The 54,703-nt window shown below is 73.1% G+C and carries 55 protein-coding genes (1 of these 55 cut by a window edge); 21 read left to right on the top strand and 34 right to left on the bottom strand.

What is annotated here, in order from left to right:
- A protein-coding gene (locus QEZ54_RS27435) for an NADPH-dependent F420 reductase (RefSeq protein WP_281307616.1) crosses the window boundary here: on the bottom strand, positions 1-635 show its 5' portion. It extends 31 nt beyond the left edge of the window; only the first 635 of its 666 coding nucleotides appear in the window; the start codon lies at positions 633-635; its stop codon lies beyond the left edge, outside the window.
- Positions 636-703: 68 nt separating this feature from the next.
- Positions 704-2,080 carry a hypothetical protein gene (locus QEZ54_RS27430; RefSeq protein WP_281307615.1) on the bottom strand — a complete coding sequence of 459 codons (1,377 nt, stop codon included), beginning with the start codon at positions 2,078-2,080 and terminating at the stop codon, positions 704-706.
- 203 nt (positions 2,081-2,283) lie between these two features.
- Here QEZ54_RS27430 and QEZ54_RS27425 point away from each other — a divergent pair, with 203 nt between their 5' ends.
- Positions 2,284-3,696 (top strand): glycosyl hydrolase family 18 protein, encoded by a 1,413-nt coding sequence (locus QEZ54_RS27425; RefSeq protein ID WP_281307614.1) that lies wholly within the window; start codon positions 2,284-2,286, stop codon positions 3,694-3,696.
- A 167-nt stretch (positions 3,697-3,863) separates the two neighbouring features.
- Positions 3,864-4,574 carry a VOC family protein gene (locus QEZ54_RS27420; RefSeq protein ID WP_281307613.1) on the top strand — a complete coding sequence of 237 codons (711 nt, stop codon included), beginning with the start codon at positions 3,864-3,866 and terminating at the stop codon, positions 4,572-4,574.
- On the opposite strand, the gene QEZ54_RS27415 is transcribed toward QEZ54_RS27420, so the two are convergent.
- The 3 genes from QEZ54_RS27415 to QEZ54_RS27405 form a co-directional block, all read right to left on the bottom strand.
- Positions 4,571-5,383 (bottom strand): hypothetical protein, encoded by an 813-nt coding sequence (locus QEZ54_RS27415; protein ID WP_281307612.1) that lies wholly within the window; start codon positions 5,381-5,383, stop codon positions 4,571-4,573. The genes QEZ54_RS27420 and QEZ54_RS27415 overlap by 4 nt on opposite strands.
- A 39-nt stretch (positions 5,384-5,422) precedes the next feature.
- Positions 5,423-6,601, bottom strand: coding sequence for a metallophosphoesterase (locus tag QEZ54_RS27410; protein ID WP_281307611.1), 1,179 nt, complete (start codon positions 6,599-6,601; stop codon positions 5,423-5,425).
- 119 nt (positions 6,602-6,720) lie between these two features.
- Positions 6,721-7,260: a dihydrofolate reductase family protein gene (locus QEZ54_RS27405; protein ID WP_281307610.1), complete on the bottom strand. Its 540-nt coding sequence runs from the start codon at positions 7,258-7,260 to the stop codon at positions 6,721-6,723.
- 128 nt (positions 7,261-7,388) lie between these two features.
- On the opposite strand from QEZ54_RS27405, the gene QEZ54_RS27400 reads away from it, so the two are divergent.
- Positions 7,389-7,817: a hypothetical protein gene (locus QEZ54_RS27400; RefSeq protein WP_281307609.1), complete on the top strand. Its 429-nt coding sequence runs from the start codon at positions 7,389-7,391 to the stop codon at positions 7,815-7,817.
- A 6-nt stretch (positions 7,818-7,823) separates the two neighbouring features.
- On the opposite strand, the gene QEZ54_RS27395 is transcribed toward QEZ54_RS27400, so the two are convergent.
- Positions 7,824-8,573, bottom strand: coding sequence for an SDR family oxidoreductase (locus QEZ54_RS27395; protein WP_281307608.1), 750 nt, complete (start codon positions 8,571-8,573; stop codon positions 7,824-7,826).
- A gap of 158 nt (positions 8,574-8,731) precedes the next feature.
- On the opposite strand from QEZ54_RS27395, the gene QEZ54_RS27390 reads away from it, so the two are divergent.
- Both QEZ54_RS27390 and QEZ54_RS27385 read left to right on the top strand, forming a co-directional pair.
- Positions 8,732-9,106: a hypothetical protein gene (locus QEZ54_RS27390; RefSeq protein WP_281307607.1), complete on the top strand. Its 375-nt coding sequence runs from the start codon at positions 8,732-8,734 to the stop codon at positions 9,104-9,106.
- Positions 9,107-9,151: 45 nt separating this feature from the next.
- Positions 9,152-9,973, top strand: coding sequence for an alpha/beta hydrolase (locus QEZ54_RS27385; RefSeq protein WP_281307606.1), 822 nt, complete (start codon positions 9,152-9,154; stop codon positions 9,971-9,973).
- On the opposite strand, the gene QEZ54_RS27380 is transcribed toward QEZ54_RS27385, so the two are convergent.
- Positions 9,970-10,542, bottom strand: a complete 573-nt coding sequence (locus tag QEZ54_RS27380) for a TetR/AcrR family transcriptional regulator (RefSeq protein ID WP_281307605.1) — start codon at positions 10,540-10,542, stop codon at positions 9,970-9,972. The two genes, QEZ54_RS27385 and QEZ54_RS27380, sit on opposite strands and share 4 nt — an antisense overlap.
- A gap of 171 nt (positions 10,543-10,713) precedes the next feature.
- Here QEZ54_RS27380 and QEZ54_RS27375 point away from each other — a divergent pair, with 171 nt between their 5' ends.
- Positions 10,714-11,649 carry an SDR family NAD(P)-dependent oxidoreductase gene (locus QEZ54_RS27375; RefSeq protein WP_281307604.1) on the top strand — a complete coding sequence of 312 codons (936 nt, stop codon included), beginning with the start codon at positions 10,714-10,716 and terminating at the stop codon, positions 11,647-11,649.
- 48 nt (positions 11,650-11,697) lie between these two features.
- On the opposite strand, the gene QEZ54_RS27370 is transcribed toward QEZ54_RS27375, so the two are convergent.
- On the bottom strand, positions 11,698-12,735 hold the full coding sequence (locus QEZ54_RS27370; RefSeq protein WP_281307603.1) for a glycoside hydrolase family protein: 1,038 nt from the start codon (positions 12,733-12,735) through the stop codon (positions 11,698-11,700).
- Positions 12,736-12,890: 155 nt separating this feature from the next.
- On the opposite strand from QEZ54_RS27370, the gene QEZ54_RS27365 reads away from it, so the two are divergent.
- Entirely contained in the window at positions 12,891-15,821 is a 2,931-nt protein-coding gene (locus QEZ54_RS27365; RefSeq protein ID WP_281307602.1) for an AfsR/SARP family transcriptional regulator, read from the top strand.
- A 154-nt stretch (positions 15,822-15,975) separates the two neighbouring features.
- Here QEZ54_RS27365 and htpG read toward each other — a convergent pair whose 3' ends face one another.
- From htpG to QEZ54_RS27345, 4 genes are all read right to left on the bottom strand, one after another.
- Entirely contained in the window at positions 15,976-17,841 is a 1,866-nt protein-coding gene (gene htpG, locus QEZ54_RS27360; protein WP_281307601.1) for a molecular chaperone HtpG, read from the bottom strand.
- A gap of 109 nt (positions 17,842-17,950) precedes the next feature.
- Positions 17,951-18,715, bottom strand: coding sequence for an alpha/beta hydrolase (locus QEZ54_RS27355; RefSeq protein WP_281307600.1), 765 nt, complete (start codon positions 18,713-18,715; stop codon positions 17,951-17,953).
- A gap of 42 nt (positions 18,716-18,757) precedes the next feature.
- Positions 18,758-19,090, bottom strand: a complete 333-nt coding sequence (locus QEZ54_RS27350; RefSeq protein ID WP_281307599.1) for an STAS domain-containing protein — start codon at positions 19,088-19,090, stop codon at positions 18,758-18,760.
- Between the two features lie 71 nt (positions 19,091-19,161).
- Positions 19,162-19,836: a copper resistance protein CopC gene (locus QEZ54_RS27345; RefSeq protein ID WP_281307598.1), complete on the bottom strand. Its 675-nt coding sequence runs from the start codon at positions 19,834-19,836 to the stop codon at positions 19,162-19,164.
- A gap of 83 nt (positions 19,837-19,919) precedes the next feature.
- Between QEZ54_RS27345 and QEZ54_RS27340 the strand changes: the two genes are divergently transcribed.
- Positions 19,920-20,933, top strand: coding sequence for a hypothetical protein (locus tag QEZ54_RS27340; protein ID WP_281307597.1), 1,014 nt, complete (start codon positions 19,920-19,922; stop codon positions 20,931-20,933).
- 61 nt (positions 20,934-20,994) lie between these two features.
- Here QEZ54_RS27340 and QEZ54_RS27335 read toward each other — a convergent pair whose 3' ends face one another.
- From QEZ54_RS27335 to QEZ54_RS27300, 8 genes are all read right to left on the bottom strand, one after another.
- The gene (locus QEZ54_RS27335) at positions 20,995-21,609 is read right to left on the bottom strand and encodes a TetR/AcrR family transcriptional regulator (protein ID WP_281307596.1); all 615 of its coding nucleotides are present in this window, start codon (positions 21,607-21,609) and stop codon (positions 20,995-20,997) included.
- 37 nt (positions 21,610-21,646) lie between these two features.
- Positions 21,647-22,804, bottom strand: coding sequence for an acyl-CoA dehydrogenase (locus QEZ54_RS27330; protein WP_281307595.1), 1,158 nt, complete (start codon positions 22,802-22,804; stop codon positions 21,647-21,649).
- Positions 22,801-24,762 carry a biotin carboxylase N-terminal domain-containing protein gene (locus QEZ54_RS27325; protein ID WP_281307594.1) on the bottom strand — a complete coding sequence of 654 codons (1,962 nt, stop codon included), beginning with the start codon at positions 24,760-24,762 and terminating at the stop codon, positions 22,801-22,803. Before QEZ54_RS27325 ends, QEZ54_RS27330 begins: the two co-directional genes overlap by 4 nt.
- Before the next feature lie 4 nt (positions 24,763-24,766).
- Positions 24,767-26,302, bottom strand: coding sequence for an acyl-CoA carboxylase subunit beta (locus tag QEZ54_RS27320; protein ID WP_281307701.1), 1,536 nt, complete (start codon positions 26,300-26,302; stop codon positions 24,767-24,769).
- A 59-nt stretch (positions 26,303-26,361) separates the two neighbouring features.
- Positions 26,362-28,077 carry an acyclic terpene utilization AtuA family protein gene (locus QEZ54_RS27315; RefSeq protein ID WP_281307593.1) on the bottom strand — a complete coding sequence of 572 codons (1,716 nt, stop codon included), beginning with the start codon at positions 28,075-28,077 and terminating at the stop codon, positions 26,362-26,364.
- On the bottom strand, positions 28,074-28,880 hold the full coding sequence (locus QEZ54_RS27310) for a TIGR03084 family metal-binding protein (RefSeq protein ID WP_281307592.1): 807 nt from the start codon (positions 28,878-28,880) through the stop codon (positions 28,074-28,076). Before QEZ54_RS27310 ends, QEZ54_RS27315 begins: the two co-directional genes overlap by 4 nt.
- Before the next feature lie 146 nt (positions 28,881-29,026).
- Positions 29,027-30,415 (bottom strand): alkaline phosphatase PhoX, encoded by a 1,389-nt coding sequence (locus tag QEZ54_RS27305; protein ID WP_281307591.1) that lies wholly within the window; start codon positions 30,413-30,415, stop codon positions 29,027-29,029.
- Positions 30,416-30,522: 107 nt separating this feature from the next.
- Positions 30,523-32,370: a glycoside hydrolase family 3 N-terminal domain-containing protein gene (locus QEZ54_RS27300; RefSeq protein WP_281307590.1), complete on the bottom strand. Its 1,848-nt coding sequence runs from the start codon at positions 32,368-32,370 to the stop codon at positions 30,523-30,525.
- A 169-nt stretch (positions 32,371-32,539) separates the two neighbouring features.
- Here QEZ54_RS27300 and QEZ54_RS27295 point away from each other — a divergent pair, with 169 nt between their 5' ends.
- The 3 genes from QEZ54_RS27295 (at position 32,540) to QEZ54_RS27285 (ending at position 35,825) form a co-directional block, all read left to right on the top strand.
- Positions 32,540-34,345, top strand: a complete 1,806-nt coding sequence (locus QEZ54_RS27295; protein ID WP_281307589.1) for a glycoside hydrolase family 15 protein — start codon at positions 32,540-32,542, stop codon at positions 34,343-34,345.
- 137 nt (positions 34,346-34,482) lie between these two features.
- Entirely contained in the window at positions 34,483-34,854 is a 372-nt protein-coding gene (locus tag QEZ54_RS27290; protein WP_281307588.1) for a hypothetical protein, read from the top strand.
- 350 nt (positions 34,855-35,204) lie between these two features.
- A complete protein-coding gene (locus QEZ54_RS27285; protein ID WP_281307587.1) occupies positions 35,205-35,825 on the top strand; it encodes a hypothetical protein in 621 nt (206 codons plus the stop codon).
- 16 nt (positions 35,826-35,841) lie between these two features.
- On the opposite strand, the gene QEZ54_RS27280 is transcribed toward QEZ54_RS27285, so the two are convergent.
- On the bottom strand, positions 35,842-36,315 hold the full coding sequence (locus tag QEZ54_RS27280; RefSeq protein ID WP_281307586.1) for a hypothetical protein: 474 nt from the start codon (positions 36,313-36,315) through the stop codon (positions 35,842-35,844).
- Positions 36,316-36,495: 180 nt separating this feature from the next.
- On the opposite strand from QEZ54_RS27280, the gene QEZ54_RS27275 reads away from it, so the two are divergent.
- Positions 36,496-36,939 (top strand): hypothetical protein, encoded by a 444-nt coding sequence (locus QEZ54_RS27275; protein ID WP_281307585.1) that lies wholly within the window; start codon positions 36,496-36,498, stop codon positions 36,937-36,939.
- Between the two features lie 6 nt (positions 36,940-36,945).
- Here QEZ54_RS27275 and QEZ54_RS27270 read toward each other — a convergent pair whose 3' ends face one another.
- On the bottom strand, positions 36,946-37,458 hold the full coding sequence (locus tag QEZ54_RS27270; RefSeq protein ID WP_281307584.1) for a hemerythrin domain-containing protein: 513 nt from the start codon (positions 37,456-37,458) through the stop codon (positions 36,946-36,948).
- A 157-nt stretch (positions 37,459-37,615) separates the two neighbouring features.
- Here QEZ54_RS27270 and QEZ54_RS27265 point away from each other — a divergent pair, with 157 nt between their 5' ends.
- Together QEZ54_RS27265 and QEZ54_RS27260 are read left to right on the top strand one after the other, a co-directional pair.
- Positions 37,616-38,047, top strand: coding sequence for an SRPBCC domain-containing protein (locus QEZ54_RS27265; RefSeq protein ID WP_281307583.1), 432 nt, complete (start codon positions 37,616-37,618; stop codon positions 38,045-38,047).
- Entirely contained in the window at positions 38,037-38,366 is a 330-nt protein-coding gene (locus QEZ54_RS27260) for a metalloregulator ArsR/SmtB family transcription factor (RefSeq protein WP_281307582.1), read from the top strand. The genes QEZ54_RS27265 and QEZ54_RS27260 overlap by 11 nt, the downstream gene beginning before the upstream one ends.
- Before the next feature lie 51 nt (positions 38,367-38,417).
- On the opposite strand, the gene QEZ54_RS27255 is transcribed toward QEZ54_RS27260, so the two are convergent.
- From QEZ54_RS27255 to QEZ54_RS27235, 5 genes are read right to left on the bottom strand one after another with little or no spacing between them, the layout of a single operon-like run.
- On the bottom strand, positions 38,418-39,113 hold the full coding sequence (locus QEZ54_RS27255; protein ID WP_281307581.1) for a phosphotransferase: 696 nt from the start codon (positions 39,111-39,113) through the stop codon (positions 38,418-38,420).
- Positions 39,114-39,159: 46 nt separating this feature from the next.
- A complete protein-coding gene (locus tag QEZ54_RS27250) occupies positions 39,160-39,807 on the bottom strand; it encodes a LysE family translocator (RefSeq protein ID WP_281307580.1) in 648 nt (215 codons plus the stop codon).
- 17 nt (positions 39,808-39,824) lie between these two features.
- Entirely contained in the window at positions 39,825-40,664 is an 840-nt protein-coding gene (locus QEZ54_RS27245; RefSeq protein ID WP_281307579.1) for an SDR family NAD(P)-dependent oxidoreductase, read from the bottom strand.
- A complete protein-coding gene (locus QEZ54_RS27240; RefSeq protein ID WP_281307578.1) occupies positions 40,661-41,995 on the bottom strand; it encodes an NAD(P)-binding domain-containing protein in 1,335 nt (444 codons plus the stop codon). The genes QEZ54_RS27245 and QEZ54_RS27240 overlap by 4 nt, the downstream gene beginning before the upstream one ends.
- Before the next feature lie 58 nt (positions 41,996-42,053).
- Complete coding sequence (locus QEZ54_RS27235) at positions 42,054-42,698, bottom strand: TetR/AcrR family transcriptional regulator (RefSeq protein WP_281307577.1); 645 nt, start codon at positions 42,696-42,698, stop codon at positions 42,054-42,056.
- A 29-nt stretch (positions 42,699-42,727) separates the two neighbouring features.
- Here QEZ54_RS27235 and QEZ54_RS27230 point away from each other — a divergent pair, with 29 nt between their 5' ends.
- Positions 42,728-44,095, top strand: a complete 1,368-nt coding sequence (locus QEZ54_RS27230; protein ID WP_281307576.1) for an MFS transporter — start codon at positions 42,728-42,730, stop codon at positions 44,093-44,095.
- Positions 44,096-44,193: 98 nt separating this feature from the next.
- On the opposite strand, the gene QEZ54_RS27225 is transcribed toward QEZ54_RS27230, so the two are convergent.
- Positions 44,194-44,625: an SRPBCC family protein gene (locus tag QEZ54_RS27225; protein WP_281307575.1), complete on the bottom strand. Its 432-nt coding sequence runs from the start codon at positions 44,623-44,625 to the stop codon at positions 44,194-44,196.
- A gap of 115 nt (positions 44,626-44,740) precedes the next feature.
- On the opposite strand from QEZ54_RS27225, the gene QEZ54_RS27220 reads away from it, so the two are divergent.
- The 3 genes from QEZ54_RS27220 (at position 44,741) to QEZ54_RS27210 (ending at position 47,255) form a co-directional block, all read left to right on the top strand.
- Positions 44,741-45,163, top strand: coding sequence for a hypothetical protein (locus tag QEZ54_RS27220; protein WP_281307574.1), 423 nt, complete (start codon positions 44,741-44,743; stop codon positions 45,161-45,163).
- Between the two features lie 109 nt (positions 45,164-45,272).
- Positions 45,273-46,481 (top strand): pyridoxal phosphate-dependent aminotransferase, encoded by a 1,209-nt coding sequence (locus QEZ54_RS27215; RefSeq protein ID WP_281307573.1) that lies wholly within the window; start codon positions 45,273-45,275, stop codon positions 46,479-46,481.
- 45 nt (positions 46,482-46,526) lie between these two features.
- Positions 46,527-47,255, top strand: coding sequence for a sulfite exporter TauE/SafE family protein (locus tag QEZ54_RS27210; protein WP_281307572.1), 729 nt, complete (start codon positions 46,527-46,529; stop codon positions 47,253-47,255).
- A 633-nt stretch (positions 47,256-47,888) separates the two neighbouring features.
- Here the strand turns inward: QEZ54_RS27210 and QEZ54_RS27205 are convergent.
- Entirely contained in the window at positions 47,889-48,974 is a 1,086-nt protein-coding gene (locus tag QEZ54_RS27205) for an acyltransferase (RefSeq protein ID WP_281307571.1), read from the bottom strand.
- A gap of 135 nt (positions 48,975-49,109) precedes the next feature.
- Here QEZ54_RS27205 and QEZ54_RS27200 point away from each other — a divergent pair, with 135 nt between their 5' ends.
- Together QEZ54_RS27200 and QEZ54_RS27195 are read left to right on the top strand one after the other, a co-directional pair.
- Positions 49,110-49,634 (top strand): sigma-70 family RNA polymerase sigma factor, encoded by a 525-nt coding sequence (locus tag QEZ54_RS27200; RefSeq protein WP_281307570.1) that lies wholly within the window; start codon positions 49,110-49,112, stop codon positions 49,632-49,634.
- Positions 49,631-50,077 carry a hypothetical protein gene (locus QEZ54_RS27195; protein ID WP_281307569.1) on the top strand — a complete coding sequence of 149 codons (447 nt, stop codon included), beginning with the start codon at positions 49,631-49,633 and terminating at the stop codon, positions 50,075-50,077. Before QEZ54_RS27200 ends, QEZ54_RS27195 begins: the two co-directional genes overlap by 4 nt.
- Before the next feature lie 94 nt (positions 50,078-50,171).
- Here the strand turns inward: QEZ54_RS27195 and QEZ54_RS27190 are convergent, their stop codons facing one another.
- The 5 genes from QEZ54_RS27190 to QEZ54_RS27170 all read right to left on the bottom strand — a co-directional run bounded on the left by QEZ54_RS27190 (position 50,172) and on the right by QEZ54_RS27170 (position 53,862).
- Positions 50,172-50,939: a hypothetical protein gene (locus QEZ54_RS27190; RefSeq protein ID WP_281307568.1), complete on the bottom strand. Its 768-nt coding sequence runs from the start codon at positions 50,937-50,939 to the stop codon at positions 50,172-50,174.
- Positions 50,940-51,016: 77 nt separating this feature from the next.
- On the bottom strand, positions 51,017-51,652 hold the full coding sequence (locus QEZ54_RS27185; RefSeq protein WP_281307567.1) for a hypothetical protein: 636 nt from the start codon (positions 51,650-51,652) through the stop codon (positions 51,017-51,019).
- A 94-nt stretch (positions 51,653-51,746) separates the two neighbouring features.
- Entirely contained in the window at positions 51,747-52,181 is a 435-nt protein-coding gene (locus QEZ54_RS27180; protein ID WP_281307566.1) for a hypothetical protein, read from the bottom strand.
- 218 nt (positions 52,182-52,399) lie between these two features.
- The gene (locus tag QEZ54_RS27175; protein WP_281307565.1) at positions 52,400-52,993 is read right to left on the bottom strand and encodes an NAD(P)H-binding protein; all 594 of its coding nucleotides are present in this window, start codon (positions 52,991-52,993) and stop codon (positions 52,400-52,402) included.
- Positions 52,990-53,862, bottom strand: a complete 873-nt coding sequence (locus QEZ54_RS27170) for an alpha/beta hydrolase (RefSeq protein WP_281307564.1) — start codon at positions 53,860-53,862, stop codon at positions 52,990-52,992. Before QEZ54_RS27170 ends, QEZ54_RS27175 begins: the two co-directional genes overlap by 4 nt.
- Before the next feature lie 97 nt (positions 53,863-53,959).
- Between QEZ54_RS27170 and QEZ54_RS27165 the strand changes: the two genes are divergently transcribed.
- Positions 53,960-54,544, top strand: a complete 585-nt coding sequence (locus tag QEZ54_RS27165; protein WP_281307563.1) for a TetR/AcrR family transcriptional regulator — start codon at positions 53,960-53,962, stop codon at positions 54,542-54,544.
- Positions 54,545-54,703: the final 159 nt, after the last annotated feature.

Below are 54,703 nucleotides of genomic sequence, written 5' to 3'. Positions count from 1 at the left end.
GCCTTGGTCGCCGGGCGCCCCTTCTCGTCCTCGAACGGCCCGTACGGCGTGCCGTAGGCGGGTGTGCCCGGCTGGTGCCGGCGCCCGCCCTCGGCCAGCGGGCCGCTGTCCACGCCGTCGTAGCCGATCGCCTCCAGGAAGGCGATCACCGCCAGCTTGGCCTCCGCATCGTCACCGGACACCACCAGCGCGCTGCGGTCGATCGCGTCGACCGGCCGCGCCAGCGAGCCCAGGTGCTTGTAGTAGATGTTGTTGAACACCTTCACCACCCGGGAGGCGGCCAGGTGCCGCTGCAGCAGCTCGCTGCTGGTGGTGCTGCCGTCGTCGAGCACCGCGATCTGCCCGTCGCGCTCGGGGTAGTAGTTGTTGGTGTCCATCACGACCTTGCCCGCCAGCGGCGCGGCCGGGATGCTGTCGTACGCGTGCAGCGGCACGCTGACCAGCACCAGGTCGCCCGCGCGGGCCGCCTCCTCGACGGTGCCCGCCCGCGCCCGCGGCCCCAGCTCGGCGGCGAGGTCGGCCAGCGTCTGCGGGCCGCGCGAGTTGCTGAGCACCACGTCGTAGCCGGCCGCCACGGCGAGCCTGGCCACGGTGCCGCCGATGTTGCCGCTGCCGATGAACCCGATGGTGGTCATGCTCCGCCTCTCGCCCGCACCGGGCCGCCCCGGTCGCCGTCATGGTCAACGCGGGGCGGCGGCGCAGGTCACTGGGCCGGCGCGAGCTGGTGCATGGCGCAGCCGAGCAGCACCGACGGGTCGGTGTAGATGCCGAGCACGGCCACGTCGCGGGCGACCGGCGCGGCCCGCAGCGCGGTGCCGCCGTAGCCGGCCGGGGCGGCGGGCATCGAGAACACTCCGAGATTCATCGTGTACGGCGTGAGCGTCCCGTCGGGCGCGGGCACCAGCTGGGGCTGCGGGTGGACGCGGCGCTGCAGCACCCAGCCGCCCTGCGCCAGCGCCTCGTCGAGCTGGGCCGCCCACTGCGGCGGCAGTGTCTGCCAGCCTGGCAGCACGCCGCTGCCGCCGTGCCGGAAGGCCGGTTTGAGGGTCAGCTCCGCGCGCTGCTCGATCGCGTGTTCGCGCAGGTCGGCCAGCATGCCGGTGTCGAGCTCGACGTCGCCGGGGCGGCAGATCCGGGTCCACGGCACGAAGCGGCGCAGCCGTTCGCGCAGCCCGGGTTCGAACAGCCCGGCGTGCTGGGACAGCAGCGCGAGCGCGGCCTTGGAGCTGAACACCTGGCAGCCCGGCGGGGTGAACATGAGCACCTCACCGCGTTCGACCGCGGCCAGCAAAGGCTCCACCAGCTCCCGCCCGGCCCGGGTGGCCGCCTGCTGGAGCAGGAAGCACCGGTAGACCACGTCCACCGGGCGGCCCTGCGCCCACACCCGCCCGTCGCGGTAGTCCAGCTGCCCGACGTGCACGGGGACGCTGTCCACGCCGTAGTGGCGGCGGTGCAGGTCGGCGCAGCGGCGCAGCGGCTCCTCGTTGTCGGGCAGGTCCGCGGGCAGGAACACCATGGCCACGGTCGGGGTGCTGTCGGGCGGCAGGCCGACCTCCAGGCGCATGCTGGCCAGGCACTCCCCCACCATGTCGGGGTAGCCCAGGCCGTGCTCGGCGGCGAACGAGGCGAGCACCGGATGCGCGAGCAGCGCCTCGTTGAGCAGCCCGGCCTCGACCAGCCCGACGGTGGAGCCGACGTTGTACTCCAGCAGCTTCGGGCCGGTGTCGTCGGCGTAGACGTCGGCGCGGCCGTAGCGGGTGACGGGGTGGCCGGCCTGGGTCCGTACCACCAGCTCGGTCTCATCCGGCGACAGGCCCACGGCCCGCGCGAACGCGGCGAGGTCCCCGCCGAACAGCAGGTCCGGCAGCCGGACCAGCGCCTCGTGCACGGCGGCCAGGTCGCCTACGAGGCGGGTGTGCTCGTCGTGGTCGAAGAAGAGCGGCCGGGCCAGGCACCGGTGCCGGTAGAACGACTCGATCACGGGCGGCACCCGCGTCGGCGGCAGCAGCTCGGCGGCGGTGAAGCCGCCCGCGCGGATGCGGTGCAGGTACAGCTCGGTGAGTGACGGACCGAACGCCATTGTTCTTTCCCTCCCTGGGCAGAGCCCAAGCCTATGGCTCGGGCACCGGCCGGGGGCACGACTCTCGAAACAGCTCGATCCACATCGGATAACACTTCGGTTGCATTAGATAGTTAAGTTTACTAAACTGCTGCGAAGCTCGGGACGAGCCGCTTCCTCATCCCGGACAACCTTTCCCGACCGGATCTCCGAAGGGGACAGACATGTCCGAATCGTCCCAACAGCGGGTACGTCGCGGCCGCTGGGCCGCCGCCGCTGTCGCCCTGGTGACCGCCGCCGCCGGCGCCACCGCCGCACTGCTCCCGGCCACCAGCGCCAACGCCGTCGTGCTCCCGAACAACTTCAAGAGCGTCGGCTACATGCCCTCCTGGGCGGGCAGTGTGGGCAGCATCCAGTTCAGCAAGCTCACCCACATCAACTACGCGTTCGCCCTGCCCAACAGCAACGGCACCCTGCAGGCGCTCGACAACCCGTCGAAGCTGTCGTCGCTGGTGTCCTCGGCCCACGCCAACGGCGTCAAGGTCTCCATCGCCGTCGGCGGCTGGAACGACGGCAACGACTCCGGGTTCGAGAGCCTGGCCGCCAGCAGCGGCGGGCGCACCACGTTCGTCAACAGCGTGATGGGCCTGGTCAACCAGTACGGCCTCGACGGCGTCGACATCGACTGGGAGTACCCGGACCCGGGCACCTCCGGCAGCAACTACGCCCTGCTGATGCAGCAGCTGTCGACCACCCTGCACAACAACGGCAAGCTGCTGACCGCGGCCGTCGTCTCCGAGGGCAACACCGCCAACGGCGTGCCCACCTCGGTCTTCGGCTACGTCGACTGGCTGAACATCATGGCCTACGACGGCGGCAGCCCGCACGCCAACTACAACTGGTCCATCAACGCGGTCAACTTCTGGAAGGGCCGCGGCCTGCCCGCGAGCAAGGCGGTGCTGGGCGTGCCGTTCTACAGCCGCCCGACCTACTACACGTACTCGCAGCTGGTGGCCATGGACCCGGCCAACGCCAACCGCGACTGCGTCACGGTCAACGGGTCGCAGGAGTGCTACAACGGCATCCCGACGATCAAGGCCAAGACCCAGTGGGCCATGGCCAACGCGGGCGGCATCATGAACTGGGAGCTGTCGCAGGACACCACCGGCTCGACCTCGCTGGTCAGCGCGATCTACGACACGGTCATGGGCGGCAGCCAGCCGCCGTCGAGCCCGCCGCCCGGCGGCGGCCGCACCGGCCGGATCACCGGCATCGGCGGCAAGTGCGTCGACGTGGCCGCGGCCAGCTCGGCCAACGGCACCGCCGTGCAGCTGTACACCTGCAACGGCACCACCGCGCAGACCTGGACCGTCGGCACCGACGGCACCATCCGCGCCCTGGGCAAGTGCCTGGACGTCACCGGCGGCGCCACCGCCGACGGCACGAAGATCCAGATCTGGGACTGCACGGCGAGCAACGCCAACCAGCAGTGGACCTACAACTCCTCCACCCAGCGCCTCACCAACCCCAAGTCCGGCAAGTGCCTCGACGCCACCGGCCAGTCCTCGGCAGACGGCACCCGCCTCCAGATCTGGTCCTGCAACACCCAGGCCAACCAGAAATGGATCCTCCCCTGACCGGGACCCCTGAACCCCGTCGATCATGAACCTATGGCACGGCTCGACGGCGTGTCGCCGCCATAACTTCATGATCGACGGAATGGTGGTGCCGCGCCGATCAGGGCGGCGCGGCACCACCGCCACCGCCCGGCGGGCATGATGGGCGGTGGCGAAGGGAGATGCCGATGATCGGCACGTTGCGCGGAGTGGTGCTCGACGCACCCGACATCAAGCGGCTCGCCGCGTTCTACACCGAGCTGTGCGGCTGGACCCAGCGGTACGCCGACGACGACTGGGTCGTCGTGGGGACCGGCGACGGCTGGCGCCTCGGCTTCCAGCTCAGCCCCGACCACGTGCCGCCGCAGTGGCCTGACCCCGCACATCCGCAGCAGGCGCACCTCGACCTGCGCGTGCCCGACCTCGACGCCGCCTCAGCGCGGGCAGTCGAGCTGGGCGCGCGGCTGCTGCGCCGCAACGAGACCTGGTACACCCTGGCCGACCCCGCCGGGCACCCGTTCGACCTGTGCCTGTCCGCCGAGCAGCCGCAGCCCGCGCTCGCGGGCGTGATGCTCGACTGCCCCGACGCCAAGCAGCTGAGCGCCTTCTACGCCGAACTGCTCGGCAAGCCCGTCACCTACGAGGGCGACGGCATGGCGATGATCGGCGAGGACGGCGCCCAGCCGCTGATGTTCCAGCAGGTCGCCGACTACCAGGCGCCCCGCTGGCCCGACCCCGCGCACCCGCAGCAGTTCCACCTCGACGTCACGGTCGACGACGTCGACGCGGCCGAGGCCGCGGTGCTGGAGCTCGGCGCGACCTCCCTGTTCATCGCCGGAGAGAACTGGCGCGTCTACACCGATCCGGCGGGCAAGCCGTTCTGCCTCTGCTGGGACTAGAAAGCCCCGTCGGTGTCGCTGGTGTACCGGTTGCGCTCCCGCTCCTCGTGCTCGATCTCGAACGGGAACCGGTACGCCGTACCGGCGCGCAGGAGCTCGCGCTGTCGCGGATCGAGCGCCCGTACCGCCGGATGCGGCAGCAGGCCCGCGCACAGGTCGTGCAGCGGATCGCGCCGCACCGGCCACGAGATCCCGGTGAACAGCACCAGCAGCAGGGTGAAGACCAGGCCGAGCAGCAGCAGCACCAGTGACCGGCCGACGAGGTCGCCCAGGCCGGTGGGGCCGCCGTCGCGCAGGAAGGTCACCTGGACGGCGAAGAAGGCGGCCAGCAGCACCGCGGTCCCGTAGGCGGCGAGCTGCAGCACGTCGTTCTCGTCGCGGGCCAGCCCGGGGTACCGGGCGTCCTGCTCACGCCGGAACTCCTCGCGCCGGCGACGCTGGTCGGCGTCCCAGGTGAGCTCCTTCAACCCCGCCGGGCCGTCGTGGCCGCGCAGGAACTCCAGCGCCGCCGCCTCGACCGGGTGCGCCGGAACGTCCCGCGCCGCCGTCGCCGTGACCAGGCCCTCCGGACTGATCTCGATCAGCCCCGCCCCCAGCAGGGCGGCGGCCACCGCCTCGTTCACGTCGCCGTCGGCGCGGTACCAGGCGTTCCCCCGGACGACGGCGTAGTACGGATCGATCGCGGCCACGTCGACGGCCGCACCGGCCCTGCGGTCCACCCGGTCACGCAGCCACCACAGGAAGCCGAGCACCACGAACACGGCCGCCGCGACCGCCGTCGCCACCCCCGCCAGGGTCCATTGACTCATGTACCCATCGTCGCAACGCGACGCTCGTCACGGCCAGACCTAAGCCGCGCGCAGTGTGAGCAGAGTGATCTCGCTGGGGGCGAACACGCGCAGCGGCGGACCCCAGAAACCGGTGCCGCGGCTGGTGTAGAGCTGGGTCTGCGCGCTGTGCCGGGTCAGGCCCTGCACCGCGGGCTGGTCGACGCGTACCAGGTAGTGGAACGGCCAGATCTGGCCGCCGTGGGTGTGCCCGGAGATCTGCAGGTCCACCCCCGCGGCCACCGCCGCCCCGATCTGCTGCGGCTGGTGGGCCAGCAGCAGCACCGGCAGGTCGCCGTCGGTGCCCGCCAGCGCCGCGGCCAGGTCGGCCTGGTGCCCGGGTCGGCCCGAGGACTTGGCGGTACGGTCGTCGACGCCCGCCACCACCAGCGTGTCCCCACCCCGGCGCACCAGCACGTGCCGGTTGTGCAGCGACTCCCAGCCCAGCTCCGTCATGTGGTCCAGCCAGTTCTGCGCGTCGCCCATGTACTCGTGGTTGCCGGTGACGTACACCCGGGCGTCGCGGGCGCGGATGTCGCCCAGCGGCGCGGCCTGGGCCCGGCGCTGGTCGACCGAGCCGTCGGCGATGTCGCCGGTGTGGCAGACGATGTCGGCGTCCAGGCTGTTGACGACCTCGGTGACGCCCTTGGACCAGCGCTCCCGGTCGATCGGCCCGTAGTGGGTGTCGGTCAGCAGCGCGACCTTCAGCCCGTCCAGTTCGCGGCCCAGGCGCGGCAGCACCACCTCGACGCGGCGGACCCTCGGCACCCGCATCGCCTCGACATACCCCCAGGCGATCAGGACGGCGCTGACCAGCAGCGTGAACGCGGCGACGAGGCGGGAGCGGACCGGGTCGGCGACGCCTGCCGCGGTCAGGCCGAGCCGCAGCACGTTGCCGAAGACCGACCACACGAACAGCACCCAGACGACGCCGAGCATGGTGTCGGCGATGCGGGCGGCCCAGTCGACGCGGCGGCCGTGGCCGTAGAACATCAGCGCGGGGAACGACAGCAGCGCGGCGCCGAACAGCACCGACCCGGCCGCCCCGACCAGGGCCGGCCAGTGCGCGGCCGAGTGCAGCAGCGTCCACCAGGGCACGCCGAACAGCAGGCCCAGCACCACGACCAGGACGGAGAAGAAGACCAGCGGACGGCCGACGCGGCGCGCCGGGCGTACGGTGACGGTTTCGGTGGCGGACATCGCGCTCCTCGCGTGCAGTGGCCTACGGCCAAGCATGCCTCACGGATGCTGAACGCCGGCTGAAGGTTTCCCGCAGTTTCGCCGCCAGTGTCCGCTCGCCTCCGGCGGCGTCCCGATGGCTACCTCTTGGGTTCGTACCGCAGCACCACGGCCCCCGAGTCCAACTCCTGCCGGCCCACGAGCTTCAGGTCGACGTACTTCGACAGCCCCGCGAACAGCGTCGGCCCGTGTCCGGCGATCCGGGGTATCACCACGAACTCATACTCGTCGATCAGGCCCAGCTCCGCCAGCGCCAACGGCAGCCGCACGCCGCCCACCAGCACTTCCCCGCCCGGCTCCTGCTTGAGCCGGGAAACGGCCTCGCCCAGGTCCCCGCGCAGGAGTTCGGCGTTCCAGTCGACCTGCTGCAGGGTGCTCGACACGACGTACTTCTTCGCCGCGTCGATCGTCCGCGCAAACGGGTCCGCCTGGTCGGGCTCGGCCGCCCGCGGCCGCCACGCGGCCTCCATCATCTCGTAGGTCACCCGGCCGAGCAGGAGCGCGTCGGCCCGGCTGAGGTTCGCGGCGTGGTGGCGGTGCAGCTCCTCGTCGGCGATACCGGCGCGATGGTCGCAGCATCCGTCCAAGGTGATATTGATGGAGTACCGAAGTGATCGCATCCGCACAGGGTACGAGGCCGCCCGGACAATTCCGGACCGCCGGAGCCGCGACACACCACCAGGATGGCCGACGACGGCTGGACTGAGCCCGTCGACAGGCCAGGCGGGAGAACGTAAGCTGTCGCGCCATGACGCTGTCGGTAGCCGTGCAGATCGCCGTCGCGATCGTCTGGCTGGGCCTTTACCTGGTGCTGTCGGTGCGCTACCAGCGCAGCTGGGACGCGCGGATGCGCGCCGCCCTGGGCCGTCGCCTGGGCACCGGCGTCGGCTGGGCCCAGTCCAACGGATCCGGCGACCCGTTCACCGACGACACCACCGCAGGCGCCCCGGTCTGGCGCGCCGAGGGCACCGGCTCGCTGGGGCAGCAGCTGTGGCAGCACGGGGTCGCCCGCGCCGCCCAGCTCGCCGTCATGGTCGGGCTCGGCGTGCTGCCCGCGGCGGCGCTGCTGGGGGTGGAGTTCCTGCTGCACTTCCACGGGCTGGTCGTCCTCGGCACCGCGCTGGCCGTGATCGCGATCTTCTCGCTGTTCTGGGTGGGCACCTACCGCCGCTCGTGAGCACGCTCAGGCGGGCACGGCCCCGCAGGTGATGTTCAGCGACGTGGCGGTGATGCTGCGGGCGGCGTCCGAGGCGGCGAAGACGGCCACGTTGCCGACGTCGGCCAGGCTCGCGGCCCGGCCGAGCATGGTCCGGGCCTCGATCGCGGCGGTGACGTCGGCGCGGCCGGGCGTGCCCGCCGCGATGGACTCGGGCACCCCCGCGGTCTGCAGCGTGATCACCCGTACGCCGCGCGGGCCCAGCTCGCAGGCCAGCGCCCGGCGCAGCGACTCCAGGCCGCCGAAGGCCACCTGCATGCCGCCGAGGTTGGGCAGCGGGTCGCCGTAGCCGCCGAACAGCAGGATGGCGCCGGAGCCCCGGGCGGCCATGTGCCGGGCGGCGGCGCGGGCGGTGAGGAAGTTGCTGCGGATCGCGGTGCGGACCGGCGCCTCGAACTCGGCCAGGCTGATCTCCGTGAGCGGCCTGCCGTGCACCGCGCCGTGGGAGATCAGGTTGATGGTCACGTCGACGCTGCCGAAGCGCTCGGCCACCGCGTCGACGTGCTCGGTGACCGCGGCCTCGTCGAGGGCGTCCACGACGGCGGGCTCGGCGGCCCCGCCCTCGCCCCGGATCTTCTCGGCCACACGGTCGAGGCCGGCCCGGGTGCGGCCCGCGAGATGCACGGTCGCGCCCTGGGCGGCGAACGCGCGCGACACCGCGCCGCCGATGGCGCCGCCCGCGCCGTACACGATCGCGTTCTTGCCCTTGAGCAGCACCGCCGCACCTCCCGGTCACCCGGCGCCACCGCGGCGCCGACCTGATCACGGTAGGCCCGCGCCGCCCGGCGGCACGCGCAGGGCCGCCGGTTTGCGCCGATCGCGGCCACCGGGGCCGCGAGGGCGCGCAGACTCGCAGGTGGAAGGGGGTGGCCGGGGTGACGATCGAGGACGGTCCGGGCCAGGGTCCGATCGCGCAGGTCCAGGAAGGCATGCGGGTGTACGACAGCGCCGGTGCCGACCTCGGCGAGGTCGTCGACGTGAAGCTGGGCGACCCGCTGGCGGTGACCGAGGAGGGCCAGGTCAGCGGCGAGCCGCACGGCCTGCTCGGGGTGGTGCTCGACCCCGAGGCGAACGAGCCGCACGTGCCCGGCGAGCTGGCCCAGGGGCTGCTCCGCGAGGGCTACCTGAAGATCCACCACGGCGGCCTGCGCCGCCACACCTGGTACGCCCCCGCCGGTGACGTCGCGGGGGTCGACGGCGACACGGTCCGGCTGTCGGTGACCAAGGACCGGCTGCTGCCCGCGCGATGAGCGATGGGACTCCACTGGGGACAGCCGCGCCGATAGGGTCATCACATGCTGGTACACGCGCGGGGTCTGGAGTTCGACGTGTCGGTGTCCGGTCCCGAGGACGGGCGGCCGGTGCTGCTGCTGCACGGCTTTCCGCAGCACTCCGGCGAGTGGGACGCGGTGGTGGCGCGGCTGAACGCCGCCGGGATGCGCACGTACGCCCTGGACCAGCGCGGCTACAGCCCCGGTGCCCGGCCCGGCGAGGTCGAGTCGTACCGGGTGGACGAGCTGGTCGCCGACGCGCTGGCGGTGCTGGACGAGCTGGGCGTGCCCTGGGCTGACGTGGTCGGCCACGACTGGGGCGCGGTGATCGCCTGGTACCTGGCGGCCGGTCATCCGGGGCGGGTGCGCACGCTGACGGCGGTGTCGGTGCCGCATCCGGCGGCCTACCTCGCGGCGCTGACCGGTGACGCCGACCAGCAGGGGCGCTCGGCGTACATCCAGCTGTTCCGGCAGCCGGGGGTGGCCGAGGACCTGCTGCTCAGCGAGGACGCGGAGCGGCTGCGGGCGGTGTTCACCGGCTGCCCGCCCGAGTCCGTCGAGTCGTACGTGGCGCCGATGCGGGAGCCGGGCGCGCTGACGGCGGCGCTGAACTGGTACCGGGCGGGCGACTTCCACGGCATGGGGCGGCTGGGCCCGGTGAGCGTGCCGACGACGTTCGTGTGGAGCGACGGCGACCTGGCCGTGGGCCGGGCCGCGGCGGAGGGCTGCGTCGAGCACGTGACCGGCGACTACCGGTTCGTCGAGGTCGCCGGGGTCAGCCACTGGATCCCGGACCAGGCGCCCGATGCGGTCGCCGAGGCGGTGCTGGCCCGCACCGCGGGCTAGGCCGGGCGGTGCCGTAGGCCGTCCATGAGCAGGTCGAGCAGGCGCCCGGCCTGCTCGCGGCGGCCCGGGTCGCCGGTGGCCAGCGAGATCCCGCTCAGGCCGGTGAGCACGTCCTCGGCGGCGACGTCGGCGCGCAGCAGTCCTGCGGCGGCGCCCGCCGCGACCAGGGTGTCGACCGCGCCGACGAGGCGGTCGCGGCTGTGCGCGAACGGGTTGCCGCCCGAGGCGATGACGGCCTTGAGCACGTCGGCCATGCCCCGCTTGGTGGTCATGTACTCCACGAACCGGTCCATCCACACCCGCAGCGCCCGGTCCGGCGGCAAACTCTGGAGCAGGTCGGTCACGCCGTCGCAGAGCCGGTTGAGTTCGCTGCGGTAGGCGGCCTCGACCAGCGCCTCGCGGGTCGGGAAGTGGCGGTAGAGGGTGCCGATGCCGACCCCGGCCTCCTTGGCGATGGCGTCGAGGGTGGTGTCCGGCCCCTCCTGCGCGAAGGCCCGGGCCGCGGCGTCAAGCAGGCGCTGGCGGTTGCGCTGCGCGTCGGCGCGCAGCGGGCGGGTGCTGGCCGACACTTGCCCTCCTCGGGGTGCTGCTCCGGCGCGGCGCCGGAGCGTTCATTGTCGAAGCGGCGGGCCCGGTTGCAAAACGGAGCAACCTCCGATTACTGTCGGTCGTATCGGAGCTGCCTCCGCTTATAGCATCGTAACTGGTGGAGGGGCACGGACGAGTCAGGACGGAAGATCATGACTGAGCGAATCACCACGCCGTTCTCGGCGACCTCGACCGCGGCCGAGGTCGCCGCGGGCATCGACCTCACCGGCCGCCGGGCCGTGGTCACCGGCGGCGCCTCGGGCATCGGCATCGAGACCGCGCGGGCGCTGGCCGGAGCCGGTGCGCAGGTCACCCTCGCCGTACGCGACACCGCCGCCGGTGCCCGCACCGCCGAGGACATCACCGCGACCACCGGCAACAAGGACATCCACGTCACCGCGCTGGACCTGACGGACCTGGCGTCGGTGGCCGCGTTCGTCGACGGCTGGGACGGCCCGCTGCACCTGCTGATCAACAACGCGGGCGTGATGGCCACTCCGGAGACCCGCACCTCGCGCGGCTGGGAGCTGCAGTTCGCCACCAACCACCTGGGCCACTTCGCGCTGGCCACCGGCCTGCACCCGGCCCTGGCCGCCGCCGACGACGCCCGGGTGGTGTCGGTCAGCTCCACCGCGCACCTGCGCTCGCCCGTGGTCTTCGAGGACATCCACTTCCGCGAGCGCGAGTACGAGCCGTGGGCGGCGTACGGGCAGTCCAAGACGGCCAACGTGCTGTTCGCCGTCGAGGCGCAGCGGCGCTGGGCGGCCGACGGCATCACCGTGAACGCGCTGATGCCGGGCGGGATCCGGACCAACCTCCAGCGCCACATCACCGACGAGGACCTGGCCCGGCTGCGCAGCGCGACCGGCAGCGGGGACTTCCAGTGGAAGACGCCGGAGCAGGGCGCGGCCACCTCGGTGCTGCTGGCGACCGCGCCGTACCTGAGCGGCGTCGGCGGGCGCTACTTCGAGGACTGCAACGAGGCCGGGCCGAACCAGCCGGGCACCCGCACCGGGGTCGCGGCGTACGCGCTCGACCCGGAGGCCGCGCAGCGGCTGTGGCAGGTGTCGGTGGACACTCTCGCCTGAGCACCGCACGGGTGGCCGCCGTCGACGGCGGCGGCCACCCGGCCGAGGTCAGCCCGCGGCGCGATAGGCCCGGCCGGCGGCCGTGGCCAGGGCGCCCGGCCGGTACAGCCCCGTCCCCTGGTTGCCCTCCTTCGGCGTGGGCAGCGCGAACCAGGCGTAGCGCTCCACCGAGGACAGGCTCTGCAGCATCGCGGTCGAGCGGGTCGCGAACGAGGCCTGCTGCGCGTCGGTCGGGAACACCGCCCCGCCGGGGCCCCACTTGATCAGGGCGTACTCGGTCAGCCAGATGGGCTTGTGATAGCGGTTCCACACGGCCTGCACGTAGTCGCGCAGGTGGTCGACGGCGGCGGGCGAGAAGTCCGAGCCGTACCAGTGCAGGGCGATGAAGTCGACCCGGTAGCCGCGGTCGCGCGCACCGCTGAGGAACCGGTCCAGCCAGCCGCCCGGCCGGTCCGCGCCCACGGCCACCGCGGGGCTGCCCAGTCGCAGCCCGGTCGCCTGCAGCCGGGGCCACAGCTCCAGCGCCCGCTCCACCGTCATGTTCGACTGGCTGGCGAAGTCCGGCTCGTTGAAGCCCAGCAGCTCCCGGCCGTTGGCCTTGGCCCGGGCCAGCTCACCGTCGTTGACCGAGTTCGCGCCCCAGATCATCGGCACGAACGCCGCCGAGCCGCCCGCGCCCCCGGTCGGGCCGGACGCCCAGTTGTAGTACCAGGACGCGCCCACGTCCTTCAGCGCCGCGCCGAGCCCGGCGAACTCCCATACGCTGACGCCCTTCTTCGCCGACCGGCGGCCCGCACCGCCACCGGCCGCCGAACCCGACGGACTCGGCCGGGGCGAGCGCGACGGCGACGCCGCGACCGGCGGCGACGGCAGCGGCGACGGCGACCTGGTGGCGGCGGCGCCGGTGGACTGCGCCGGCGGCCCCGCGGCGTCGGCGAGCCGGTCCGGGGACGGGCCCGGGCGGGTGAGCGTCCACACCGCGGCGACGAGCACCACCAGCAGCAACGGCAGCAGGGCGGGCCACCAGCGGCGCAGCGGGCTGCGGCGGGCGTGGCGACCGGGGCGGGGTGGCGGGGTCTGCTCCACGAGCCGTCACCCTAGTGGGGCACCGGGCGCGGCGCCCGGCTGCGGCCACCCCTCGGGAAACGACTGCGGCCGAGGTCGCAAACGCGAGAAGCAATTTCCACCCGGTCGTACGAGGCGACTACAGTGATCGCTCACCGGCCCTACCGGGGGTAGCAGTGATCGAGTTCGCCGTGCTCGGACCGTTGACCATCAAGCTCGATGGCCGGCCCGTGACCCTGGCGACCCCGAAACTGCGCCAGCTGCTGGTGATGCTGCTCGCCTCGGCGGGCCGCCCCGTCGCCGCCGACGTGCTCGCGCACTGCCTGTGGGGTGCCCACCCGCCCAAGACCGCACGCAAGTCGCTGATGGTGTACGTCTCCCGCCTGCGCACCCAGCTCGGCAAGACCGACCGCATCGAGTTCGGACCGGCCGGATACACGATCGCCCTGCTGCCCGGCGAGCTCGACGCCCAGGTGTTCGAGCAGCTGCTGGCCGACGCCGGGGCGGCCCGCACCGCCGGGGACGCGCACCGGGCCACCACGCTGCTGCGGCAGGCGCTGGAGCTGTGGCGCGGCGACGCCTACTTCGACGCCCCCGACGCCCGCGCCGAGCACGACCGGCTCGAGGAGCTGCGCCTCACCGCGTTCGAGGACCTGATCGACGCCGAGCTGGGCGCCGGGCGGCACACCGGCGTCATCACCGAGCTTGCGGCGACGATCGCGGCCCACCCGTACCGGGAGCGGCCGCGCGGGCAGCTGATGCTCGCGCTGTACCGCAGCGGCCGGCAGGCCGAGGCGCTGGCGGTCTACCGCGACGCCCACGAGCGCTTCACCGAGGACCTGGGCCTGGAGCCGCTGCCCCCGCTGCAGCAGCTCCAGCAGCAGATCCTGCACGCCGACCCGGCGCTGGACGCGCCCGCCACCGCGGCCGCGCCCCGGTTCCGGTTCCTGCCCCGCAACATCCCCGACTTCACCGGCCGCGACGGCGACCTGCGGTGGCTCGACGAGGTCGCCCAGCAGCCGGGCAACACCGCCGTGATCACCGCGATCGCGGGCACCGCCGGGGTGGGCAAGACGGCGCTGGCCGTCCACTGGGCGCACGGTGCGGCGGCCCGGTTCCCGGACGGGCAGCTGTACCTGAACCTGCGCGGCTACGACCGCGACCACCCGTTGCGGCCCATCGACGCGGTGACCCACCTGCTGCTGTGCCTGGACGTGCCCGCCGACGCGATCCCGGTCGCGTTCGACGACGCGGTGGCGCGCTTCCGCGACACGGTCGCGGGCAAGCGGATGCTGATCGTGCTCGACAACGCCAGCACCGCCAAGCAGGTGCGCCCGCTGCTGCCGGGCGAGCCCGGCTGCCTGGTCGTGGTGACCAGCCGCGACCGGCTGTCCGGACTGGTCGCCCACGACGGCGCGCAGCGGCTGACGCTGGGGCTGCTGCCGCCCGCCGAGTCGGTCGAGCTGCTGCGCCGGGTGCTGGGCAAGGAGCGCGTCGACGCCGACCTGGCGCACATGCGCGAGCTGGCCGACCTGTGCGCGCACCTGCCGCTGGCGCTGCGCATCGCCGCCGCCCAGCTGGCCGACCAGCCCGACCTCGACACCGCCTCGTACGTCGCCGCGCTGCGCGCCCGCAGCCGGGTCGCCGCGCTCGCCCTGGACGACGACGAGGACCTGGCCGTGCGGTCGGTGCTCGACCAGTCCTGCCACGCCCTGTCCCCCGCCGACCAGGCGGGATTCCGGATGCTCGGGGCGTTCCCCGGCGTGGACGTCACCGCCGACAGCGTCGCGGCACTGGCCGGGACCGACCCGGAGGCGGCGGCGCGGCTGCTGGAGCGGCTGGCCGCCGGGCACCTGCTCGACGAGCACGCCCCCGGCCGGTTCACCTGGCACGACCTCATCGGCGACTACACCCGGACCGTGCTGGAGGAGCGCGCCGAGGACGTCGGCGCGCCGCTGCGGCGGCTGCTGGCCGACTACACCGGCCGGGCCGAGGCCGCCAACGGTGAACTGCTGTCCGCGCACGAGGAGACCGCCGCGCGGGCGCGGGCCTGGCTGGAGCGGGAGCGGCGCAACCTGGTCGAGTGCGTGGCCCGCGCGGCCGAGCTGGGCTGGGGCGAGGCCGCCGCGCGGCTGGCGGTGCCGCTGTGGCGGTTCCTGCACTTCGCCGGGCACACCACCGACTGGGTCGCGATGTTCGAGCGGGCCGTGGCGGCCAGCGACGGCATCGACGAGGCGCTGCAGGCGTCGGTGCTCAACGCGCTGGGCGGCGCCTACATCAAGGCGGGGCGGTACGGCGAGGCGATCACGATCCACGAGCGCTGCGTCGGCGTGCGCACGGCGCTGGGCGACCACGCGGGCGTGGCCCGGTCGTACGCCAACCTGGCCCTGTCCTATGAGCACCAGGGACGCTACGACGACGCGCTGGCGCAGGTGCGCCACGGCCTGGACGCGGCCCGCCGGGCCGGGGACCGGGCGTTCACGGCCGCCATGCTCAGCGGCAGCCTGCCCACGCTGTACCTGCACAACGGCCAGATCGAGCAGGCGCGGGAGATCCTGCGCACGCACCTGCCCGAGATCCGGGCCGACGGCAGCGACCTCGACGTCGCCCGGGCGCTGCACAACCTGGCCGAGGGCCACTGCCGGGCGGGCGAACCGGAGCTGGCGATGCCGCTGCTGACCGAGGCCCGCGAGATCGCCGAGCGGACCGGCGACCGGCACCAGGTGATGGCGGCCTCGTGGATCCTGGGCAACGTCATGCGCGACACGGGCCGCCCGCAGGAGGCCGTCGACCTGATCGAGCAGGCGCTCGCGGAGATCAGCTTCTCCGGGTCGCGGGGCGAGGAGGTCGAGGTCCGCAACGACCTGGCCCTGTCGTACGCGCAGGCCGGCGCCGCCGACCAGGCGGTGGCCGAGTACCGGCGCAGTGTGGCGCTGGCCCGCGAGATCGGCACCCGGCACTTCGAGGCGACCGCGCACGCGGGCCTGGCCCGGCTGCTGCGCGGCACCGACCCGGGCGCGGCCGACGACCACCTGGCCCAGGCGTTGCGGATCCTCGACCAGGTCAACCCGCCCGAGGCGGCCCGACTGCGGTCCGGGCGCCCGTAACCGACGCCCGCTCGCCCCCGCCCTGCGGTTTGCCATAGACGCTGGCCTATCACGTCGACTTCGATCTTGTTCCAGTCGATGTGATAGGGCCAACGTCTATTCGAAACGGAGCTGGGCGGGGCGGGGCGGCGGGAGGGAGGTGCCGCGTGGGTGGTTACAGGGAGCGGGAGAGGCGGTCGGCCAGGCGGCGGGTGAAGCCGGCCGGGTCGTCGAGTTCGCCGCCCTCGGCCAGCAGGGCCATCGCGTACAGGAACTCGGCGTTCTCGGCGAGGGCGTCGTCGTCGCCGCGTTCGGCGTGCGCGGCGCGCAGCTTCTCCACCAGCTGGTGCTGCGGGTTCAGCTCCAGGATGCGCTTGGTCTTCGGCACGTCCTGGCCCATCGCCCGGTAGAGCCGCTCCAGCGCGGGCGGGGCGTCGAAGGCGTCGGACACCAGGCACGCCGCCGAGGTGGTCAGGCGCGAGCTCAACCGCACCTCCTTGACCTTCTCGGTCAGCCGGGTGCCCATCCAGGCCAGCAGCTCGGAGAACGTCTCGGTGGCGGGCTCCTCGTCGCGCTCGGACTTGAGGTCGACCTCGCCCCGGCTGGCGGAGGTGAACGGCTTGCCGTCGAATTCGCCGACCATGTCGACCCACATCGCGTCGACCGGGTCGTGCAGCAGCAGCACCTCGATGCCGTTGGCGGCGAACGCCTCCAGGTGCGGCGAGTTCTCCAGGGTGGACCGCTGCTCGCCGACCAGGTAGAAGATCTCGGTCTGGTCGGCCTTCATGCGCTCGACGTACTCGCGCAGCGTGGTCGGCCGCGCGGGGTCGTGGGTGGACGCCAGCTGGACGACGTCGAGGATCGCCGCCTTGTTGTCCGGATCGTTGACCAGGCCCTCCTTGACCGCCTGGCCGAACTCGCGCCAGAACCCGGCGTACTTCTCCGGGTCCTTGGCCAGCATGTCCTTGAGCGTGCCGAGGACCTTGCGGACCAGGCGGCGCCGGATGGTCTGGATCTGCCGGTCCTGCTGCAGGATCTCGCGGGAGACGTTGAGCGACAGGTCGGCGGCGTCGACGACGCCCTTGACGAAGCGCAGGTACTCCGGCAGCAGCGCCTCGCAGTCGTCCATGATGAACACGCGCCGGATGTAGAGCTGGACGCCGCGCCGGGTGCCCCGGCTGAACAGGTCGTGCGGCGCGCGGGCGGGCAGGAACAGCAGCGCGTCGAAGGTGAGCGTGCCCTCGGCCCGCAGGTGGACGGTCTCCAGCGGATCGGTCCAGTCGTGACTGACGTGCCGGTAGAACTCGGTGTACTCCTCGGGCTTGATCTCGGCGGCGGGCCGGGACCACAGCGCCTTCATCGAGTTGAGGGTCTCGGGCTCCTCGGCGTCCGGCGCCGTCATCCGGATCGGCCAGGAGATGAAGTCGGAGTAGCGCTTGACGATGCGCCGCAGCACGGCCGCGTCGCTGTAGTCGAACAGGTGGTTGTCCTCGTCGGCCGGCTTGAGGTGCAGCGTGACAGAGGTGCCGACCGGCGCGTCGGCGACCTCGGACACCTCGTACGTGTCCGCGCCGGCCGACTCCCAGCGGGTGCCCTCGGCCTGGCCCGCCCGGCGGGTCACCAGGACGACCCGGTCGGCCACCATGAAGCTGGAGTAGAACCCGACGCCGAACTTGCCGATGAGCTCGGCGGTGCCGTCCTGCTTGGCCTGCTGCCAGCGGCTGACGAACTCGGCCGTGCCGGACCGGGCGATCGTGCCGATCAGCTCGACGACCTGGTCGCGGGTCATGCCGATGCCGTTGTCGCGGATGGTCAGGGTGCGCTGCTCCGGGTCGGCCGACAGCTCGATGTGCAGGTCGCCGGTGTCGGCGTCGAGCTCCTTGTCGACCAGCGACTCCAGCCGCAGCTTGTCGAGGGCGTCGGACGCGTTGGAGACGAGTTCCCGCAGGAAGACGTCCTTGTTCGAGTAGATGGAGTGGATCATCAGCTGGAGCAGCTGCTGCGCCTCCGCCTGGAACTCGAACGTTTCGACCTGGCCCACCGGCACATCCCCCTTCTGCGTTAGCACTCACCCTGTCGGAGTGCCAATGCAGATTTAGCACCAGCCGGCCCGGTGGGGCAACTCGGGGTGCCCCCGGGGTGACCCGGTGTCAGCCCAGGAACTCCCCGACCGCCGCCAGGAAGGCCGCCGCATCGTCGCGGCGCAGGCAGTGCCCGGCATCCAGGTGGCGCGCGGTGACCCGGCCGCCCGTGACCGCGGCGCAGGCCGCGACGTCGTCGCCGGTCAGCAGGCCGCCCCGGCCCGGGTCGCCGTGCAGCAGCAGGGCCGGGCAGCCGGTCCGGGACAGCAGCTGCGGCAGCGGAACGGCCGGCTCGTACGGCAGGGCGCAGAAGCGCAGGTCGAACTCGGCCTTGCTGCGCGACCACGGGCCGAACTCGGTCTCGGGCCAGCCGGGGTTCTCCGCGCGCCCGCGCGCCAGCCGCCCGGCGTCGTCCAGCGCCTTCAGCTCGACGATCCACGGCGGCGGCTCGGAGATCACCGTCGGCTCCCAGATCGGCGGCGGGTCCTCCAGGACCATTCTGCGCACCAGGTCAGGTCGGTCGGCGGCCAGCGCGGCGGCGGTGACCGCGCCCATCGAGTGCCCGATCACGGTGAGACCCGACAGCCCGAGCGCGTCGAGCACCAGCGCGACGTCGGCGGCCTGCCGGTGCGGGCCGATCGGCTCGTCGGGCAGGCCCGAGTCACCGTGGCCGCGCGCGTCCAGCGCCAGCGCCGGGGTCCGCGCGGTCAGCCCGGCCGCGACCGGCTCCCAGCACTCGGCGGAGTCGGTGAAGCCGTGCAGCAGCACGATGCCGGGGGCCACGGTGTCCGGCTGGGCGCCGAAGCGGCGCCACGAGAGGTGAGCGGTGCGCACCCGGCGACCCTACCGGTCGGCGGCCGCGACCGCCCGCCTGTGTCAGGGGCGGGCGAACACGTCCAGCACGCCCGCGACGCGCAGGATCCGCTCGACCATCCCCCGCGCGCCCTCGAGGTAGAGCCCGACCCCGGCCGACATGGCGTGGCGGCGGGCCATGACCAGGGCGCGGATGCCGGTCGAGTCGATGAAGTCCAGGCCGCTCAGGTCCACCTCGACCGCGCCGTCGGCGGTGCAGTCGTCCACGGCGCTGGTGAGCCACTGCTGGACCAGGTCCGCGCTGGCGAGGTCGACCTCCCCGGAGATCGAGACGCGGACGCCGCCCTCCAGCGGCGTGACGGTGTGCGACGCACGGGGGCGGGATCCAGCAGCCATACCGCACAGTCGACCACATCGACCGCCGGGCAGCTACCCCGGGGAGTAGTGATCTGTCCGGCGGTCGGGTGTCAGCGGCGGGTGCGGGGGCGGCCGCCGGGGCGGGGCCGGGGGCGCAGCACGAGATAACCGGCGCCGGCGACCACGATCAGGCCCCCGATCAGCCAGTACGGCCACGAGGTCCCGCCGTCGGCGGGCGCCGGAGCGGGTGCCCCCGTCGGTGCGGCCGCCGCGCTCGGGGCGGACTGGCCCAGCAGGGCCGGGTCCGGCTGGCTGGTCGGCGCCTGCCAGTCGGCCGGGGCAGCCGACACCGGCCCCTGGTAGTCGAAGCGGATCTCACCGGAGACCTTGTCGCTGTCGGAGGCGAGGCTGAGGTACCTGATCGTGTACACGCCCCGCTGGGGCCAGTGCGACACGGCCACCACGGTCGGGAAGCCGATGCGGTACTCCTGCGGCTCCCACTTGCCGTCGCGCAGGGTCAGCTCCGTGACCGGCTTCTCCAGCGGCTTCGGCTCGCCACCGGACCAGCCGTGGTCGACGCGGGTGCCGTCGGGTGCGGTCACCGAGAAGAAGGCGACGGAGGACGCCCGCTCGGTGAAGTAGAGGGTGACCCGGTCACGGGCGTCGGTGACCGTGGTCTGGTCGGCCGGGTCGGAGAAGGCGAGCTGGCCGTGCGCGCGGGCGGGAGACGGCAGCGCGACAGCCAGCGCCGTGGCCAGTGCCACGACGGCGATCTTACGAAACATGCCCATGAAGCTAGGGCATCGCGGCCGTACGTACCATCGGTCGTCGACGATGGCTGACAGACCCGCCCATTACCATGCGAACCATGTACTTCGTGTACCGGTCGCACTATGAGGGACCGCTCAGCCGCCGGGTGCGCCGCCTGCCCGACGCGAGCGTGCTCGACTGGTTCCGCCGGTGCTGGGACACCGGCACCCCCGCCGAGATGGTCGAGCGCGAACTCGGCGGCCCGGTGTACGGCCTGGCCTCCATCTTCGAGGCCGCCCGCGCCCACGCCCTGCCCGCCCCGCGGACCTGGCCGGAGCTGTTCCAACTGCTGGACAAGTACCTCTACATCGAGGGCGACATGCCGCAGAGCCTGCAGTTCGACGGGCACGCGCTGCGGGTGAAGACCGACGACGACGAGGTCGACCTCGCCTACTTCCTCCTCGACGACGAGGCGGCCGCGCTCGGCCGGTTCGCGTTCGCGCTGCACGACCGGTGGCCGCTGCCGGCCGACACGACGGGCTCGGGCGGTTTCGACCCCGCCGGGATCCCGGTACAGACCGCCGCCGAGGCGGGCGAAGGACCCGGCACCGTGTACGCGGTGTTCCTGACCTTCCGGGACGGCGACTCGTTCGACTGCCATCCACCGCTGGCCTTCCCCGGCGTACGCCTGCCCGGTTTCGCCGCGCACCTGCGCGAGCTGACCCCGCCGCTGACCGGCTGGCCGCCGGAACTGCTGGTGCTGCGCGCCCTGTCCGCCCCGGGCGAGGACGGGTTGGAGCCCGCGCTGCGACGCTGCGACGAGTGGCCCGGCTTCGACCTCAACCGGCGCCCGTGGCCGCGCCTGCCCGACGACCACCGGGTGGCCCACGCCATGGCGCTCGACCTCGCCGCGCACGCTGGGCCGCCGACGGGCGGGCGACGGGCGGATCTGTCCCTGCTGGGCGTCGACCCGCACCTGGCCCAGCTGTCCATGCACGTCAGCGAGGCGTTCGGGCACCAGCAGTGGTTCCTCTTCGACGACGTGTGGGCGGCCTCCCACGCTGACCTGGCCGGTTCACTGCTGCGGTACGTCGCGCACTGGGACCCGCTGCACGACCTCAGCCTCCGATGATCCGGAATCGTGGACGCCTGGTGTCGCTATCGCAGCACTCATCGTCCACGATTCCGGATCATCACTTGGCGGGCAGGACCAGGTCGAGGGTGCGGGCCCACTGGCGCAGGACGCGATGGCGGCGGCCGGTGTCGTCGTGCAGCAGCTCGGCCAGGCCGAGCCCGCGCGCCAGGTCGAGGGTGGCCTGCACCGTCTCGCGGGTGCCGGGCTGCTTCTCGTCGACGCGCAGCAGCTCCACCGCCATCCGGTGCGCGACCCGCCCCAGCTCGGCCTCCAGCGGCCGCATCCGCTCGCGCAGCCCCTCGTCGGCGGCGGCGGCCACCCACAGGTGCAGCGCCGCCCGGAACACCGGCCCCCGGTACAGCTCGACCAGCGCCGACAGCACCTTCTCAGTGCGGCGCGGGCCGGTGCGCAGGTCGTCGGCCAGGTCGCCGATCTCGGCGGCCCGCACCTCGCTCATGTGCCCGATCAGCCCGGCGACCAGGTCTTCGCGGGTCGGGAAGTGGTGCTGGGCGGCTCCGCGCGACACCCCGGCCCGCTCGGCGACGACCGCGACGGTCGCCCCCGACCAGCCGAGTTCGGCCATGCACTGCACGGCCGCCGACAGCAGCCGCTGCCTGGTGGCGCGGCTGCGGTCCTGGCGGGGTTCGCGGGAGATCATCGGCACGGCGGTCACGGTACCCAGAACACGGGCGGTTCTCCCATCCAGCCTGTCAGTAGGAGCGCGGCAGGCCGAGGCTGTGCTGCGCCACGAAGTTCAGGATCATCTCCCGGCTGACCGGGGCGATGCGCCCGAGGCGGGACGCGACCAGCAGGGTCGCCAGGCCGTACTCGGTGGACAGGCCGTTGCCGCCGTGGGTCTGCACCGCCTGGTCGACCGTCTTGACGACGGCCTCGCCCGCGGCGTACTTGGCCATGTTGGCGGCCTCGCCGGCGGCCTGGTCGTCGCCGGCGTCGTACAGGGCAGCGGCGTGGTGGGTCATCAGGCGGGCCAGCTCCACCTCGATGTGGCAGGCGGCCAGCGGGTGGCTGATCGCCTGGTGGGCGCCGATCGGGGTGCCCCACACGGACCGGGTGCGGGCGTAGTCGACCGCCTTGGCCAGGGCGTAGCGGGCCATGCCGAGCGCGAACGCCGAGGCCAGGATGCGCTCGGGGTTCAGCCCGGCGAACAGCTGCATCAGTCCGGCGTCGGGGCTGCCGACCAGGGCGTCGCCGGGCAGGGCGATGTCGTCGAGGAACAGGTCGAACTGCCGCTCCGGCGCCACCAGCTCGGTCGGGATGGGGCTGGTGCCGAAGCCGGGCGCGTCGGTGGGCACGACGAACAGCACCGGCTTGAGCCGCCCGGTCCGCTCGTCGGCGGTACGGGCCACCACCAGCACCGCCTCGGCCTCGTCCACCCCGGAGATGTACGTCTTGCGCCCGCTCAGCCGCCACCCGTCCCCGTCCCGGGTCGCGGTGGTGGTCAGCTGGTGGGAGTTGGAGCCCGCGTCGGGTTCGGTGATCGCGAACGCGAACACCCGCGAGCCGTCGGCCAGCCCCGGCAGCCAGCGCCGCTTCTGCTCGTCGGTGCCGAACCGGGTGAGCACGGTGGCGCAGATGGCCGGGGACACGACCATGAGCAGCAGCGGGCAGCCCGCCGCGCCCAGCTCCTCGCAGACCGCGGCCAGGTCGCCGATGCCGCCCCCGCCGCCGCCGTACTCGACGGGCACGTGGACGCCGAGGTAGCCCAGGCGTCCGGCTGCGCGCCACAGCTCGGTGGACCTGCCGCCCTCGCGGGCGCTGCGGACGTAGTAGTCGTGGCCGTACTCGGCGCCCAGCGCGCTGACGGCCTCGCGCAGCGCGCGGCGTTCGTCCGTTTCGGGCAGGGTCATGGCTGGTCCTCCGGGGCGGGGGTGACGACGGCGAGCACCGCGCCGACGTCGACCTGGTGGCCGACCGCGACGCGCAGGCTGGTGAGCACGCCGTCGGCCGGGGCGGTGAGCTCGTGCTGCATCTTCATCGCCTCCAGCCACAGCAGCGGCTGACCGGCGGTGACGGGGTCGCCCTCGGCGGCGGCGATCCGGATGACCGAGCCGGGCAGCGGGGCGAGCAGGGAGCCGGGTGCGGTGGTCGGCACGGGCTTCGGGAAGCGGTCCACGGGGGTGAGGGCGACCGGGCCGAGCGGTGACTCGACGCAGACGAGGTCGTCGTACGCGGTGACGGCGAAGGTGTGCCGCACCGTCCCGACCAGCAGCTCCACCCGGTCCGCGGTGGCCTGCCCGACGGTCAGGCCGGGCTCGTCCAGGGTGGGGGTGCCGGTGCGGCCGGGGCGGTAGGCGACCTCGACCCGGCCGTACGGGCCGTCGTAGGCGCGCAGCTGCGGCGCGGCGGGAATGTTGCGCCAGCCGCCGGGCAGGGTCGCCAGCACCCGCGCCTGTGCTCGCTGCGCCTGCGCGGCGGCCAGCGCGGCGGCGATCGCCGACAGCCGCACGGCCCGCTCGTCGGCCAGCGGCCGGGCAAGTTCGGCCAGGTCGTGCGCGGACAGGAACGAGGTGTCGACGTCGCCGGCCAGGAACGCCGGGTGGCGCAGCAGGCGGACCAGCAGGTCGCGGTTGGTGTCCAGGCCGTGGATGCGCGCGGCCGCGACAGCCGAGCCGAGGGTACGGGCGGCAGCCGCGCGCGTCGGCCCCCAGGCGATCACCTTGGCCAGCATCGGGTCGTAGTGCACCCCGACGACGTCCCCGGCGGTCACGCCGCTGTCCAGCCGCAGCCCCCGTACCGGCGTGAACTCGGCGGCCGCGCCCGGCACGGTGAACTCGCGCAGCCGCCCGGTCCGCGGCCGCCAGTCGTGCGCGGGGTCCTCCGCGTACAGCCGGACCTCGATGGCGTGGCCGAGCACCGGCGGCGGCGCCGGGTCCAGCGCGGCGCCCTCGGCCACCGACAGCTGCAGGTCGACCAGGTCCACGCCGGTGACGGCCTCGGTGACCGGGTGCTCCACCTGCAGCCGGGTGTTCATCTCCAGGAAGTGGAAGCCGTCCGCCCCGGCCAGGAACTCGACCGTGCCCGCGCCGGTGTACCCGATCGCGCGGGCGGCTGCGGCCGCCGCCTCGGCCAGCCGTTCCCGGACGGCGTCGGCCAGGCCCGGCGCGGGCGCCTCCTCGACGATCTTCTGATGCCTGCGCTGGATGGAGCAGTCCCGCTCCCCCAGCGTCCATACGGTGCCGTGCGCGTCGGCGAGCACCTGCACCTCGATGTGCCGCCCGGTGGCCAGGTACGGCTCGCAGAACACGGTCGGGTCCCCGAACGCGGCGGCCGCCTCGGCGCGGGCCGCCGCCACCTGGGCGGGCAGCTCGGCCAGGGTGCGGACCACGCGCATGCCTCGCCCACCACCGCCTGCCGAGGCCTTGACCAGCACCGGCAGGTCGGCTGCCCCGATCGCGGCGGGGTCGAGTTCGGGCAGCACCGGCACCCCGGCCGCGCCCATCAGCTTCTTCGCGGCGACCTTCGACCCCATCGCCTCGATCGCGGCCGGGGACGGCCCGACCCAGGTCAGCCCCGCGTCGAGGACAGCCTGCGCGAACCCGGCCTGCTCGGACAGGAACCCGTAGCCGGGGTGCACCGCGTCGGCGCCGGCCGCCAGGGCGGCCGCGACGATCAGGTCGCCGCGCAGGTACGTGTCGGCCGGTGCGGCGCCGGGCAGCCGTACGGCCAGGTCGGCCTCGCGGGCGTGCAGTGCGTTCGCGTCGGGGTCGGCGTAGACGGCGACGGTGGCGATGCCCCGGTCGCGGCAGGTGCGCATGATCCGGCGGGCGATCTCGCCCCGGTTGGCCACCAGCAGTCGAGTGATCATCAGGTCACGCCCGGAAGACGCCGTAGGGACCGGGACCGGGGTCGGGCGCGTTGCGCACCGCCGACAGGCACAGCCCCAGCACGGTGCGGGTGTCACGCGGGTCGATGACCCCGTCGTCGTAGAGCAGGCCAGACAGCACCATCGGCAGCGACTCCGCCTCGATCTGGTTCTCCACCATGGTCCGTACCACCAGGTCCGCGTCCTCGTCGTAGGGCCGCCCCGCGGCGGCGGCCGCCTGCCGGGCGACGATCGACATGGTGCCTGCGAGCTGCGCCGCACCCATCACGGCCGACTTCGCCGAGGGCCACGCGAACAGGAACCTCGGGTCGTACGCCCGCCCGCACATGCCGTAGTGCCCGGCCCCGTACGACGCCCCGATCAGCAGTGAAAGGTGCGGGACGGTGCTGTTGGACACCGCGTTGATCATCATGGCGCCGTGCTTGATGATGCCGCCCTGCTCGTAGTCGGTGCCGACCATGTAGCCGGTCGTGTTGTGCAGGAACAGCAGCGGCACGCGGCTCACGTTGGCGAGCTGGATGAACTGGGCCGCCTTCTGCGACTCCTGGCTGAACAGCACCCCGCGCGCGTTGGCCAGCACGCCGACCGGATGCCCGTGCACGCTGGCCCAGCCGGTGACCAGGCTCGGGCCGTAGTCCGGTTTGAACTCGCCGAACCGGGAGCCGTCGGCGAAGCGGGCGATCACCTCGCGCGGGTCGAACGGGCGGCGCAGGTCCGGCGGCACGATGCCGAGCAGTTCTTCGGGGTCGTGCCGAGGTTCGTCGGGTGGCAGCGTCGGCGGTCCGCCCGGCTTGCGCCAGCGCAGGTCGGCCACGATGCGCCGCCCGATGCCGATCGCCTCGACCTCGTCGCCGGCCAGGTAGTCGGCCAGCCCGGAGACGCGCGCGTGCATCTGGGCGCCGCCCAGCGACTCGTCGTCGGCGTCCTCGCCGGTGGCCATCTTGACCAGCGGCGGCCCGGCCAGGAACACCTTCGACCGCTCGCGGATCATGACGACGTGGTCGCTCATGCCGGGCACGTACGCCCCGCCCGCGGTCGAGTTGCCGAAGACCACGGTCACGGTCGGGATCCCGGCGGCCGACAGCCGGGTCAGGTCCCGGAACACCTGCCCGCCCGGGATGAAGATGTCCTTCTGGTTCTGCAGGTCGGCGCCGCCGGACTCGACCAGGTTGACCACCGGCAGCCGGTTGGTCCGGGCGATCTCCAGCGCGCGCAGCGTCTTGCGCAGCGACGACGGGTTGGAGGCGCCGCCGCGTACGGTCGGGTCGTTGGCGACGATGACGCACTCGGTGCCCTCGACCACCCCGACGGCGGTGACGACGCTGCCCCCGACCGGGTGCTCGGTGCCGTACGCGGCCAGCGTGGACAGCTCCAGCAGCGGCGAGTCCCGGTCGACCAGCAGCTCGATCCGCTCGCGGGGCAGCAGCCTGCCCCGCGCCCGGTGCCGCTCGGTGTACTTAGGGCCGCCCCCGGCCAGCGCCTTGGCGTGCTCGGCGTCGACCTCGGCGAGCCGGTCCAGCATCGCGGCCCGGTTCGCGGCGTACTCGGCCGACCCGGTGTCCAGGGCCGTAAGCAGAACTGTCACAGCAGCTCCTCCGGGATGTCGACGTACCGGGAGCGCAGCCACTCCCCCAGGCCCTTGCCCTGCGGATCGAACCGCGTCCCCGCCGACACGCCCTGCCCGAGCAGCCCGTCGACGACGAAGTTCACCGCCCGCAGATTCGGCAGCTCATAGCGCACCACCGGCAGGTCCCCGACCTCCGGCAGCAGCCGCCGCAGCTCGCCGACGGTGAGCACGTCCAACAGCCACCCGTAGGCGGCGTCGCCGCGCACCCACACGCCGAGGTTGGCGCTGCCGCCCTTGTCCCCGCTGCGCGCCCCCGCCACCAGCCCCAACGCCCCCCGCCTCATCCCCGCGGAAAGGAAGGGCCCCTTCTTATCGCTATCCGATGTAGAAGGGCCCCTTCCCAACGCCGGAGGCGTGGTGGTGGGGGTGGTGGGGGCGGGTGGGATGGGGACGATCGTGCCGTCGGGCAGCACGGCCACGTGCGGGACCTCGGCGGCGGGGACGGACACCGCGGTGAAGACGCCGTACGGGGTGGCCTCGGCGGGCGGGGCCGTGAGCGTGAAGCCCGGGTAGCTGGCCAGCGCCAGTTCCACCGCCGCGCCCGAGAACGCCCGCCCGGCCAGCTTCGGGTCGGGGTCCTTGACCGTGGCGTGCAGCAGCGCTGCCGCCTCCTCCTGCGCGGGGGCGTCGGGGTGGTCGGTGCGGGCCAGCCGCCAGGACAGTTCCCGGGGCTGGCGGGGCAGGGTCGCTTCCAGCTGCGCCCGGACCAGGGCCGCCTTGGCCTCGATGTCGAGTCCGGTCAGGACGAACGTGACGTCGTTGCGGAACCCGCCGAGGGTGTTCAGGCCGACCTTGAGCGTCGCCGGGGCGGGCTCGCCGCGTACGCCGCTCAGGCGCACCCGGTCCGGGCCGTCGTCGGCGAGCACGACCGTGTCGAGGCGGGCGGTGACGTCGGGGCCGAGGTAGCGCGGGGAGTCGATCTCGTACAGCAGCTGCGCCGTGACCGTGCCGACGGTCACCGCGCCGCCGGTGCCCGGATGCTTGGTGATCACGCTGGACCCGTCGGCGAAGACCTCGGCGATCGGGAAGCCCGGCCGGGTCGCGTCGAGTTCGGTGAAGAAGGCGTAGTTGCCGCCGGTGGCCTGCGTGCCGCACTCGATGACGTGCCCGGCCAGCACGGCGCCGGCCAGCGGGTCGAGGTCGTCGGGCATCCAGCCGAAGTGGGCCGCGGCCGGGCCGACCACCAGCGAGGCGTCGGTGACCCGGCCGGTGACCACGATGTCCGCCCCGGCCCGCAGCGCCGCCGCGATGCCGAAGGCGCCGAGGTAGGCGTTGGCGGTCAGCGGCGTGCCCGCGCCCAGGTCGGCGGCGCGCGCGGTCAGGTCGTCGCCGGTCACGTACGCGATGCGCGGCGCCAGCCCTAGCCTGCCGCCCAGGGCGCGCAGCTGCTCGGCGAGCCCGGCCGGGTTGAGGCCGCCCGCGTTGGTCACCACCTTCACGCCGCGCTCCAGCACCAGCCCGAGGCACTCCTCCAGCTGGCGCGGGAACGTCTTGGCATACCCGGCGGCGGGGTCTTTCAGCCGGTCGCGGCCGAGGATGAGCATGGTCAGCTCGGCCAGGTAGTCGCCGGTGAGCACGTCGATCGGGCCGCCGGTCAGCATCTCGCGTACGGCCGAGAAGCGGTCGCCGTAGAACCCGGACGCGTTGGCGATCCGCAGCGGCGCGTTCACCGCGGCCCTCCGGTTTCCCGCCCCGGTGCCCGGCCGCCCCCGGGCGGCCCGGCGAACGCCTGCGCGACGTCGAGCCACCGGTCGGCGTCATGCCCGGCGGCGGTGACGGCAAGGTCGGCGCGGTGGCGGCGCTGGGTCACCAGCAGGCAGAAGTCCAGCGCGGGCCCGGTCACGCGCTGGGCGGCGCCCTCAGGTCCCCAGCGCCACGGCTGCCCGTCGGGGCCCGTCAGCTCGACCGCGAACTCCTCGGTCGGCGCGTCGAGCCCGTGCACCTGGAACGCGAAGTCGCGGGTTCGTACGCCCAGATGGGCGACGTGGCGCAGGCGGTCGGTGGGCTCGGGGACGACGCCGAGGGTGTCGGCGAGGTCGTAGCCGTGCGCCCAGGTCTCCATGATCCGGGCGGTGGCCATGGAGGCGGCGCTCATCGGCGGGCCGTACCAGCCGATGCGGGCCCCCGGCGGCAGGGCGCCGAGCGCGGCGGCCAGGTCGGCGCGGCCCTGCCGCCAGCGGGTCCGCAGCGGCGCGGGTTCGGTGCGGACCCAGGCGCGGGCGCCGGTGTCGACGAAGCCGAGCGGGTCGGCGGCGAGCAGCTCGGCCATCTGCGCGGCGAAGAACGGCGGGTCGGTGACGGCGAGCAGCGCCTGGTGGTCGGTCCAGGCGAGGTGCGCGATCTGGTGCGCGACGGTCCAGCCGGCGGCCGGGGTCGGCGCGGCCCAGCCGGCGTGCGGCAGCCCGTCGAGGAGGCGGTCGACCACCTGACCCTCGGCGGCCAGGTCGTCCAGCAGCGCTGCCAGTTCGGCCATCGGCTCTCCCTCCCCCGGGACCAGGGTCGCCGCGAGGTAAGAAAAAGTCAAGCACGCTTGTTTTTTAGGGTACGTGTCCAGGGCGAACAGAACCGCGCCCGCTCCGGAGGCGGCCGGAGCGGGCGCGGACGTACCCGCGGAACGGGTCAGTGCTGCTTGCGCCCCCACGGGCCGGTGATCGCGAAGACCAGGCCCGGCGACTGGATGTTGGCGAACAGGATCCGGCCGTCCTCGGTGAACGTCGGGCCGGTGAACTCGCTCTCGCTGGCCTCGTTGCGGCCCAGCGGGTAGGTCTCGCCCCGGTCGTTGACGCCGACCAGGTGCGACAGGCCCTCGCCGTCCTCGGCCAGGATCAGTCCGCCGTACGGCGAGACGGTGATGTTGTCGGGGCCGTCGTAGGCTCCCTCGACCGACGGGTCCGGGTTCACGCCGAAGATGGTGACCAGCTCGATGGTCTCGCGCTTCGGGTCGTAGAACCACACCTGGCCGTCGTGCTCGTTGAGGCTGCCGTCGCTGTGGCGGGCGTAGCTGGAGACGAAGTAGACGCCCTTGTCGCCGTACCACTGGCCCTCGAGCTTGCGGGCCCGGGTGACCTGGTCGTTGGTGAACTGCTTGCGCACCGAGGTGGTGACCGCGAGCCGGTCCGGCACGTCCACCCAGGTAACGTCGTACTTCGTGCCCGGCGTCAGGGCCTGGGACAGGTCGGTGATGTGCACGCCGTCCAGCGACGCGCTCAGCGCCTGCAGCGTGCCGGCGGTGTCGCCGCCCTCGCTGAGGGCCAGCTTGCGCAGCTCGCCCTTGCGGCCCTTGAAGTGCTTCGGCGGCACCCAGCGGAAGTAGAGCCCGTTCGGGCCGCTGGCGTCCTCGGTCAGGTAGATCTCGTTGGTCTTCGGGTCCACGGCCACGGCCTCGTGGGCGTAGCGGCCGAGGAACTTCAGCGGCACCGGGTCGAGGTTGGCCGAGCGGTCATGCGGGTCGACCTCGAACACCCAGCCGTGGTCGAACTGGAACACCGCGTTGGCCCGCTGCTCGGTCTCCTCGCAGGTCAGCCACGTGCCCCACGGGGTGATGCCGCCCGCGCAGTTGTTGTGGGTGCCGGCGAGGCTGACGTACTCGCGCACGCGGTTGCCGTGGTGGTCCACGTCGATGTTGGTGGTGCCGCCGTGCGCGCCCGGGTCGAAGGTCAGGCCCGGCAGGGCGGGCACGCCGTACGGCTCGCCGCCGCCGATCTCGTGGTTGTTGACCAGGGTGTACCCGCCCGGCGTGCGGAAGACCGCGGTGCCGTCGGCGTCGCTCGGGGTGAACTCGCCGGACTCCAGCACGCTCACACCCGCCTCGGCGACGACGCGGTACGAGAAGCCCTCGGGCAGCGACAGGACGCCCGCCGGGTCGGTGACCAGCGGGCCGTAGCCCGCCACCTTCGGGTGGGCGTAGGCGGGACCGGCGATGGCAGCGGCGCTGCCGGCGAACGCGATGCCCAGACCGCCCAGGGTCGAAGCGCGCAGCAGGTTGCGGCGGGAGAGGGGGGTGCTCACGTGAAAAGGCCTTCCGGGGAGTTTCACCAGGGACGCCGCCATGCAATTCCTCGCACGGGAACAGCCCGCTGGATCCACTCGACCGGAAGGCGAACGGCAGGCAAACCTTAGGCGCCGTACCCCAGCCCGAAGCCCTGCGCGAACAGGGCGGGCTGGCCGTCGCCGGCGTTGATCGGCTCGTGCGCCTTGGCCCCGGGCCAGGTCATCGGGGTCTTGCCGGTCGGCGCGCCGACGCCGAACAGGATGTCGGCGACCCCGGCGCCCTCGGTGCCGGGCAGCCACGCTGCCAGCAGCGCACTCCAGCCGGACACGTCCGAGGCGATCTCCATCGGGCGGCCCGAGACCAGCACCACGATCACCGGGATGCCCGCCTTGCGCAGGTTCGCGATCGTCTGCCGGTCCTCGTCGTCCAGCCGCAGCCCCTCGGGCCGGTCCCCCTCGTACTCGGCGTAGGGCTTCTCGCCGACGACCGCGATCGCGGCCCGGTAGCTGCGGTCGACGCCCTTGCCGTCGCGCGCGTAGGTGACCGTCGTGTCCGGACCGGCCACCTCCCGGATGCCCTCCAGGATGGTGGTGCCCTTGGTGATCGGGCCGGAGCCGCCCTGCCAGGTGATGGTCCAGCCGCCGGACTGGTTGCCCAGGTCGTCGGCGTTCCTGCCGGCCACGAAGATCCTGCCGCCCTTGGCCAGCGGCAGCACGCCCTTGTCGTTCTTGAGCAGCACCTGCGAGGCGCGCACCGCCTGCCGGGCCAGCGCCCGGTGCTCCGCGCTGCCCACGGTGCCCGTGTACGTCCGGTCGGTCATCGGGTGCTCGAACAGGCCCAGCTCGAACTTCTTGGTCAGGATGCGCTTGACCGCGTCGTCGATCCGGGCGGCGGGCACGTGCCCGTTGTCGACCTCGCCCTTCAGTGTGGTGAGGAAGTCCTGCCAGTGCTCGGGCACCATCACCATGTCGATGCCCGCGTTGATCGCGGCGGCGACCTCCTCGGCGGTGAAGCCCTCCTGCCCGTCGAGCTGGTCGACGGCGTTCCAGTCCGACACCACGAAGCCGGTGAAGCCCAGCTCGCCCTTGAGCACGTCGGTGACCAGGTGCCGCTGGCCGTGCAGCTTCTCGCCGTTCCAGCTGCTGAACGACACCATCACCGAACCGACGCCGCGCTCGACCGCGGCCCGGAACGGCGGCAGGTGGATCTCGCGCAGCTGCGCCTCGGTCAGTTCGGTGTTCCCCTGGTCGTCGCCGCCGGTGGTGCCGCCGTCGCCGACGTAGTGCTTGGCGGTGGCCAGGATCGAGGTGGGGCCGCCGCCGAGCTTCTCACCCTGGAAGCCGGTGATGATCGAGGTCATCGAGGCCGGGAGGTCGGGGGTCTCGCCGAACGACTCGTAGGTCCGGCCCCAGCGGTCGTCGCGGGCCACGCACAGGCACGGGGCGAAGGTCCAGTCCACGCCGGTTCCGGTGACCTCCTCGGCGACGACCCGGCCGACCTGCTCCACCAGCTTCGGGTCGCGGGTCGCGCCGAGGCCGATGTTGTGCGGGAAGATCGTCGCGCCGACGACGTTGTTGTGGCCGTGGACGGCGTCGGAGCCGTACAGGATCGGGATGCCCAGCGGGGTGGCCAGGGCGCCGCGCTGCAGCTCGTCGTTCATGTCGGCCCAGGCCTGCGCCGTGTTCGGCGTCGGCGTCGAGCCGCCGCCGGACAGGATGGACCCCAGCCGGTACGACGTGACGTCCGACGCCGAGGCGAACCCGCGCTCCGCCTGGGTCATCTGCCCGATCTTGTCCGCCAGGGCCATCCGGCCCAGCAGGTCGGCCACCCGCTCGGCGACCGGGCGGGCGGCGTCCTGATAGGGCTTGCGCCCGTCGTCGCCGCCGGTCGACAGCACGTATCCGGTGAGGCCCGCCGCGAGCAGTGCCAGGGCCAGAGCCAGCAGCAACCAGCGGCGTGCAGCCTTCTTCACGGCTTCTCCAGATACGTGAGGGATGGAGCGGGATGCGGTGCGGGGCAACACATTATGCCGCTTCACCCCCGGATCTGGGAACGCTCCCAGCATGCGGATGTCCGCTCGCCACGCCGCGGAATCCGTTTGCCGCCGCGCGACGGGGGTAGCGTCGTCGCGGGAGGTGCACATGCCGCTGCGCATCGAGGACTACGCGGTCATCGGCGACACCCAGACCGCCGCGCTGGTCGGCCGGGACGGATCCGTCGACTGGCTCTGCCTGCCCCGCTTCGACTCCGGCGCGATCTTCGCGGCGCTGCTGGGCACCCCCGAACACGGCCGCTGGCAGCTCGCCCCCGCCCACGGGGTGCGCGCGGTACGGCGCGCCTACCGCGGCGACACGATGGTGCTGCACACCGAGTTCGACACCGACACCGGCACCGTGCGCCTCATCGACTTCATGCCCCCGCGCGGCGAGGCCGCCGACATAGTCCGCATCGTCGAGGGCGTACGCGGCCGGGTGCCGATGCGGATGGACCTGCGGCTGCGCTTCGACTACGGCCACGTGGTGCCCTGGGTGCGCCGGGTCGGCCCGGACACCGTCGGCGTGGCCGGACCCGACGCGGTCTACCTGCGTACGCCGGTGGACACGCACGGCGAGAACCTGGCCACCGTCGCCGACTTCACCGTCGCCGCGGGCGAGCGGGTCCCCTTCGTGCTCACCTGGCAGGAGTCGCACCTGCCGGTGCCGCAGCCGGTCGAACCCGAGACGGCGCTGACCGAGACGGAGTCGTACTGGCGGGAGTGGATCGGCGGCTGCCGCTACGACGGCCCTTGGCGCGACGCGGTCACCCGCTCGCTGCTGACCCTGAAGACGCTGACCTACGGCCCCACCGGCGGCATCGTCGCGGCGGTCACCACGTCGCTGCCCGAGCAGCTCGGCGGCGTACGCAACTGGGACTACCGGTACTGCTGGCTGCGCGACGCCACCATCACCCTGCAGTCGCTGCTCTACTCCGGCTACGTCGAGGAGGCCCGCGCCTGGCGGTCGTGGCTGCTGCGCGCGATCGCCGGCGACCCCTCCCAGCTGCAGATCATGTACGGCGTCGCGGGCGAGCGCTACCTGCCCGAGCGCATCGCCACCTGGCTGCCCGGCTACACCGGCGGGCCGGTGCGCCTGGGCAACGCCGCCGCCGAGCAGTTCCAGCTCGACGTCTACGGCGAGGTCATGGACGCGCTGCACCAGGCGCGCAAGGCCGGGCTGGAGGCCGACGAGCCGGCCTGGGCGCTGCAGAACGCGCTGATGGAGTTCGTCTCGCACAACTGGCAGCGGCCCGACGACGGCATCTGGGAGGTGCGCGGCGGGTCCCAGCACTTCACCCACTCCAAGCTCATGGCCTGGGTCGCGGCGGACCGGGCGGTCAAGACAGTCGAGCAGTTCGGCTCCACCGGCCCGGCCGGCCGCTGGCGCGCGCTGCGCGACGACATCGCCGCCGACATCCTGACCAGAGGGTACGACGAGAGCCGCGGCACCTTCACCCAGTTCTACGGCTCGCGCGAACTCGACGCGTCACTGCTGATGATGCCGCTGGTGGGCTTCCTGCCCGCGAACGACCCGCGGATGCGCGGCACGGTCGCCGCGATCGAGCGCGAGCTGATGTCCGACGGCCTGGTCCAGCGCTACACCCAGGTGCCCGGCGCCGAGGTCGACGGCCTGCCCCCGGGCGAGGGCGCGTTCCTGGCCTGCACCTTCTGGCTGGCGCAGAACTACGCCCTGATGGGCCGGCGCGACCAGGCCTGCGAACTGTTCGAGCACCTGCTCAGCCTGCGCAACGACGTCGGCCTGCTCGCCGAGGAGTACGACCAGGTCGCACGCCGCCAGGTCGGCAACTTCCCGCAGGCGTTCAGCCACGTCCCGCTGATCGACACCGCCCGGGTGCTCGGCCCACTGGTCGCGCCCCCGCCCGCGAACGGCGACCCGGCCCCCCGCCACTAGCGCGTGCGTCGAAGTCGTCTGCGGGCAGGTGCTCCTGGCGGAGGAATCGACGGGGCAGCCTGCGGCGCACGGCGCTGCTAGCATCTCCCGCCAAGACGCGTCGCGTCCTAACGGGAGGATCAGACAACATGCGATCTATGACTAGAACGTGGCTGGTGGCGGTGACCGCGCTGGTCACCATCCTGGTCGCGTCGGCTCCGGCGGCAGCCGCGAACGTGACGGTGACCCAGGGCGATGACCGGGCCAGCGTCAACCGCGCCGACAACCTCTGGTACGAGGTCTGCGATCGGGAAGAGGACGGCAACGGCGTCTACGGCAGCTTCTGGATTCCGAACGTCACCACCTTCACCGTCTGGGACACCAACGGTTCGCAAGCGGGCTGCGCCAACGGTTACCTGCCGGCGATCTTCGCTGGGTACACAGGTTCGTTTCGCGTCTGCGAGGACGACTGGGGCGCCGAAGGTTCCATGACCGGCGGCGATTCGTGTAGCCAATACAAGACTTTCTGACCCCGGTCCGGCCCTGGACCTGGTTCCGCAGGGCAGGTCCAGGGCACCGTATGCGGACCGCGGTCGCAGATCAGTCGGGACGAGACCCCTCGCGGGACGCCGACAGCACCGACGCCGACGACGCATTCGCCGACATCCACCACCTGCGAGCAGTGCCGGTGCGGTCGAGCGATGACGATCAGGTCGCGGCACTCCCCCCAACCCGTTCCAGGTAGCGGACAGGCCGCACGATGCGGCCGGCTCGGCATGCCCCAAAGACAGGGCGCCCGGCCGGGTGTCGATCGCGGCTGGTAGGCCCAGGGTCCATATAGGATCATTCCGACTTGATCGGGAGGACCTGGGGAGGGCCCGTGAGATTCTTCGACTCCGCGGCACGACATGAGCGCAAGCTGCAACGGCTGCAGGACCGGGCCGACGACTACGGCGCCAGGGCGATGACCCTGCTGCGGGCGGGGCACGCGGAGGAGGCCGTCCAGCCCAGCCGGCAGGCGATCGAGACCATCCTGCGGCTGCGGCGGCTGGAGCCGGGCAACCAGGCACACCTGGCCCAACTGGCCAGCAAGCTCTACAACCACTCCGCGATCCTCGACCACGCCGAACACGGCCCCGAGGCTGTCGCCGTCGCCCGCCACGCCTACGAGGCCTATTTGGAGCTGAGCGGCGGCGAGATCAACCCGCAGGTGGCGACCCTCGACCGGATCATCCCCCGGCGCGTCCCGATCAACGCGGGCAGCGCCGTGCCCGACCTGGCCACTGCGGCGGCGTTCACCGCCGACGCCAAGAGCCGCCTGGCGTTCATGCTGGCCAAGTGGGGCGGACCGGATGCGGCGGCCGAGGCGCGCCGACTCGCCACCGAGGCGGTCGACACCTACCAGCACCTGACGAACCTCGGCACCGCCGGCAGCGACGACTTCCTGCGCGTGGTCACCCGGTACGACCAGGTCTGCCGGCTGCTGGAAGCACGGGAATGACACCCCCGGCGCGGCGTCAGACCGCCACCGTGTCCGGCTTCGCCCTGGTCGGCCTGCGCAGCAGCAGGGCGACCGGGGTCACCAGCAGCAGCGCGGCCTCGGCCCAGAAGGCCGCGTCGACCAGCAGGTAGCGCAGCTGCACGTGCTTGGACAGGTCCTGCGGTGAGGCGGCGACCGCCTCGATGGCGGCGAGCGTGTCGGCCTCGGCGTGGCTGGTGAGCCAGGGCCACGGGTAGCCCAGGCCCCGGTGGTATCCGAACATGCAGCAGATGCCGGTCCGCTCCTCGACCAGGCTGACGCCGAGTCCGACCAGGGTCAGCACCCCGACGGCCGCCCACGCCCAGCCGAGCGGGCGGCCGGTCGCGCCGAGCCACAGCAGCAGGACCCCGCCGAGCGCCAGCACCAGGGCGAACACCGTGTAGTAGCCGTCCAGCCCGTGGCTGAGCAGGGCCACCCCCACCATGAGCAGACTGATCGCTGCGGCAGTCACGAGCAGGACGTTTCGCCACACCCCCATCGACATGGTTCGCAGTCTGCCACGACGGGCGCGGCCACGGCGTCCCTCATCCGGACGGTGCCGCGATCGACCTGATCGGACAGTCGCGACGGCTGTCGCATCGCGCCGGACTTTGCCATATTGACAGGCGCCAGGACGTCTTCCGTTCATCCGTTGCCGAGGTCGACCGTGTTCCTGAAGGTGGAAGAGCTCAGCCGCAGACGGCTGATGCACATGCGGGACAGCTCCGCGTCGTACGAGGGTGCGCGGTTCCATCCCGAGCACGCGATGATCGAGGTGAAGCGGCCGCACGACGACGGCGCGGGCCAGCACTTCCGCTGCGCGGCGCCCGGCTGCGGCCGCTCGGTGGCGGTGTGGGCGGCGAGCGTGACCGAGGCGCGCCGGGGCAAGTCGCTGCGCGCGGCCGGGTTCGGCGCGACCGTGCTGGTCTCGGTCGGCCTGGCGGTGTGGGTGGCGACCATGGCCGGGGCGGTGTTCCTGCTGCCGCTGGCCGTCGGCGCCCCGATCGCGTACCGCCTGCTGCGGGTGTGGCAGCGCTACGACGGCATCGAGGCCGACGACCCCCAGCACGTGGTGCTGCCCCTGGCCCGCGCCTGAGCCCGCTCAGTCCTCCGGGTCGGCGCCGAGCAGGTCAGCCGGGGTGGCGCCGGCGGCGTCGAGGCGGTTCAGCGCGTCGACGAGCTTGCGCTCCTCGTAGGTGAAGTGCGACTCCAGCAGCGCGAACAGGCCGTCGACCTCCGACAGCAGCCGGTCGGCTCGAGCCGGAACGCCGACGGCCGCCGGTAGTTCGGCCACCAGGCGGGGCAGCCGCCGCAGCATGTCGGCGACCAGCCCGTGGTCCCTGCGCAGCACGTCGAGCACCGGTTCGAGGTCGGGGTGCCGCCGGGCCAGCGCGGTGAAGGCGTGGTCGTCCTCGGCGGTGTGGTGGCGCTGCAGGGCGGCGCAGAACGCCAGGCAGTGGGCGGGCAGTTCGCGCGGCGGCGGTCCGGCGCCGTCCAGGTGCGCTTCGATGTCGGCGCGCAGCCGGGTCAGCTGCTCGCGCAGGCGGTCGTGGATGTCGATCAGTTCGAGGCCGTACGCGGAGATCCGGTCGTGCGGCTCGGAGGTGGTGGGCATGCCCGTTCCTCGCGGTCTCGCGCCTCCATGCCCTCGGCGGCCTTCGTGCCGGGTACACCGCGACGCTGGTACGCACCCTACCCCAGGACTTGACGCAACCCAAAGGTTGCAATAGCGTGAGTAGCAACCAGTTGGTTGCTACTCACGGAGGAGTGCGATGGGCTTCCCTGATCGCATTGAGCGGACAATCGAACTCACCCGGCCCCCGGCCGCCGTCTGGGCGGCGCTCACCACAGCCGAGGGCCTGGGCACCTGGTTCGGCCACAAGGCCGTCGTCGACCTGCGGCCGGGCGGCACCGCCCGGGTCAACTGGGACAGCGGCGACCAGGCCGAGCTGACCATCGAGCGAGTCGAGGAGCCGAGCGTCTTCGGCTTCACCTGGCACATCTACGGCCTGCCCGAGCACGACCCGCGCCGCACCTATGTCGAGTTCACGCTCGAACCCGCCGGCGCGGGAACCCGGCTGACCATGGTCGAGTCAGGCTTCGCGCAGCTGCCCGGCGACGAGTACCGCAAGGCCTACGACGCCAACACCGGGGGGTGGACGCACGAGCTCGGCGAGCTGGTCGAATACCTCAATGCAGCCTGACATCGAGGCGATCGCCGAGCAGGTCTTCACGGCCCTGGCCGACCCGAGCCGGCGCGGCATCCTCGCCGCGCTGGCCTCGGGCGGCCCGGCCACGGCCACGGACCTGGCCGATCGCCTGCCGATCACCCGGCAGGCGATCGCCAAGCACCTGGCCCTGCTGACCGAGGCGGGCCTGGTCACCGCCGAACCCGGCGAGCGGCGCCGGGTCCGCTACCGGCTGCGCTCGGCGCCGATGCAGGTGGCGCAGCAGTTCCTGGCCGCCCTGGCCACCGACTGGGACGGGCGGCTCGGCGCGCTCAAGGAGCACCTGGACGGCTGAGTCCGCGTCAGGACGTCAGCCCGTGGTCGCGGGCGTAGACGGCGGCCGGGCTCAGCCCTGGCGCGAGGCCCGGACCAGCTCCCCGGCCGCGCCCAGCCGGGCGAGTTCGGTGCCGGTCAGGTTCGGATCCAGCTCCCGCACGGCCAGCGCCCGGGGCAGCTGCGACAGCGGATCACCGTCGGCGTGCAGCAGGAACTCCGCCACGAACCGGCGCCCGGCGTGGGCCAGGGCCGGGTCGTCGCCCACCGCCACCTGGGCCACGATCAGTGCCGACATCGCCACGTCCAGGTCGGGCGGGCCGTCGGCGGCGTTGCGCCAGTCGATCAGCATCGGGCACTCGTCGGTCAGGATCACGTTGTCCGGGTGCAGGTCCAGGTGCAGCAGCCGCGACCCGGGCGCCGCGCCCGGGCGGGCCGGCACCGCGTGCAGCCGCGCGTGGAGCGCCGCCAGGATCTGCGCGCCCGCCTCGACGTCGATGCTGCCGTCGAGCATCGCCTCCAGCAGGGTCGGCCCGTCCAGCCGGTCCATCAGCAGGTCCGGGCCCTGGACCTGGTAGACGTGCGGCACGGGCAGGCCGTGGGCGGCCGCGTACGCCATGACGGCGGCCTCCGCCGTGGCGTCGGTGCCGTCACGGTAACGTCGCAGGACCCGCCCGTCGTCGACGGCGTACACGTCGGCGCTGCGTCCGCGTCCCACCAGCACGAGTTCCGGCACCACCCCAGCGAACCCCTTTCGCACGTTGCTCACCGGTATTCCATCGCGACCAAGCGTGAACGTCCAGTGGGGATCTCGGTCAGGGCGAAGTGGCGAGCTTCACACCGAGTCCGATCAGGACCGTTCCGGCGACCGCGTCGATGCCGCGGCGGACCCGCACCGCCGCGGGCGCGCCGCCGACCAGCCACCGGCGGGCCAGGTCCACCCCCACGATGATCAGGGTGAACCACAGCATCGCCTCGGCGTCGTGGATGAGCGCCATCAGCACACCCATCGGCAGCGACGGGACGTCGGCGGGCAGGAACTGCGGCAGCATCGCGGCGTAGAAGACGCCGACCTTCGGGTTGAGCAGGTTCGTGACCAGGCCGCGCAGGAACGCCCGGCGCGCGGAGTCCGGCAGCCGCGCCGCCACACCGTCCGGATCGGACCCGCGCCGCCGCCAGGCGTCGCGCAGCATGACCGCGCCCAGATACACCAGGTAGGCCGCACCCGCCACCCGGATCACCGTGAACGCCGTCTGCGACGCGGTGACCAGCACCGAGATGCCCGCGGCGGCCGCGGTGCCCCAGATCAGGGCGCCGGTGCAGATGCCCAGCGCGGTGGCGTACGCGTGCCGACGCCCCTGGGCCACCGAGGTCCGCAGCACCAGCGCCGTGTCGGCCCCGGGGATGATCGTCACCACCGCGGCGACGAGCGTGAACGAGAGCAGAGCCGAGCCTACGGTCATCGGATGAGGGTACGGCTTCAGCCTGCCGGCGCCTCCAGCGGTTTCCGCCCCGCCCGGCGCAGCATGCCCGCGGCCAGCGGGGCGGCGTCGAGGTCGCCCGCGGCGATGCGCGCGGTGATGGTGCGCCGCACCATGCGGGCGGCCAGGGACGGGAAGTGCCTGGCCACGAACAGCTCCACCCGGCCCCGCCCGGTGGTGGCGATGTCGCGGCGCGGGCGGCGGGCGGTGGCCGCGCCGAGGATCGCGGCGACCACGCCCTCGACCGGCTCGTACCGGGACACGCCCTGCAGGGACAGGCCGGCCTGCGCGGAGGCGTCGTGGATGGGCGAGGCGACCATGCTCGGGTAGACGACGCTGACGCCGATGTGCGAGCCGACCTCCAGGCGCAGCGCGTCGGCGTAGGCGACCAGGGCCCGCTTGCTCACGCCGTACGCGGCGGCCAGCGGCAGCGGCAGCAGCGCCATCCGGCTGGACACGAACACGATCCGGCCCCGGCTGCGCTCCAGCGGCTCGATCGCGGCGGCGGTGGTGTGCCACGCCGCGACCAGGTTCACCTCCAGCTGGCGGCGGGCCTGGTCGCCGGGCGGCAGCTCGGCCGGGGCCGGTCCGCCGACCCCGGCGTTGTTGACCAGCAGGTCCAGCCCGCCCAGCAGCTCGACCGCCTGCGCGACGCCCTGGCGCGCCTGGCCGCCGTCGGTCAGGTCGCACGCGACGACCGGGCTGTCGCCGATCCGGCCGCCGGTCAGGTCCAGGCCCACCACGTGAGCTCCGGCGGCCGCGAGGCGTTCGCAGAGCAGCCGTCCGAACGTGCCGTTGGCCCCCGTGACCACGGCCCGCTGTCCGCGCAGTGTCCTCATCGGATGTTCCCCTTCCAGCTCATGCCCTGGCCGCGCAGCGCACGGGCGGTGCCCTGCGTGAGTTCGCGGGCGGCCAGCTCCAGGTAGGCGTCGAAGTCGATGCGCATCGCGGGTCGGCGCTCGCCCCAGCGGTCGCGCGCCGCGGCGTGCTCGCGGGCGATGTCGGCGCGCTGGGCGGCCGGGTCGGGCAGCGCGTACCGTCCGGCGACGTACGCCGCGGCCAGCCGGGCCTGCGCCTCGACCACCGGCAGCGCCGACCCGGTGGACTGCATCAGCCCGACGAACATCAGCCCGGGTTCGCCCTGGTGGAACACGTGCCGGAACAGCGGCATCCGCTCGGCCGACGGCGCGAGCAGCCCCTGCTCCAGGAACGGCAGGTCGATGGCGTAGCCGGTGCACCACACGACCAGGTCGACCTCGTCGGTGCGCCCGTCGGCGAAGGCGACGGTCTGCCCGTCGATCCGGCTGATCCCGCCGCGTACGCCGATCTCGCCGTGGCTGATCCGCGACAGCAGCGCGTCGGACAGGGTCGGGTGGTCCTGCAGGAAGCCGTGCTCCGGGTCGGGCAGGCCGTAGCGCGACGGCGGCCCGACGGCGGCGCGCAGCATGGTCTGGCTGATGCGCTGGCGCAGCCGCCACGGCAGCCGCTTGGCCAGCGCGCCGTTGAGCGTGTCCGACGGCTTGCCGAACAGGTGCTTGGGCACCACCCACACGCCCCGGCGCACCGACAGCAGCGTGCGCGGGGCGACGTACGACGCGTCGACGGCGATGTCCATGGCCGAGTTGCCGCCGCCGACCACGAGCACGCGCCGCCCGGCGAGCTGCTCCGGGCCCCGGTAGTCGTGGCTGTGCAGCTGCTCGGCGGTGACCGTGCCCGGGTAGGCGGGTTCGGGCAGGCGGGGGCGGCTGTTGTGGCCGTTGGCGACCACGACCGCCTCGACGCGTACGGTCACCGCGCCGTCGGGGTTGAGCGCGGTGACCCGCCAGCTGTCGCCCTCGCGGACCACCTCGGTCACGGTGTGGTGCAGGCACACGCTCCGGAGCAGGTCGAAGCGGACCGCGTAGTCGTGCAGGTAGGCGGCGATGCGGCCGTGGTCGGGGTAGTCGGGCCAGTCGGCGGGCATGGGCGCGTCGGCGAACTCGGTGCGGGTCCGGCTGGTGTTGAGGTGCAGCGTGCGGTACGCCGAGGAGTGCGGCGCGCCGTACACCCACAAGCCGCCGACCTGCGCCCCGGCGTCGAAGCAGACCGCGGGCACGCCCCGGTCGGCCAGCGCCTTGAGCACGGCCAGTCCGGCCGGCCCGGCGCCGATGACGGCGACACGTGGGCTCATCGCACCCTCCCCAATTAATCCAACGCCTGCTGGATATTGCCGGAGGGCGCCGACGGCGTCAAGGGCGGGGGGCGTACATCCGGTCCAGCCAGCGGTGCGCGTAGGCCCGGAACTCGCGGCGCTGCCGCGCCCCGGCCGCCCCCGACAGCAGGCCCACCACGTGCGCGTGCACCGCCCAGACGAGGCTGCGTACGGCCAGGTGCGGGTCGGGCTCGTCGAGCACCCCGGCCGCGTGCGCCTCGGCGAGCACCTGCTCCACGGCCCGGTAGAGCGGATTCGAGTAGCGCTCGTCCAGCTCGGCGTGCCGGTCGGGCTCCAGCCAGCGGCGCAGCCAAAGACCGGTGGTCTCGGGACGGTCCTCGAGGAAGTCGACGAAGCTGTCCAGCAGCTCGTGCAGGGCGGCCATCGCGGTGACCGGGCCGGACCCGACCGCGGCGCGGGCCGCGCCGGTGGCCTGGGTGAGGACCGTGCTCTCGGCCTCGTGGATGCGGGCGAAGCAGGCGTCGTAGAGGGCTGCCTTCGTACCCACGTGGTGGTGCACGGTGGCGACGTCGACCCCGGCCGCGGCCGCGACCTCGCGCATGCCCACGGCGTCGAAGCCGCGCCGGGCGAACAGCCCGGTGGCGGCGACGACGATCGCCTCGGGGGTGGCGACCCGGTCGGCGCTGCGGGGACGGCCGGGTCCGCGGCGGGGTGTGGTCATGGCTCCCATCGTGCCCTACTATCCAGCGAATGTTGGATTACAGCTCCGGCGAGACCGCGGCCGAAGCCGCCGCGACGCGCTCGGCCCGCCTGCCGCGCGGCGGCATGGCCGCGTTCGCGACCGGCTCGCTCGGCATGGGGACCTGGGTGACCGTACCCGGCCTGCTGCTGCTGTACTTCCTCACCGACGTGCTCGCCGTGACGCCGCTGCTGGCCGGCGTCGTGCTGCTGGTGCCGAAGATCGCCGACGTGGTGCTGCACCCGTGGGTCGGCCACCTGTCCGACCGCGACCTGCGCCGCCGCGGCCACCGCCGCACGCTGATGGCCCTGGGCTGCGGCCTGCCGCTCGCCTTCGCGGCCCTGTTCGCGGTGCCCGGCGGGCTGTCCGGCGCCCCCGCCGCCGCCTGGGTCGCGGTCGGCTTCGTCGCGGGCAACCTGCTGTTCGCCGCGTACCAGGTGCCGTACCTGTCCACCCCCGCCGACCTGGGCATCGGCTACCACGAGCGCACCCGCCTGATGGGCTTCCGGATGGTGGTGCTCACCATCGGCATCCTGCTGTCCGGCGTGCTCGCCCCCATGCTCGCGGGCAAGCAGGACCCCACCCGGGGCGGGTACGCGCTGATGGGCGCGGTGCTCGGCGCGACGATGCTGGCGACCATGCTGGTCGGCATCGGCGGCGTACGGCGCCTGGCTCTGGCCGCCCCCGGCGAGGCCGCCGGGGCGGCGCACTCCGCCGCCGGGTTCAAGGCCCTGCTCGGCGCCCTGCGCGACCCGCAGTTCCGCTGGCTGGTCGGCGCCTACCTGGCCATGTCCACCACCACCCACCTGGTGCTGGCCGCCGTCCCCTTCTTCGCCGAGTACGAACTGGGCCGCCCCGGCCTGACCACCGTGCTCGTCGCCGCCTTCGTGGCCCCGGCCCTGATCGCCACGCCGGTCTGGGTCGCGGTCGCCCGCCGCATCGGCAAGCAGCCCGGCCTGCTCATCGCCCAGGGCGCGTTCGTCGCCGGGTCGCTGGTGCTCGCGCTCGGCTCCGCCGCCGGGCTCCCGGTGCTGATCGGCGCGGTCGCGGTGCTCGGCATCGCGTTCGCCGCGATGCAGCTGCTGCCGTTCTCGATGATGCCCGACGCGATCCGCGCCGCCGGAGGCGCCGAGCGGGCCGGGACCTACACCGGCGTATGGACGGCGGCCGAGGCTACCGGCGGCGCGCTCGGCCCGTACGTCTACTCCGCCTGCCTGGCCGTCGGCGGGTTCGTCGCCTCCGGCGCGGGCGAGCACGTCACCCAGCCGGGCCTCGCCCACACGATGATCCGCCTAGGCTTCGGCCTGGTCCCCGCGGTCCTGATGCTCGTCGCGATGCTCCTCCAGCGCCGCTACACCCTGGACCGCACCCTCCGCTGACCCGCCCGCTCCCCTACGCGGCCGTTTCGTGCAGTTTCGGGGAAAGTGCAGGAATTCGGGCTTCGATTCCTGCACTTTCCCCGAAACCGCCGGGTCCGTCAGGCGGCGAAGCGCGCCTCCAGGCGATCGAGGGTACGGCTGATCGCCCGGCGGTTGCGGCGCGGGAACCAGCTGACGCTGATCAGCAGCGGGATGCGCGCGGTCGACCAGTCGAACTGCTCGGTGACCACGGTCCGCCCGTCCTCGGCCGGATCCAGCCGCCAGCGCCAGCGGTGCCCGTTGAAGTGCCGCCACGCGATCAGGCGGCCCTCCTCGAACTCCACCACCGTGTTCAGCACGCGGTAGTCGGCGCCCATGTGCATGTCCATGCCGAACTTCATCCCGAGCGCGAGCCGGCGCGGGGCACCCCGGGCCGCCAGCACCGATCCCGACCCGTCGATGAGCGGATGCTGGGCCGGATCCGCCAGCAGCTCGAAGATCTCCTCCGGCGCCGCGCTGACGACCCGGCTCTCACTGATGAGGCGGCCCATTCCGGCACTCTAGCGCGACCGCCCGCCCAGGTCACCCACAGATCAACGGTCCAATTAGGTCGGACGGCCGGACCCGGTGTATTACTTCCCCGTGACTCTCACGAAGCACAGCAGAATGCTCGGACTCCTCTTCGCCGCCACGGCGCTCATAGCCGTCACCACCGCCTGCTCGGAGGGCGCCGGCACGGCCGCCGGAGCCACTCCGAGCGCGGCAGCCCCGGCCTCCCCGGCGGCGTCGCCGTCGACCGACACAGGCTGCCCGCCGGACGTCAACCTCATGTACGAGGCGCTCAAGGCCACCCCCGCCGTCTTCGACGAGATCGACAAGAGCGTCACCGGCATCGGCGAGCCCAGGTGCGCCGAGGGCTGGTCCACCGCGATGACCGTGGTGAAGAACGCCGACCCCCTGGTCGTCCTCTTCCGGTACGACCCCGCCACCGGCAAGTGGACGCCGGTCGCGGTCGGCTCCGACGGCGTCTGCGACGGCGCGGTCAAGGTGCCCGAGACCGTCCAGGCGAAGCTGCACCAGGGCTGCTGATCTCCTGCCGGCTCGCCCTCATCGGCGAGGGCGAGCCGGCAGGTCGCCCACGGGCCGGACACAGCCGCCTCGTCCCGCGCCGACGTCCGGAATGTGCAAGAGTGGGCGCATGGAGCGGATCTCCCGCCGCATCGCGGCCATCGCCGAATCAGCCACCCTCGCCGTGGACGCCAAGGCCAAGGCACTGAAGTCAGCGGGCCGACCCGTGATCGGGTTCGGCGCCGGAGAGCCCGACTTCCCCACCCCGGACTACATCGTCGAAGCCGCCCAGGCCGCCGCCGCCCAGCCCCGCATGCACAAGTACTCGCCGACCCCGGGGCTGCCCGAACTGCGCGAGGCGATCGCGGCCAAGACCGCGCGCGACTCCGGCTACCAGGTGCCGCCCGGCCAGGTGCTGGTCACCAACGGCGGCAAGCAGGCCGTCTACACCGCCTTCGCCACGCTGCTCGACCCCGGCGACGAGATCCTGGTCGTCGCGCCGTACTGGACCACGTACCCGGAGGCGATCAAGCTGGCCGGGGCGGTGCAGGTCGACGTGGTCACCGACGAGCACTCCGGCTACCTGGCCACCGTCGAGCAGCTGGAGGCGGCGCGTACGCCGCGCACCAAGGCGCTGCTGTTCGCCTCCCCCGCCAACCCCACCGGCGCGGTGTACCCGCCGGAGCAGGTGGTGGCGATCGGCCGCTGGGCCGACGAGCACGGGCTGTGGGTGATCACCGACGAGATCTACGAGCACCTCACGTACGGCAACGCGAAGTTCACCAGCATCGCCAGCGCGGTGCCGGAACTGGGCGACCGGGTCGTGATCCTCAACGGCGTCGCCAAGACGTACGCCATGACCGGCTGGCGGGTGGGCTGGCTGATCGGCGCCCCGGACGTGGTGGCCGCCGCGACCAACCTGCAGTCGCACCTCACCTCCAACGTCTGCAACGTGGCCCAGGCCGCCGCGCTGGCCGCCGTCAGCGGCGACCTGTCCGCCGTCGACGGGATGCGCCAGGCGTTCGACCGGCGCCGCCGGACCATGGTCACCATGCTCAACGACATCCCCGGGGTGGTCTGCCCGGAGCCGCTCGGCGCCTTCTACGCGTACCCGTCGGTGAAAGGCCTGCTCGGCCGGGAGCTGCGCGGACGCCGTCCCGAGACCTCCGCCGAGCTGGCCGCGCTGGTGCTGGAGGAGGCCGAGGTGGCGCTGGTGCCCGGGGAGGCGTTCGGGACGCCGGGCTACTTCCGGCTGTCGTACGCCCTCGGCGACACCGACCTGGTCGAAGGCCTCACCCGGCTGACCAAGCTGCTCACCGAGGCGCAGCCCGCCCACTGACCACAGGTAGGCGCCGCCCCAGGTCAACGGGTACGGTATGGCGCCGTGACCCTGTACCTGATCGCCGCCGCCGTCTTCGGGGTGGCCGCGTTCGCGCAGGCGGTGACCGGCTTCGGCTTCTCGCTCGTGTCGGTGCCGCTGCTGGCCATGGCCGACCAGCCGCAGCCCGCCGTGGTGTCGGCGACGATCATCAGCCTGCTGCTGAACGCTGTCACCGCCTGGCGTGAGCGCGCCCACGCGGAGCGGCCGGTCGCGCGCCGGCTGCTGCTCGCGGTCGCGGTCGGCATGCCGCTGGGTCTGCTGCTGCTCATCTCGCTGCCCGACCTGGCGCTGCTGGCCCTGATCGCGGTGGTCAACCTGGCCAGCACGGTCGTGGTGTGGCGCGGCTGGCAGCTCTCGCCCGGGGCCGGGACCGCCGCCGCGGCCGGGATCCTGGCCGGGGTGCTCACCACCACGACCGGCACCAACGGACCGCCGCTGGTGGCCACCCTGCGCGCGATGAAGCTCGAACCGCGCGTGTTCCGGGCCACGGTCGCGCTGATCTTCGGGGTGGTCGGGCCGGTCGCGGTGGTCGGCTTCGGCATCGCCGGCACCCTGACCTGGCATGCGGTCCTGCTCGCGACGGCCGGCCTGCCCGCGACGGCGCTCGGCGCGTGGCTGGGCAACATCCTCTTCCACCGCCTGAACCCGGCCGCCTTCCGCCGCCTCGTCCTCTCCTGCCTCGCCGCCAGCGCCCTCGCCGCCCTAGCCAACGCCACCACCCGCGCCATCTAACCCCACCCCCCCACTGCCCCCAACCCAGCCGGTCGATCATGAACTTATGGACGTGTTCGACGGTGTGTCACCACCCCACCACCGTGATCACTTGCGGGGATCCGGCGCCTGACGCCCGGCCGGCCAGGGGAGGCACCGAAGCCGGGCTCACTGGCGTGATCGCCACTGGCGGTCGTGACCCGGCCCATCGGGCCCAGCTATCGCCGCTCACGGTCACAACAACGGCCACCACCCCGCGATCACCACCCGCGGTCACAACCTCGACCCACCAGCCCGGTGATCGCCACCCGCGGTCACAACCTCGGCACTCCAGCCCAGTGATCGCCAATTCGTGGTCGCAACCTTGCCTCAGAGGCCGGGTTCTGACCACGGATGGTGATCACGCACGGAAGCTGCGCCCACGATCACAAGTTCCGGGCGCAACATCGCAGGGGCGCCACCGGCGACACCCACAGGCACCCCGCCCACGATCCGACATAGACACTGGCCCATCACGGGGAAGATGATCTCGATGAATTCCACGAGATAGGCCAGTGTCATTGGAAGGCAGGGCCGCCCGACCGGCCGGCGGTTCGACCCAGATGCTGAGATCGGATCGGCGAGCGAGTTCGGGTGCGGGGAGCCGGAGCGGCGCTAGGCGGCGGGTTGCGGCCGGGCACGGGTGAGCGTGATCTCCGGGAGCAGGCGGGGCGAGCGCTTGGCGGCGACGTCCTCGACCCACCCGAAGCAGAGCACGGCCAGCGCCGTCAGCGGTACCGTCACCAGCAGCGTGACCCAGGCCGAGTCGGCGAGTGCCGCGATCCCGGTCCGGTTGACCAGCCAGTGGCCCACGAAGATCATCGGAAGCTGCCAGACGTACAGGGTGACCGCACGGGCGTTGAGCATCGCGACAGCCCGGCGCGGCAGCTCCGGCAGGCGCTCGTACCAGGTCATGGACGGGCGCACGCGCAGCGCCACCAGGACCACCGCCGTGCCCCACAGCACCTGCGACAGCGGCGAGCCGTTGGAGCGCAGCGCCAGCACGCCCAGCGCGGCCCCGACCGCGAACACCGCCACCAGGGGCAGCCGGTCGAGCAGGCGCAGGTGGCGGGCGTACCCGAGCAGCCAGGCGGTGCCGTACGAGGCGGTGGTCCAGATCACGTCGCCGACCGGATCGGACGGCACGGTGACCACGGTCGAGCAGACCACCGCCAGCACCAGCGGGGCGAGCAGCGTCGGCACCGGCCAGCGGCGCATCAGCCACCACAGCACGGGCGACATCAGCACGAACCACAGGTAGGCACGCAGGTACCACAGCGTGACGACGAAGATCCCACCCCAGGTCGAGGCGGGCGGGTTGGCCAGCGGCAGCACCCACAGCAGCGGATCGAACCAGCGCAGCGGGTACTGCGGATCATGTGACCAGCCGTGCAGCAGCATCAGCGGCAGGGCCACCGCGCCCAGCGCCCACAGGGGCGGCAGCAGTCGGCGCAGCCGCGAGCGGACCGTGCGGCTGCCGCCGCCGCGCGCCAGCGAGGCCGCGGTGAGGAAGCCGGCCAGGCCGAACATGAGCCACATCGACGGGAACAGCGCGGTCAGCGCCCCGATCGGGATGGCGTGGTTGAGGAAGACCCGGACGATCGCGGCGGCGCGCAGGGTGTCCACGTACGGGCTGCGGGCACGGGGCGTCGCCACCGGGGCCTGGGCGGCGGCCGGTGCCGTACGTTCGATGATCGACATGAGGCGAGTGCAACTCCGGTCAGTCACGGGCGGCGTGCCTTCAACCAGACCCGACTTCCCTCAAGAGAACCTCGACAAACCGGTCCGTGAACCTTTGCTGTGACCGACGCGACTGAATCTGCCGAGGAGGTGGCGATGACAGACGAACTGCTGGTGATCCGCTGCCGGCTCGGGGAACGTGACGCGCTGGCCCGGCTGGTGCGCCAGTGGCACGAACCCGTGCTGGTCTACGTACGCCGGATGCTCGGCCCGGCGCACGCCGAGGACGTGGCCCAGGAGGTGTGGCTGGCCGTGCTGCGCGGGCTGCCGAGGCTGCGCCAGCCGGAGCGGTTCACGCCGTGGCTGTACACGATCGCCCGCCGGGTGGTCGTGAACCGGCTGCGGGAGGAGTACGCCCGGCCGGAGGTCCCCGGCGAGGCGGCCGAGCGGGCTGTGCCCGACCACGGCGACCTGGTCGCCGACCGGGACGAGGTGGCGCGCCGGCTCGGGGGGCTGCCCGCGCGCGAGCGCGAGGTGCTGATCCTGTTCCACCTGGAGGACCTGCCCCTGGAGGCGTGCGCCGAGATCTGCGGCGTACCGGTGGGCACGGTGAAGTCACGCCTGTCTCGGGCCCGGCGGATGGTCCGCGCGGCGATCGAAGCGGAAGGAGAAGGTCGATGAACGCCGACGAGATGCTGGCGCGCCTGTCGCGTCCCCTGTCGCCGTGGCGGCGTGTGGCCGCGGCGGTCGCCGCGATCGGGGGCGGCACGGGCGCGGCCGCGATCGGGGTGCTCTGGATCACCGAGCCGCAGCTGCCCGCCCGTACCCAGGTGGCGTTCGCCGGGCTGGTGGCGATCGGGCTGGCCTGGGCAGGGTACGGGATCTGGGCGCTGACCCGCCGTACTCCCCTGTTCGCCCGTGACCGCGTCGTCGCGGGCTGGCTCGCCGTGGGCGCGACCACGCTGCTGGCCGTGTTCACGGCGGCGGTCGCCGTCGCGCGGCAGCGCGGCTGGGCCCTGCCGGCGGTGGCACTGGCGCTGCTCCTGCTGGCGGCGGTCAACCTGGTGCGTGCCCGCGCGGTGCGGTCCGAGCTGCTGCGGCGCAAGCACGAGCTGGGCGGTTAGACCCCGGTCGCGGGCATGATCCGGGATCGGGGACGCCAGGTGGCGCCATGGCGGCATCCAGCGTCCGCGATCTCGGATCATGCCGGGTCACCGGTCAGGAGAAGCGCTCCACGGTGACCGGGATCAGGCCCTGGTCGCGCAGCAGCCGCCGCAGGCGGTGCAGCAGCGTGCCCAGCGCAGCCGGTTCGGACTCCGAGTCCGAGCCGAGCAGCGCGGTCAGGTCGATGCTCCAGGCCATACCGAATCCGATCCGGCGCAGCTCCCAGCTGAACTCGTGCGTCTGCACCGCCAGGCTGCCGCGCCCCAGCACCCGCGGCTCGGCCGGGTCGTCGACCGGCTGCAGCCACTCCCGGCACCACAGGTCGGCCATGCCGTGCTCGCCGAGGTCGCCCGCGAACAGGATCCGGTAGACGCGGCGGTCGAAGAAGCCGGTCGGCACCTGCGCCGGGCCCAGCCGCAGCGGGGCCGAGCCGGGCCGCAGGTCGCGGTCCGCGAACAGCTCGCGCAGCTGCGGCGCGAGCGGCAGGTCGGTGTCGGTCAGCCGCCGGTACGCCTCCGCGGCGGCGCTCCGCGACGCCGGGCGCACCACCGAGCGCACCCGGGCGTCGGCGCGCAGCGAGCGGCTGAAGCCCGCCGAGCTCCACCAGCCCTCCCCCGCCGACCACACCGCGCTGTCGACCCCGGCGGCGGCGAAGTCCTCGTGCAGGACGAACTCCTCGACCGCGACCCCGCACGGCGCCACCCCGCGCCACACGTCGTCAGGTTCGGCGTAGACCAGGTAGTAGTCGAGCTCGCAGTCGGGGGCGGGGTCTGCTTCATACCCGACCGACCCGCGCGTACGCAGCCGCACCTCGGCATCCATGCCTGAATGATCGCGTACGGCGGCGCCGCGGGCGCTCAGCCACACCGGCGCTGTTGCAACACGTTGTAATTGTTAGATCACGGAAAGTAGGTGATGACCTCCTGGGCCTGGCCGTCGTAGCCGCCCAGGACGCAGATCCGGCGGAAGTTCGCCAGCACCAGGCTGCCCGCCCGGGCGTCGGCCTCGGTGTCGAAGACCTGCAGGATGTGGTCATGGTCCTTGACCCGCCAGCCGTCCCCGTGGCCCATGTCCTCGGCGACCAGGTGGCCCGGCTCGTACTCCGAGCAGTTGTCCTGCTCGCCCGCGATGTCCGGGGACTGACCGGACGGTTCACGCCAGTAGTCGAACACGAACGTGTCCCGGTCCTCGCGGGCGTTGCCCCGGCCGACGTAGCAGCGCTCGCGGTACCGCTGGGCCAGCGCGAGCCCTTGGCGCCCGGTCGGCTCGCCGGGACCGCCGTGCAGCCGCAGCACCTGCGTCGACCCGTCCGCCACCAGGAACGCGCCGTCCTCGTAGCGCAGCCGGAGCCGGGCGGGGTCGTAGGCGACGCAGTCCGGCGCGGTCGGCCATCGGCGCGCGACCGGTGAACCCGCCGGGTTCGCGGGCGGGGTCGGCGCGGCGGCCGACGGGGTGACCGCGAGCTCGCCGTGGGAGTCGCCGCAGCCCGCCAGGAGCAGGGCCGCCAGCAGGACCAGTGCGGGAATCCGTCGCATACCGGCACGTTAAGTGGTGAAGTGCGCCGGTACGGCCGGTAAGGCGCCCCGCCGCGGTCGTGTCGCGGCGGGGCGCCCCCGGCCCCGGGGCCGGTCAGCCGTCCCGGCTGTAGCGCTGGGCCAGTTCGCTGAGGTCGACGCAGACCTTGTTCCGGGTGGCGCAGGCGTAGATCGCGATCAGGTCGCCGCCGACGATGTTGCCGAACGGGTCCCAGTAGACCGGCGCGCCGTTCAGTCCGTTGCCGTTGTGCGTGCTGCGCGGGGTGCCGTTGTTGAGCGCGGCGAACCCGGTCACGCCCTTGCCGTCGCTGCAGTAGTCGTGGATGACGAAGAAGTCGTCGTTGTTCGACCCCGTCGGCGGGTAGTAGCCGGAGTCCACGAAGTTGATGACGGCACAGCCGTCGGAGGTGCCGGCCGAGAAGCTGTCGTCGATCGCCGCCGCGGCCGGGCTGGCCACCAGTACGGTCGCCGCCGCGGCGGCGGTCAGTCCGAGCAGCGCCCGCCGGATGAGACTACCTTTGTGGAGCATTGTGAGGTTCTCCCTTCAAGTCGGCTATCTGCCGAGTTGAAGGTATTGCGGAACATCCGCCAGGTCTTCCATCGCTCGCAGTATTCAAATGCTTGAATTCTGATTCGGACAGTCACTCCCCTGCTTCTTGACCGGTCCCCCGACGGCGGTAGGCCGCTCCGCCCCTACCCCGCGCGGTCTACACCCCTCGCGGGCGGCCCCGACCCGCGAGGGTCGCCTCAGTACGCGACGGTGAAGCGCTGCTGCCGGAACGAGCCCTGCTCGATCGCGTCGAGCACCGCCGCGGCGTAGTCGCCCGTCGAGACGCGGGACTCCCCCGCCGCGTCGGTCAGCGGCGTGTCCCGCGCCTGAGCCCGGTAGGTGCCCGTCTTCCCACCCGGCACCAGGTGCACCGGCGGCGGACTGACGTACGACCAGTGCAGGTCGGTGCGCGCGGCGCGCAGGATCTCCAGCGCGGCCGCCTGGTCGAGCGCCGTCTCCAGGTACTGGGGCGGGAACGCGGGCGAGTCCACGAACCGCTGCCCCGACGGCGCGAGCAGGCTGCCGCCGCCGCCGAGGAACACCAGCCGGGCCACCCCGGCCGCCGGCAGCGCCTCCAGCAGCGCCGCCGCGGTACGCGGCACCGTCCGCTCCGGCCCCTTGACCGCGACGACGACGGCGTCGTGCCCGGTAAGCGCCTCCTTGAGCGACGCGGCGTCGGTGGCCTCGACCTCGGCGCGGCCCAGCGCGGTCACCTCGTGCCCCCGCGCGGCGGCCTCCCCGGCCACGGCGCTGCCCAGGTTGCCCGCGGCGCCGACGACGGCGATCCTCATGCTGCTTCCTTCCAGGTACGGCCGACGAAGTCGGCGATCAGGGGTGCGATCTCGGGCAGGCACTCCTCCAGCGCGAAGTGCCCGGTGTCGAAGACGTGGATCTCGGCGTCGGGCAGGTCCCGCAGGTACGCGTGCGCCCCGGGCTCGGGGAAGAACGCGTCGTTGCGGCCCCACAGGATCAGCGTCGGCGGCTGGTGCTCGGCCAGCCACCGCTGCCAGGCCGGGTAGAGCGCGACGTTGCGGTGGTAGTCCAGCGCCAGTGCGACCTGCGCCTCCTTGCGGCCGGGCTGGTCGAGAAGGTGCTGGTCGAGGGTCCAGCCGTCGGGCGCGACGAGGGAGGGGTCGGCGGTGCCGCCCTCGTACTGGCCGCGGGTGACCGGCAGGACGAGGATCTCCCGCACCCGGTCCTCGGCGCCCGCGACGCCGGGCTGGTTCGCGATCATGCCGCGAGCCAGGTCGGACAGGCCCTCCTCGTACGCGTTGGCGTTCTGCACGATGAGGCCCGCGATCGCGTCGGGGCGGCGCCCGGCCAGGCGCAGGCCGACCGGGCCGCCGAAGTCGAAGGCGTACAGGACGAAGCGGTCGACGCCGACCGCGTCCAGGAAGCCCTCGACCACGTCGGTCAGGCTCTCGAAGCTGTAGCCGAAGCCGGTCGGCACCTCGGTGTGCCCGAAGCCGGGGTAGTCGGGGGCGATCAGCCGGTGGTGCGCGCCGAGCGCGTCGAGAAGACGGCGGAACTGGTGCGAGGCGGAGGGGAAGCCGTGCAGGAGCAGGAGCACGGGTGCGTCCGGCGGCCCGGTCTCCCGGTAGAAGACGCGGGCGTCGCCCACCTGGGCGAACCGGTGGTACACGCGCGGGACCTCAGACACGATGAGCACCTCTTAACGAGAAGCGGTTTGCGTTAGCATGGGCATCGTGACAGAGCCCGAGTCCTTAATGCAAGACGGTTCCCGTTTAGCGGGCTCGGTGCGTCCCGGCGGGCGCACCTCCCGCACCCGGGCCGCCGTCTTCGACGCTGCCATGGCCGAGCTGGCCGAGAAGGGTTTCGCCGGAACCGGCATGGAGAAGATCGCGGCCCGCGCGGGCGTCGCCACCTCCACCGTGTACCGCCGCTGGGGCGGCCTGACCGGCCTGCTGCAGGACCTCGTCGACGAGATCACCCTCGACGTCCAGCTGACCGACGCCGGGCCGCTCGCCGCCGACCTCGCCCAGATCGCCCGCGTGATCCTGCTGCTCAACCGGCATCCGGTGCACCGGCCCTGGATGGACGCGGTCGTCACCGCGGCGGTCCACGATCCGGCCGCGCGGCAGGTGCTGACCCGCACCATCCGGCGGCGCATCGACGGCACCGCCCCGATCGTGGCGCGCGCCGCCCAGCGCGGCGAGATACCCGCCGACACCGACGGCGACGAAGTCATCCGCATGCTGGCCGCGCCGTTCTACTACCGCATGTACATCAGCGGCGAGCCGATCACCGACGACCTGCCCGACCGCGTCGCCGCCGCCGTGGTCGCCGCGGTCCAGGCCGGCACGCTGCGCCGGACCCACTGACGAAGCGAAAATCCTGGACCGACCGCGGTGGCGTCGATGGCCGAGCGTGCGGGCGCGCAGTGTCGTGACCGGAGATCGTGATCTTCGGCGCCTGCCCCCTGTGGTGATCGCCACGTGCGGACCGAAAGCGGGACTCAGTCTCGGGACTGCGCAGTGGAT

The sequence above is a fragment of the Catellatospora sp. KI3 genome, assembly GCF_029948125.1.
Taxonomy (GTDB): Bacteria; Actinomycetota; Actinomycetes; order Mycobacteriales; family Micromonosporaceae; genus Catellatospora.
The sequence above is the reverse complement of the archived record's forward strand: the minus strand, read 5'-3'. Positions and strand labels throughout refer to the sequence as shown.

Excerpts from the sequence above, each read along its gene's own strand:
- QEZ54_RS27320 (WP_281307701.1), bottom strand. The coding sequence starts at position 26,302 with ATGCTGGACCGGCTCGCCGAGGTCGACGCCGAGCACGCCAAGGCGCTG.
- QEZ54_RS27200 (WP_281307570.1), top strand. The coding sequence starts at position 49,110 with ATGACAGACGAACTGCTGGTGATCCGCTGCCGGCTCGGGGAACGTGAC.
- QEZ54_RS27375 (WP_281307604.1), top strand. The coding sequence starts at position 10,714 with ATGACTGAGCGAATCACCACGCCGTTCTCGGCGACCTCGACCGCGGCC.
- QEZ54_RS27190 (WP_281307568.1), bottom strand. The coding sequence starts at position 50,939 with ATGGATGCCGAGGTGCGGCTGCGTACGCGCGGGTCGGTCGGGTATGAA.
- QEZ54_RS27235 (WP_281307577.1), bottom strand. The coding sequence starts at position 42,698 with ATGACCACACCCCGCCGCGGACCCGGCCGTCCCCGCAGCGCCGACCGG.
- QEZ54_RS27350 (WP_281307599.1), bottom strand. The coding sequence starts at position 19,090 with ATGGCTGCTGGATCCCGCCCCCGTGCGTCGCACACCGTCACGCCGCTG.
- QEZ54_RS27400 (WP_281307609.1), top strand. The coding sequence starts at position 7,389 with ATGACGCTGTCGGTAGCCGTGCAGATCGCCGTCGCGATCGTCTGGCTG.
- QEZ54_RS27325 (WP_281307594.1), bottom strand. The coding sequence starts at position 24,762 with ATGATCACTCGACTGCTGGTGGCCAACCGGGGCGAGATCGCCCGCCGG.
- QEZ54_RS27250 (WP_281307580.1), bottom strand. The coding sequence starts at position 39,807 with ATGACCGTAGGCTCGGCTCTGCTCTCGTTCACGCTCGTCGCCGCGGTG.
- QEZ54_RS27385 (WP_281307606.1), top strand. The coding sequence starts at position 9,152 with ATGCTGGTACACGCGCGGGGTCTGGAGTTCGACGTGTCGGTGTCCGGT.
- QEZ54_RS27220 (WP_281307574.1), top strand. The coding sequence starts at position 44,741 with ATGCTCGGACTCCTCTTCGCCGCCACGGCGCTCATAGCCGTCACCACC.
- QEZ54_RS27310 (WP_281307592.1), bottom strand. The coding sequence starts at position 28,880 with ATGGCCGAACTGGCAGCGCTGCTGGACGACCTGGCCGCCGAGGGTCAG.
- QEZ54_RS27295 (WP_281307589.1), top strand. The coding sequence starts at position 32,540 with ATGCCGCTGCGCATCGAGGACTACGCGGTCATCGGCGACACCCAGACC.
- QEZ54_RS27230 (WP_281307576.1), top strand. The coding sequence starts at position 42,728 with ATGTTGGATTACAGCTCCGGCGAGACCGCGGCCGAAGCCGCCGCGACG.
- QEZ54_RS27340 (WP_281307597.1), top strand. The coding sequence starts at position 19,920 with ATGTACTTCGTGTACCGGTCGCACTATGAGGGACCGCTCAGCCGCCGG.
- QEZ54_RS27425 (WP_281307614.1), top strand. The coding sequence starts at position 2,284 with ATGTCCGAATCGTCCCAACAGCGGGTACGTCGCGGCCGCTGGGCCGCC.
- QEZ54_RS27420 (WP_281307613.1), top strand. The coding sequence starts at position 3,864 with ATGATCGGCACGTTGCGCGGAGTGGTGCTCGACGCACCCGACATCAAG.
- QEZ54_RS27225 (WP_281307575.1), bottom strand. The coding sequence starts at position 44,625 with ATGGGCCGCCTCATCAGTGAGAGCCGGGTCGTCAGCGCGGCGCCGGAG.
- QEZ54_RS27215 (WP_281307573.1), top strand. The coding sequence starts at position 45,273 with ATGGAGCGGATCTCCCGCCGCATCGCGGCCATCGCCGAATCAGCCACC.
- QEZ54_RS27345 (WP_281307598.1), bottom strand. The coding sequence starts at position 19,836 with ATGTTTCGTAAGATCGCCGTCGTGGCACTGGCCACGGCGCTGGCTGTC.
- QEZ54_RS27290 (WP_281307588.1), top strand. The coding sequence starts at position 34,483 with ATGACTAGAACGTGGCTGGTGGCGGTGACCGCGCTGGTCACCATCCTG.
- QEZ54_RS27405 (WP_281307610.1), bottom strand. The coding sequence starts at position 7,260 with ATGCGATCACTTCGGTACTCCATCAATATCACCTTGGACGGATGCTGC.
- QEZ54_RS27240 (WP_281307578.1), bottom strand. The coding sequence starts at position 41,995 with ATGAGCCCACGTGTCGCCGTCATCGGCGCCGGGCCGGCCGGACTGGCC.
- QEZ54_RS27195 (WP_281307569.1), top strand. The coding sequence starts at position 49,631 with ATGAACGCCGACGAGATGCTGGCGCGCCTGTCGCGTCCCCTGTCGCCG.
- QEZ54_RS27430 (WP_281307615.1), bottom strand. The coding sequence starts at position 2,080 with ATGGCGTTCGGTCCGTCACTCACCGAGCTGTACCTGCACCGCATCCGC.
- QEZ54_RS27410 (WP_281307611.1), bottom strand. The coding sequence starts at position 6,601 with ATGTCCGCCACCGAAACCGTCACCGTACGCCCGGCGCGCCGCGTCGGC.
- QEZ54_RS27415 (WP_281307612.1), bottom strand. The coding sequence starts at position 5,383 with ATGAGTCAATGGACCCTGGCGGGGGTGGCGACGGCGGTCGCGGCGGCC.
- QEZ54_RS27175 (WP_281307565.1), bottom strand. The coding sequence starts at position 52,993 with ATGAGGATCGCCGTCGTCGGCGCCGCGGGCAACCTGGGCAGCGCCGTG.
- QEZ54_RS27185 (WP_281307567.1), bottom strand. The coding sequence starts at position 51,652 with ATGCGACGGATTCCCGCACTGGTCCTGCTGGCGGCCCTGCTCCTGGCG.
- QEZ54_RS27265 (WP_281307583.1), top strand. The coding sequence starts at position 37,616 with ATGGGCTTCCCTGATCGCATTGAGCGGACAATCGAACTCACCCGGCCC.
- QEZ54_RS27330 (WP_281307595.1), bottom strand. The coding sequence starts at position 22,804 with ATGACCCTGCCCGAAACGGACGAACGCCGCGCGCTGCGCGAGGCCGTC.
- QEZ54_RS27270 (WP_281307584.1), bottom strand. The coding sequence starts at position 37,458 with ATGCCCACCACCTCCGAGCCGCACGACCGGATCTCCGCGTACGGCCTC.
- QEZ54_RS27245 (WP_281307579.1), bottom strand. The coding sequence starts at position 40,664 with ATGAGGACACTGCGCGGACAGCGGGCCGTGGTCACGGGGGCCAACGGC.
- QEZ54_RS27260 (WP_281307582.1), top strand. The coding sequence starts at position 38,037 with ATGCAGCCTGACATCGAGGCGATCGCCGAGCAGGTCTTCACGGCCCTG.
- QEZ54_RS27180 (WP_281307566.1), bottom strand. The coding sequence starts at position 52,181 with ATGCTCCACAAAGGTAGTCTCATCCGGCGGGCGCTGCTCGGACTGACC.
- QEZ54_RS27205 (WP_281307571.1), bottom strand. The coding sequence starts at position 48,974 with ATGTCGATCATCGAACGTACGGCACCGGCCGCCGCCCAGGCCCCGGTG.